Genomic DNA, 57,671 nt, shown 5'->3' with positions numbered 1-57,671 from the left:
TTGTTATGCCATTCTCCGTACCCATCAGGAGACTTCCGTCATGACGCGGAAGAATTGTATAAATATTGTCGGAAATCAATGCACAGTTGTCACTTCGGTACTGATGAATAAATTTCTTCTTATGAATGTCATAAACAAGAAGTCCGGCTCCACGGGTACCAATATACAGAATACTGTCTTCTTTCTGATATAATGCGCATATATAAGGAGACTCAATAGGCAGGTCAATATATTGGTAAACTCCGGTTTGCCTCTCAAGCTGATAGAGCCCCATCCGCGTACCAATCCACATATGCCGGGCATCTTTTTCCTGAATGGTAGTGATAGAACTTACTCCCGGATATAAACGTACACTTTTAGTTTCAGGGTTGATGCGTTTCAAATGATAATATCCGCCAGACCAGATATCGCCGCACGAGTCTTTTTTAATGTCAAAAATATATTGATCGGGCCGTATTCCTGCCATAACAGCAGGAGAAAGATAACTAATTTTAAATCCTTCCTTCTTTTTTATCTTGCATATTCCAGACATAAAGCCACCAGCCCATATTACACCGGGAGAAACTTCACACAGCGCTAAGAATATGTGATTTTCATCATCTGGTACCGAATCAAAGGAACTGAAGAAAGAACGCCATTCTTTTGTTTTAGTCTGATAGAAACTGATACCGTTACTGGTTGCGAACCAGAGGTCACCGTCACTGTCCTCTATCACATCATGAACCTGGTCATTCACCAATGAACGTTTATTGCCAAGAGAGTGCTTTATCAAATCATAACTTTCATAGCGGTTGTTGCGGATAGTAATACCGGTAGGATAATTGGCAAGCCAGATGCGTTCTTCTTCATCTACATAGATATCATTGATGTTGTTTCCGTTCATTCCGTTATAACTGCTATAATCAGCTGTTATATAAGGCTCACTCACGCAGGTATTTACATCCAGTTTATATACACCTTTTCCACCTGTGGCTACTAGAAGTTCATTAGCATTCAAAGCTACAATTTGGTTGACCTCTACATTATTGAGGGATTGACAGGGAGTGATTTTTCCTATTCCACCCATATCATATATAAGTATGCCCTCTTTGTAGGTTCCCACAAACAGCTGTTGTGAAACTGCATGATAATAAAGTTTATGTACAGGTGCAGTGATACTTTCCACAGTTTTATCAGAAATCAGCTTTAACTCTCCCTCTTCTATCTTGGCACGAAACAGACCGCTTCCCGTACCGATAAAGAAATGATTGCCATCTGTCTGCTCGATGGCAGTTATTTCACCGTTGACCGGTATTGGCATATGCAATGTCGTTCCGGTATGGGTATTATACCAAGTAATACTATCCTTATAACATAGCCAGATGCGGTCATTCTTATCCAAATAACCGTAATTCAGAAAGGCTTGCGATTTATTTCTGAGCAGTTCCGGATGTACATAATCCAATTCGAACTTATCATGCCGGGAATCATACCTAAAAATACGGCCTTTCTGGCCAATTACCCATAATACATTCTTGTGGTCCATATAGAGCCAGTTTAAGGCAATTCGTGAATCCAACATCATGTTGTCGTCTGAAAAGGTGTAATGCTTTATATGTTTGCTGTCATAACGGTCTATTCCCTCTTGGGTCAGAAACCACATATATCCTCGTTGGTCTTTTTGGATATGGTATATTTTTTGATTATTCAGACCGTCTTCCAGTCCTATGTACTTATAAATTTGGCACCTGCTTACAGAACTACTGATGAAAAGGACAGTAAAAAGAAAAATTCGTCTAATGTCTAAAGATATTTTCATATTTCTCGCAAAAGATTCAAAAACATATCTGCAAAATTATAAAATATTGTTTAAATATCCACCAAAATGAATGAATTTTATTTCATTAGAACAATATTTTCCTTTTAGAAAGTTTTGCAATAAAAAATAATGAAAGAAGAATTATATAAATGGCTGTATACTTAGAATAATACCGCAATTTGCTGTTTACAAATATTTTATAAAAGATAATTTGCCTTTGATTTATAGTTTTATTGTAATGTTATCGTATGGTATCCGTTTGTTTCGAAACGGACAACTTTCAATAGGTCTTCTTCATGAGCTATGTCCTGTTTAATGCAGTTATGTTATATTCTTTAAGTTCATAAAGAATGTTATCCAATGTATGATATTTTGATGTGAGATTGTTTTAATAAGAAACATATAAATTAAAACTATTTCCTTTCAGTAGCACTTTGTGGGGTGCTGTAATGGGAGGATTCTTTCTCAGTATATTCAAAACAGACAATACAGCAAAACAGACAGATTAACAGTGTTTTGATATTATAGTTGGTGAACAACACTCTTTATCTAGTGTTTATCGCACTAAAGATACTGCCTGCCGTATGCCTGAGGGAGGTTGATTACATTGCGGTGTCATTAAGAAAGAGTTCATGCATTAATAACCTAAAAAATGAGAGCAATGAAAATGTTTATTCTTGGTTCTTTCCTATTTGTGGGAATGTTGTAGTTTATTTCCTGTTTTTATCCGTCAAAAACTAGTTATGGCTAATCTGGATTCTTAAGCCTGTATCTGTGTACATACGAAAGATGTGTAAGTTGATAAAACAACTATCGATTTAAGCATAACAAATTGTTTTTAGTTTCTGGGAGCCAAATTAGGGCATAGTTTTTATCGGTATACTTCGCAGTAAGCGTCAAAGTAAGTTGATGTAAAAGATAAATTGTTGATTTATAGGAATATAATTGATGAGAAAATATTTCAAAGAAGATTGTGTTCTGGTTAGTGTAATTACTTTTAGGGGAATTATTGCGTACCTTTTGTTATTTGTTTAAGAATATATTATGATTAAAAAGTTGGAAGCTGTTTTATACATCAACCTCTTTCCCTTTAAAATAACTAAAAGGAAAAAGGAGGATGCATATATATAAAGAAACTATAGAATTAAAATTGGTTAGATTCTCAGAATTCACTAGTTATAGAATAGCAAATAGGTAGTAATATTCAAAAGAATATATCAGTAATTGCTTGTTTCTAAAGCTCTTGCTCTTGGGCTCATTCTTTATCCCTGTACTTACAGCATCCGGGTAATTGATTATATACAGAATCATCAGCTTTATATTTATCCGTATCATGACCAGCTTTCGCTATGGCTTTACTGATGGCGTCTTCTGAAGTCTTATTCGGATTGAATTGTAGATGTACCATTTTCTTTTCTTTATCCCAGTGGGCTGATTGAACTCCGACTACACTTATTGCTGCTTTTTCTATACGTTCCTTACACATATCACAAGAACCATTTACACTGAACATTGCATGTTTGGAAGCTGTATCTGCTATCTTATTTTCTGTGTTCATATTCATTCCGGACATGTGGTGACCTTCGTGTCCGGTCATTGGATGGGCATTGTCATCACTACTATTCATCATAGAAGTCTTACCTTCCAGTTGTGCACTGGCATCAATGGAAAATACACCATTTGTAACAACCTCCTCACCATCGGATAATCCCTTTATGACTACGTATGCACCACCTAATGCAGGACCCAGTTCTACTTCGCGTAACATGAAGGTTGGGGTTGAAGTGTTCGGTTGCCGGACATACACAATAGAACGTTTTCCTGTCCATAAAATTGCCGTTTGTGGTACTACAATCATATCTTTATACCCTTTTAACGGAGCATCCACTTCGGCTGTAGCATACATTTCCGGTTTTAGTTCCTGTCTGTTGTTGGTAACATCAACGCGAACACGTGCCGTACGAGTGGTAGCATTGATAATGGGGTCGATAAATGAGATTTTTCCGGAGAACTTCTTTCCGGGAAATGCTGGAAGAGTGAATTCCACAACATCTCCTTTACTGAGAAATGGTAAGTCTACCTCAAATGCGTCAAACATGGCCCATACACGAGAGAGATTAGCTATGTCAAATAATACAGATCCTTGTGAAACATAATCACCACGATTTACTCGTTTGGCAGTTACGATGCCACTTGTGTTTGCTTTTATTTCCACTGTGGGAGAGGCTTTGCCTGACTGTTGTACCGCATCAATTTGTGCATTAGTCATATTCCAGAGACGTAATTTTTCACGAGCAGCCTGAATTAATTGAGGTTGATTCATGCTGATAGCTTGCAATAATTCCTGTTGGGCAGTAAATAACTCTGGCGAATAGATTGTAGCTAACGTTTGTCCACTATGAACTTCCTCGCCGGTAAACTCAATAAATAGTTTTTCTATACGTCCTCCAACATAAGCTGTCTGTGATTGCAAACTACGTTCGTCCGGAGTAATTTTGCCATACAGTCGTACTTTCTTTACCGGTTTTTCCCGACTTATACGCGTTGTTTGTACGTCTGCTAAAGCAGCAGCTTCGTCAGATAGTTGAATAGCTGACGGATCAACGGAAGTATTTTCTCCGGAATTTTTCTTTAGTGGAATTAGATCCATAGCACAAATAGGACATTTGCCAGGTTTGTCCATACGTATCTGTGGATGCATAGAGCATGTCCATACCCCACTTTCATCTTGTTCCAGATCATGACTGTGTCCTTCGTGATCATGAGTCATAGTTTGTTCCGGCAAATGGGTAGAAGAGGTTGGACGGCTAAATAATAACCAACCGATAAATATTCCTCCCAAAGCAAAAAGAGTATATGTAATTTGCTTCTTACGCATTATTTCCTTTATCTTTTTCATTTGTTATCAGTGTTTAAAGAAGTGGATACTAATTTTTCTAAACCTGCAACGCTTGTGTTGTAGGCTGCTACAGCTTCGCTTTTCTTAAGTCTGTAGTCTAGCATTTGACGTTCTACTTGTATGACATCAGTCAGTGACTGGCGACCCGCAGAAAACTCACGTACCATCAGTTGCCAGGTGGACAGGGATAAAGCATATTGCTGGGTATATAAATTAAGTTTACGACCAGCGTCTTCCAATTGTTGTCGGAAGTTGATATACTCACTTTCCAGTTGATTTTGTGCGTTATCACGTTTATACTCGCTGGCTTTCCAATAATTCCGGCTTTCCCGCTGCTGTGCATTATATTTGCGACGGAATAATGGCAGACTTATTTTTACCATTGGCATTACCATGTCTTTTCCATTCATGTCAGCCATGCCGATGGGATGATCCATTTTGTTGATCAAAGAATATTGTAGTCCGATACCAATCATTGGATAACTCATGCGCCGATCCATTTTTGCTTTGGCTCGATAGGCTTCTGCTTCTGCTTCAATCATTGTAATCATAGGATTGTTAGAAAATATACTATCTACCAAAATCTTCTCATCTATTTGGATTATGCGTTGTACCAAAGAGTCTGGCACTACGACAGGAGTTGCCGAAGGGCGATTAAGCAAAGCGTTGAATTGTGCTTCTGCCACCATACGTGCAGAATGAAGATTTTCCAAGTCATTTTCCAGTTCTGCACGTTCCATTTGAATTCGTAGTACGTCTGACATTCCTCCAGTTGCCGGTCCCATTGGACTATATCCCATTCCGGACATTCCTGAGTTTGAAGTAGACATATTACTACTGGGGGATATTGCAGATTTGGTAGCAGTCATTCCATTCATGCCGGACATTCCATTGGTTGAAATAGCAGGTCCGTTCGTTTCGGAAGTAATACTCGATGGAGTGTTAGGGGTAGGGGTTGAGGCTCCTCCTTGTGCAGAAGATGCTGAAAAACGGTTCAGGGCTAGTTGTTCCAGTTGGCGGAGCAATGCAATGTTAGCTTCTGTTGTTTTATACTGTTCCTTCAAATTGCAAAGCTGATACCATTGGGTTTTCACATCATACCAAAGAGTATTACGGCTGTCCCGGAACTTTTCATAAGCCATGCGAGCCATTTCGGTAGCTTCTCCACGTGCCGCTTTTCGGGTTCCAAACCATGGAAACATTTGCATCAGAGTAAAGTCTGCAACCTGTTTTCCCATCAGTGTTTCCATTGGTTTGAAGAACAAGCCTATTTCCAGTTCCGGATCAGGGTATGCACCTGCTTGTGGTATTTTTTCTAATGCAGCTTTGTAAAGCATAAAATCAGAATTAATTTGAGGATTGTTACGGGCTGCCTGTTCCAGATAATGGGTGAGGCTATCTGTTGATTCTTGGGCAAATACATCCGTCATCAATAAAGGTACGGTCATAATTGCTATTATTTGTTTGATTGAATTAGTTCTCATTCTTTTCTTCCTCCATCATTTTTAGTTGTTTCTTTTCTGCTCTTTTTTCAGCTCCTTCACGCCACCAACATTGTAAAACAGGAACAACGAACATCGTCATAGACTGTATCAGCATTCCTCCAAAAGTCGGTATGGCCATGGGAACCATAATGTCTGCTCCTTTTCCTGTGGATGTCAGTACCGGTAATAAAGCAATTAATGTAGTGGCTGTTGTCATGGCAGCCGGGCGGACACGTTTCAATCCGGCTTCTACTACAGCTTCTCTAATATCATGTTTAGTTCGGGGATGTCGATCTATAAAGACTTGATGGATATAAGTTCCCATCAGTACACCGTCATCTGTTGCTACACCGAAAAGAGCTATGAAACCTACCCAGACTGCTACACTCAGGTTGATGGGATGCATCTGGAAAAGGTCACGCATATTCTCACCTGCAATACTGAAATTCATGAACCAGGGTTGTCCATACAGCCATAATAGAATAAATCCACCGGCAAAAGCCACGAATACCCCGGAAAAATGGATAAGTGAGGCTGTCACTGTTTTGAATTGGAAATAGAGTACCAGCAATACAATGAGTAGTGCTAACGGAACAACAATCAATAACCTGTCTGTAGCTCGTTGTTGCTGTTCATAGTTACCAGCAAATTTATAAGATACACCTTTTGGCAGAACCAGTTCTCCATTTTTTACTTTACTTTCGAGCAAAGTACTGGCTTCTTTCACAACATCTACTTCCGCTTTTCCCGAAAGTTTGTCGAAGATTACGTATCCCACTAAGAATGTATTTTCACTTTGTATCATTTGTGCACCTCTGGAATATTCAATGCTGGCAAGCTCTTTCAAAGGAATTTGTGCCCCTGTAGCTGTAGGAATGAGTAGCATGGACAATGTTTCGGGATTATCTCTTAATTCGCGGGCATATCGCAAACGGATAGGAAAACGTTCACGTCCTTCCACAGTGCGAGTCAATGCCATTCCTCCAACTGCAGCGCTCAATACTTCTTGCAAATCAGCTATAGCAACGCCGTAACGAGCCATATTTTCACGATTCAATTTTATTTCTAAATAAGGTGCACCTACTGCTCGGTCATAGAACACTGATGAAGCGATAATTGATGGTACATCTTTCAATGCTTGTTCAATAGCTTTTCCTCCTTTCTCGATAGTTTCTAAGTCCGGACCATACACCTTTATTCCCATTGCTGCACGCATTCCTGTTGAAAGCATTACCAGTCGGGCTTCAATCGGTTGTAATTTGGGTGCTGATGTCAGTCCGGGTAAATGGGTTACATTCACTATTTGCTGCCAGATATCATTTGTGTTTTTTATTTCCGGACGCCATTGGCGAAAATAATCACCTCGTGTATCCGGGATCAGACTATCAGCCGGAATTAAACGGAAACCGTCAGCAGGATTATATGTATTGCCGTTTTTTAATAGATATTCTCCTTTGTGATTTACTTTGAAACGTTCCCGATGTCCATTCTCGTCTAAGATATATTCAGGTCGATAATTGATTGTATTTTCGAACATCTGTACAGGAGCAGGGTCAAGAGCCGAATTTACACGTCCCCATTTACCGATAGCTGTTTCTATTTCGGGAATGGCAGCCAAGCGCTTGTCTAGCTTTTCAATATAATCCAGGTTTTGCTCAATACCTGTATGCGGCATACTTGTAGGCATTAACAAGAAAGAACCTTCATTGAGACTAGGCATGAATTCTTCTCCCGTATTACGCCAGATCAGAAATCCACAAATAACTGTTATCAAAGGAATTGCCATGAATTTCCAACGGTTTGCCAGACACCAACGAAGAATACGTTCATAGAAAATAACCAGTGACCATAACAATACTAGGATAAATGCAATACATCCTGCTACAAAGAGGATATTTATAGGTAACCCTCTTTGAGGTCCCATTGGTAACCATTCTTCTGAAAGATAGAAAACAGCGATGAACAGGGTGATGCCTATATTGATATAGTTACCCATTTTCGGATTGAGCCAGCGATGAGCTAACAGGTTATTCAATCCTACGGCAGTCAGTCCTAATGCAGGAATACTATTATAAATTATCAGTAATGCAATTCCGGCAACAATGAGTATATAATTTAGTACTTTGCGTATTAACTTCGAATTTATGCGTACAGAAAACAAAATATATGAGAGGGTGGGTAATAAGATCAGTCCCAATACGAATGCGGAAGCTAATGCGTATGTTTTTGTATAAGCAAGCGGTGAAAACATTTTTCCTTCCTGTGCCTGCATGGCAAATACAGGTAGAAAACTAACAATTGTGGTGATCATTGCTGTGGCAATGGCACCGGATACTTCACTGACTGCTTTGTATATAAGCTGTACAAATTCTTTTCCTTTATTGATTCCCCGGTTTACCGGCATTTCCATATAACGTATGATACTTTCTACAAATACCACTCCGACATCAACCATTACACCGATAGCTATGGCAATTCCTGATAAAGCTACGATATTTGCCTCAATACCGGTATATCTCATTAATATAAAAGTAGCAAGTACGGCTATCGGTAACATACTGGCAATAACCACAGAAGCACGTAGATTAAGTACCAACACAATGATTACAATCACACAAATCAGTATTTCGTGTGAAAGACTTGTTTCTAGTGTACCAATCGTTTCTTTAATCAGTCCGGTCCGGTCATAGAATGGCACAACGGTAACTTTTGAAATCGTTCCGTCTGCTAAAGTCTTTTGTGGAAGTCCGGCGTCCATTTCTTTTATTTTCTCTTTTACATTATTGATGACTTCCAATGGATTGGAACCGTAGCGGGCAATAACGACTCCACCTACTGCCTCGACTCCTTCTTTATCCAATCCGCCACGTCGGGTTCCGGGACCGATATTTACGAAAGCAATATCAGAAATACGTACCGGAATTCCTTCCCGTACGGTTACGACAGTATTTTCGATGTCCGCTACATTTTTTATATAACCTAGTCCGCGGATCAGATATTCCACTTTGTTTACTTCCATTGTCTCGGCTCCGATGTCCAGATTACTCTTTTGTACGGCATTCATTACATCCATTACCGATATATTAAAGCTATACATTGCATCCGGATTCAGTTCTATCTGGTATTCTTTTACGAATCCTCCGGCAGATGCCACTTCGGATACACCTTCGGCTGCGGAAAGACTGTATTTTACATAGAAGTCCTGAAGGGTACGTAACTCTTCTGCATTCCAGCCTCCTGTCGGTTTCCCTGTTTTAGGGTCGCGTCCTTCGAGCGTATACCAATATATCTGTCCTAAAGCTGTAGCATCCGGTCCTAGTGTTGGTTGCACATCTTCGGGCAAGGTTCCCGGAGGTAGTGAATTCAATTTTTCGAGAATACGGGAACGGCTCCAATAAAACTCTATATCATCGTCGAATATGATATATATAAAAGACATTCCAAACATGGAAGAACTGCGGATTGTTTTCACTCCGGGAATTCCTAGTAAAGAAGTAGTAAGCGGATATGTAATTTGATCTTGTATATCTTTGGGTGAACGTCCCATCCATTCTGTGGCAACGATCTGTTGGTTATCTCCGATATCGGGGATAGCGTCTACCGGAATTGGATTACGGGGAATGATGCCTCCATGCCAGGAGAAGGGAGCAGTCGAAATTCCCCATGCTATGACCAATAGCAATAACAAAACGGTTATAACCCTGTTCTCCAGGAAATAACGTATAAGTCTGTTTATCATTTCTATTTTGTTTTTGGATTTGACAAATAAAAAGTCGGATCTTTTCATCCTATTATTAAAAGAACAAAAAGATTCTAATTCTTGTTTTATAACATCATGAATATTATAAAAACACTAAAGATAGTTCGGTGGCTAAATTAATAACAGGCAATGAAATAGATAAGGAGGAGTTTTTTTTCTTGAAGAGATATCCCATTATTAATAATATGTTTATTCCTTTTTAATGGGTTATAAATAAAAGTACTTTGTCTGTTTCTTCTGATAAATATGAATGAGTAAAAGGAAACTGAATTTGATATTTTACTATTTACATGAAGTGTAATGTGATAATAATGTATCTAAAAGGTTCTTTGGGGGATGTATTTCATGATAGATGAAAAACGTATATGCGTGTGGAATAAAGAATTGATACTAGCTTTATATTAGTGGCTAAAATAGACGATTCGAGGAACATTAAGGTTACAAATTGTCAAAAAGCAAAATGGCACATAAACAATGAGTGATATTTCTTTCATAAGTCACTTTTGTTTAGATCTACATTTCTTCAAGCAGGGATCCTATTTCTCTGGATATATAAATTGCCCAATTTTGTTTTCAATTAGATAACTTGAAAAACGAATTGGGCAAAATCAGGTAAGTAATACGACTTACATAAGGAGTGAGAACGTACGATATCTCACTTTGTTGAAGTGATTTTTTTATATTAGGTTATTTAGCCGCTGTAGGGGACTGTATACCTTCGGAAGTGGCACGCTCTTCCATACGTTTGATACGGATATCTAGGTCTGGATGGGTCGAGAACAACTGGTTCAACTTGTTGTTCTTTTGGGCTCCGGCTTCATCTTGCATCTGCTTCAGTTTACGGAAAGAGAGAGCCATTGCCCATGGATTTTTACCGGATTTTTGTAGAAATTCATATCCGTAATCATCGGCATCACGTTCTTGCTTTTGTGAATAGGTAGAGTTTACCAAAGCTTCACCCAGATCGCCCAATTGTGAGTCGGTTAGCTTAGCTGCAGTACCGCCCTGTGAAGAAATGCCGTCTTTCAGTGCAGAGGTGAGTAGAGCTGTACGGAATCCTTTTTTGGAATCTTTGTGTGCGATGTGTCCTACTTCATGACCAATGACACCCAATAGTTCTTCATCGCTCATGATATCCATCAGTGAGGAGAATACACGTATGCTCCCGTCTGCACACGCAAAGGCATTCACGTCAATTACATAATAAACCTTGAAGTTCAAAGGAATACCCTCTACATCGGTCAAACCTTCTGTCAGTCTTTTTAGACGGATGGTATATTCATTGTCATCTGCGCACACTTGGTTGTGCTCGTCCATCCAATCTATGTACTCTTTTACATACTCTCTCATTTCTTCATCTGTAAGAGTAACGGCTTTGGTAGCCTTGGCAGCACCACCAATAGCTTTTTTTAAATTGAACTGTGCCATAGCAGGCATAGTAAACGCCATGCAACACAGTGTGACAAGGCATTTGATAACTGTTCTTTTCATCTTTTTGTATTGAATATTTTTTTTATTTTTTTGCAAAAGTACGGAAATTTACGATAATATAAAGGGGGAGATATGTCTTTTTTATTACTAAACAGTCGATTTCTTAGAGAGTATCTTTATTTTTGCAATATTGTAGTCTTGAAAGTTGATAAAATATGAAAAACCAAGTGTATAATTATACGCCTGATATTTCTGGTTGGTATGCTATTTCTTGGAGTTCTAGGTTATATACAATGAAAAGATACGCATTGTATGGTGTGTATCTGTGTTTGTGTCTTCCTGTTTGGATTGTGAGGAGGTTAATTTTCAAGCGTATTTTATAGTTAGTACCAGACTGACGAACCAGACAGTAAGAATATTCATACTTATATAAATCTGATAAGAGATTGATTGAAGCATGGAAGCATACTGCCGAATGTTTCAATTAGGTTGTTTTCCTTTCGGATTCTGGATGAACATAACTCTCCTTTCATCGTTATAGTCTATACATAAAATGGATAAATAATATGAAAGGATTATTGTTAATTGGAATTTTTATGTTTTGTCCTCTCTCCATAATATGGGGACAGGATGTAATACAACAATATGCAGGAACAGCTATGCCCTATCCTGTTGTGAAAGACTCATTTGTCTTTTCTCTGGATGGTATGGTTCCATTCTATATTAATCATCTGGGAAGACATGGAGCTCGTTTCCCAACTTCAGGAAAGGCTTTGAGTAAGGTGAAGGGGACATTAATCGCAGCTCAACAAGAAAATAGATTGACAACAGCGGGAGTATCATTACTTTCCACATTGCAGCATTTATCTGAGGCTTTTGAGGGCCAATGGGGAAATTTATCAGTAGTGGGAGAATTGGAGCAACAAGGAATTGCCGGACGTATGATAGAACACTACCCTCAATTATTTAGCGATTCAGCTAAAATAGAGGCAATAGCGACTTATGTTCCCCGTTGTATACATAGTATGGATGCATTTCTTGCCTGTATGACACAATATAATTCTTCTTTACGCATACAACGTAGTGAAGGGAGACAATATAATGATATTCTTCGTTTTTTCGATTTAAACAAGTCTTATGTTGAATATAAGGAAAAAGGTGATTGGCTTCCTATATATGAGACTTATGTGCGAAAAAAAATATCTCCTGCTCCTATTATGAAAAACTTTTTTCTTGAATCGGGACAAGAGACAGATCAAGAAGCAGAGGAATTTGTCATGGCTTTATTTTCCATTGCTGCCATACTTCCGGATACAGGTGATTTGACAAGTCTGGATAGTCTTTTTACAATAGACGAATGGAGCGATTACTGGCAGACACAGAATTTGCGACAATATATGAGTAAGAGTTCTGCACCTGTCGGAAAGATGCTACCTGTTGCGATTGCATGGCCCTTATTAGCAGAATTCATTCATTCTGCAGATGAGGTAATAAATGGTAAATCAGATACCCGGGCGAACTTTCGTTTTGCTCATGCGGAAACGGTTATTCCTTTTGTGGCATTGATGGGAATAGAAAAAACGGATGTTCAAGTTTCCATCCCTGATTCTGTTTTCCGATATTGGAAGGATTATGAGATTTCTCCAATGGCTGCTAATGTACAATGTTTTTTTTATCATGATACAGATCGTGAAATATGGGTAAAAATTCTTTTGAATGAAAGGGAAGCAGCACTTCCTATCTCTACTTCCCGTTTTCCCTATTATCAGTGGAAAACAGTTCGTACATATCTTAATGAGAGAATTGAGATGGCAAAAGCGGTTCTTTTAAAAAGAGAAAAATTATTGGAAGAAGAGCAATCTCCACTGGATCTGTACAATGAATGACTATGCGACACAACGAGAAAATGTTTTTTTATTCAATGACTGGTTGCACAAATGCAATGGTAACAGTGGGCAATAAAAAGTTGTTTCCCCTCATACACAACAGTGTACGTATGATAGCTGGTACAGAAGCGTTACTATAGTGTATTTTTATTGTTTTACCAATCAGTCTTTATTTTTTTGATATGAAAATATACATATCTTTGTCGCCATGATAGAAAGAAACGAACTACACGAAAGAAATAAGCATAGTGGACAATATGATTTTATCAGTTTAACAGAGGTCTATCCTCCACTTAAAAAGTTTGTAATATTAAATCCGCGTGGGATACAGACAATAAACTTTTTCAATCCACATGCTGTAAAGGCTTTGAATAAGGCCTTATTGATAAACTATTATGGTATTCGGTATTGGGATATACCAAAAGGATACCTGTGCCCACCTATTCCTGGAAGAGCAGATTACATTCATTATATTGCAGATCTGATACAAGCACAACCTTTGAGTGGTAATGTTGACAAAGAGAATAAACGAAACTATAAGTGTTTGGATATTGGAGTCGGTGCTAACTGTATTTATCCGATTATAGGACAAACAGAGTATGGATGGGTATTTGTAGGTTCTGATATTGATCCCTTGGCCATAGAAAATGCAAGAAAGATTATAACCTGTAATCCGATATTAGCACATAAAATAGAATTACGGCTTCAGAAAGATAAAAGGAAAATATTTGATGGAATCATTGTTACGGATGAATACTTTGACGTGACGATTTGTAATCCACCGTTTCATAGCTCCCAAAAAGAGGCTGAAGATGGCACAATACGTAAATTAAGTAGTCTGAAGGGAGAAAAAGTGAGAAAAGTAAAGCTGAATTTTGGAGGAAACGCCAATGAACTTTGGTGTGAAGGCGGGGAATTACACTTTTTATTGAACATGATTTTTGAGAGTCAGAAGTATCAGAAGAACTGTGGATGGTTCACTAGTTTGGTTTCTAAAGGAAGGAACCTGGATATACTATGTGCTAAATTGAAAACAATCAATGTTTCGGAATATAAGATAATCCAGATGAGTCAAGGTACTAAAAATAGTAGAATATTGGCTTGGCGTTTTTGATAAATATAAACTCAATGGATAGAATAAAAACTAATCGAATGCGTGTGGTACGTTCGGAAGTCGTGAAGTATTGATATCAGCATCTACCTGAACCTTATATTATGCGGAAGATGGATAAAATAACCAAAGTTCTATAATTGAAAACTTCACATACGCTACTCTTGTACTTCACCTGATCGTTTCGTGTACTTCTCTTGGTGAATTGTTGTACTTCAGTCTCTCAGTTCTAGTACTTGATTGGTGTCACTCTTGTACATGATTCGGGGTACTCTTGTACTTGATTTATTTGCTCTTACTTTTATTTATCTTTTGGACTCTTGGTTTTTCTGTCTTATTAATAGGATAATGAGGATTTAATGAATGATAAGTTGTCGCTAATATATAATTATTGTATAATATTATGAATGTTTTGGCCCGTTTTTCAAGCATAAATCGACCTTTCGGAAAGGCTGATTTATGCTACTCTCACTTTCACTTTCACTTTACGCTTTTTTTCTGCTCCTTTTTTATGCTGTAATGTGTATTTTGTTGTTTATTAGTGTGTTGTGTGATTGTGTTATTAGCGGTTATATGGTCGAAATGACTGCTTTTATTTTAAATGAGAGTACTTTGTTTATGATGGTATTGAGAAAAAATGATTTAATTTATTGTTCAAAAATTTGCCTGACACTCCCGGGAATACAGGAAAACCTCTTTGGGGTTTGAGAAGATAAAGGATAATATGGGGGAGAGTCCGAAAAAACAGTTGTTCCTTTTCTTTATGCACACAACATTGATATCCTGAACAAGAAGAACGGTAGTTGGATCTTTATGACTTTAGACAGTCTCGGTCATTTTATAAGGTACAAACTGAAAGTCATGGTGTTCAATTGGCTGTTCCTACTTTCTAGTATCAAAAGCAGTGTGGCAATTCAGTTCAAATATTATTAGTCAGATATACTGTAAATAGTGTTTGTAATTTGTTGACAAATACTGCTCTTGATCTAAGTATGTTTTGAGGAAAAGAGTATAAAGGTGAAAGTGAAAGTGAGAGTGGTGAATTAATTTCTTTTTGGAGAACCAGAAATAATTTAATGTCCTAGTAATCAGAGATTAGTTCTTTTGTACGTCTTATGAGGAATTACTCTCACTTTTATTATTTACTCTCATTATTGCACTTCTTCTCACTTATATCTTATTTTGAAAAAAGTTTATATTACTCCACGTTTTCCTGTATTGCCTGACACTGATTTCTGCCCGTTAGGGCTGAGAATCATGTTACTATAAAACCGTATAAGGATATTGAAGTGAGTCAAATAGATGGTGATCCAAAACATCCCAATATATTTAATGAGGAGATACTTTATAATTATTTTCCATTTTGTTATATGTCAGGTTTAAAAGTAGTAATTGAACAGCTTATTTAAACAATTTACCGTTTTCTTGGTTTATTCTATATAAACTTAGTATAAACGACAATGATTCAAGTTAGGATAAAACGAGTATACGAAGAATATTCGGAGACAGATGGATATCGGGTTTTAGTGGATAAATTGTGGCCACGCGGCATCAAAAAAGAGTGTTTGAGATATGATTATTGGGCAAAAGATATAGCTCCTTCCGCAATGTTGCGAAAGTGGTTTCATGAGAACATTCCGGGACATTGGAATGACTTTGTGGTATTGTATCAAAAAGAACTGGAAACTTCTCCGGCCATGGCTGATTTTCTGTCTCTTATCAAACCATATCCTGTAGTAACATTGATTTACGCTTCTAAAGAACTAATCTATAATCATGCCCGAATTCTTCGGGATTATCTGGAAACACATCTGAAAGAATAAAATAAAAGTAATTTTTATCAGTTTCCGCTTTCTGTCGTTCGTTCAATTTCCTACCTTTGTAATCTAAATCAAAATCGTGAAGCCATGAAATATAAATTATTGGTTCTTGATGTAGACGGAACTCTTCTCAATGAGACAAAAGAAATAAGTAAGCGTACACTTGCCGCTTTGCTGAAAGTGCAGCAAATGGGAGTACGCATTGTATTAGCATCCGGCAGACCTACGTATGGGGTAATGCCATTAGCTAAGTCTCTTGAACTGGGAAACTACGGAGGTTATATCCTGTCTTACAATGGTTGTCAGATAATCGATGCACAAAACGGAAAAATACTGTTTGAAAGACGGATCAATCCTGAGATGCTGCCTTATCTGGAGAAGAAAGCACATAAAAATAAATTTGCTTTATTTACTTATCATGATGATACTCTTATCACGAACTCACCGGAGAATGAACATATTCAAAGTGAAGCCCGGCTCAATAATCTGCGGGTGATCAAGGAAGAAGAGTTTTCAACGGCTATTGATTTCGCTCCTTGCAAATGTATGTTGGTAAGTGATGATGAAGAATCATTGGTAAGTTTGGAAGATCATTGGAAAAGACGGTTGAATGGAGCTTTGGATGTTTTCCGTTCTGAACCGTATTTTCTTGAGGTTGTTCCTTGTTCCATTGACAAAGCTAATACACTGGGCGTTTTATTGGAACAATTGAAGATGAAACGTGAGGAAGTGATTGCGATAGGTGACGGAGTATGTGATGTGACTATGATTCAGCTAGCCGGATTGGGTATTGCCATGGGACATTCACAAGATTCAGTAAAAGCTTGTGCAGATTATGTGACAGCTTCGAATGAAGAAGACGGAGTAGCTATTGCTGTGGAGAAAGTTATTCTGGAAGAAATTCGTGCGACGGAAATTCCTCTTGATGAATTGAATACACAAGCCCGCCATGCGTTGATGGGAAACTTGGGTATTCAATATACTTATGCTGCTGAAGATCGGGTGGAAGCCACAATGCCAGTCGATCACCGTACCCGCCAACCTTTTGGTATTTTACACGGTGGAGCTACTCTTGCATTGGCAGAAACTGTTGCCGGACTTGGTTCGATGATTCTTTGCCAGCCGGATGAGATTGTTGTTGGTATGCAAGTCAGTGGAAATCATATATCTTCCGCACACGAAGGTGATACTGTTCGGGCAGTGGGGACTATTGTACATAAAGGCCGTTCTTCTCATGTATGGAATGTCGATGTATTTACTTCAACTAATAAATTAGTATCTTCCGTACGGGTGGTAAACAGTGTTATGAAAAAGAGATGACCCACGAAGAAATAAGGAACTTGACAACTATTGATGCATTTATTCAGCGTAAACAGCCGTTTGCTCTTTATCGTATTCCAGGAGAGGAGTATCCCCGCTTTTTGACACAAACGACCGGCAAAGTTTGCTTGATTTATGATGTGAAGGATTTGGATAGACAAAGAGGATTTGTAATCGCACCTTTTCATGTAAGTGAGGCATGCCCTATTGTATTAATACAATCAGAGCTGCCGGGACAGCCTTTGCCTATTGAAGATGGAATCAATCCGGATGATTTTTCTGTGTTTCCTTCAGAGGAGGAATCATTTTTGGCTTCTTGTTCTGAGGAATATGCAACATGCTTTCATACTTTTATAGAGGCATTGAGCAATCATACTTTCGATAAGCTTGTGCTTTCACGTTGTTTGACCATTAAGAAAATATCCGAATTTTCTCCATTAACTGCTTTTCGGATTGCTTGCCGGCGTTATGTGCATTCATATATATATTTATGTTATACTCCTCAAACTGGTATTTGGTTGGGGAGCACCCCCGAGATTCTATTATCTGGAGAAAAAAAAGAATGGAATACAGTGGCTTTAGCAGGAACTCAGCCATTGCAAGACGGAAAACTTCCGCAAATATGGGATGATAAGAACCGGAAGGAACAGGATTATGTGACATCGTATATTCGTCATCAACTGCTTTCGTTAGGAATTCGAGCCACTGAAAACGGACCTTATCCTGCTTATGCAGGTGCTTTGTCACATTTGAAGACGGATTTCCTGTTTTCTTTAAAGAATAGTGAGACTCTGGGAGAACTCTTGAATGTGTTACATCCGACTCCTGCTGTTTGTGGACTTCCAAAAGAAGAAGCGTACCGTTTTATATTAGATAATGAGGGGTATGACCGCAGTTATTATTCCGGATTTATAGGATGGCTTGATCCCGATGGACGAACTGATTTGTATGTGAATTTGCGTTGTATGCAAGTTGGTAAAGAGACTCTGACATTTTATGCCGGGGGAGGACTTTTAGCTTCCTCTGAACTGAATGATGAATGGCAGGAAACAGAAAAAAAACTCCAAACTATGCGGAGACTTACTCCAGCTCTTCCCTGAAAAAGGTCTTTTCATTGGTGATTGTAAAATAAGTAAGTTAAGTAATAATTGATATTCCTATGTATACAGATAAGAAAAATATACTTCAATTGGTTGCGCTACTGGAAGCGTATGGGATTACAAAGGTCGTTTTATGTCCGGGTAGTCGTAACGCACCTATTGTGCATACTCTATCCACTCATCCGAATTTCAGTTGTTATTCAATGACAGATGAACGAAGTGCAGGTTACTTTGCTATTGGACTGACTCTTAATGGTGGTCGTCCAGCCGCTATCTGTTGCACTTCGGGTACAGCATTGCTGAATCTGCATCCGGCTGTGGCAGAAGCGTATTACCAGAATATTCCTTTAGTCGTTATTTCTGCCGACCGTCCTGCTTCCTGGATTGGACAAATGGATGGTCAGACATTGCCACAACCTGGTGTTTTTCAGTCATTAGTAAAGAAGTCTGTGAATCTTCCGGAAATTAATTCGGAAGAAGATGAATGGTATTGTAATCGTCTTATCAATGAGGCCCTTTTGGAGACTAATCATCATGGAAAAGGTCCGGTACACATTAATATTCCTATTTCTGAACCTTTGTTTCAGTTTACTGAAGATTCACTTCCGCAAGTAAGGGTTATCACTCGTTATCAGGGATTAAACGTTTACGATAGAGACTATAATGATTTGATTGATCGTCTGAATAAATACAATAAGCGGATGGTAATTGTAGGTCAGATGAATCTGATTTATCTATTTGAGAAAAAACATACAAAGTTGTTGTATAGACATTTTGCGTGGCTAACGGAACATATCGGAAATCAGACGACTCCTGGTATTCCTGTGAAGAACTTTGATGCTGCTCTTTATGCGATGCCTGAAGAAAAGATAGATCAGATGACTCCTGAACTTCTGATTACTTATGGTGGACATGTCGTTTCGAAACGATTAAAGAAATTCTTGCGCCAGCATCCGCCTAAGGAACATTGGCATGTCTCTCCGGATGGGGAAGTCATAGATTTATATGGCTCTCTGACTACTATCATTGAGATGGATCCTTTTGAGTTTTTGGAAAAAATAGCCGGATTTCTGGATAACCGTACCCCCGGATATCCACTTGTATGGGAGAATTATTGTAAAATAATTCCCGAACCCAATTTTGCTTATTCGGAAATGTCTGCCATAGGAGCATTGATTAAATCCTTACCTGAATCGTGTGCTTTACATTTGGCAAATAGTTCTGTTGTACGTTATGCACAATTATACGCTGTACCTTCAACGATTGAAGTCTGTTGTAATCGAGGGACAAGTGGCATTGAAGGCTCTCTTTCCACTGCCGTAGGCTATGCGGCCTGTTCGGACAAATTGAACTTTGTAGCTATTGGCGATTTAAGTTTCTTTTATGATATGAATGCTTTATGGAGTAACAATTTACGTCCCAATTTACGTATTCTTTTGCTGAACAACGGAGGAGGGGAGATATTTCATACCTTGCCTGGACTAGATATGTCAGGGACCTCTCATAAGTTTATCACCGCTATTCATAAAACATCTGCTAAAGGGTGGGCAGAGGAACGTGGCTTCTTATATCTGTATGCAGAAAATGATGAACAATTAACGGAAGCAATGAAAGTGTTTACTCTACCGGAAGCAATGGATCGGCCTGTATTGATGGAAGTTTTTACGAACAAGAACAAAGATGCACGTATTTTGAAAGATTATTATTATCAATTAAAACAAAAATAGATTATGCCAGAACAAAGAGAATGGACTACTATCAGAGAATATGAAGATATTCTTTTTGATTATTATAATGGAATTGCTCGTATAACGATTAATCGGGAACGTTATCGGAATGCATTTACTCCCACAACTACAGCTGAGATGAGTGATGCGCTACGCATCTGTCGAGAAGAGGCGGATATTGATGTTGTTGTGATTACAGGTGCAGGTGATAAAGCTTTTTGTTCCGGTGGTGACCAGAATGTAAAAGGACGTGGTGGTTATATTGGAAAGGATGGAATACCTCGTTTAAGTGTATTGGATGTGCAGAAGCAAATCCGTAGTATTCCAAAACCTGTAATTGCCGCAGTAAATGGATTTGCTATTGGCGGCGGTCATGTACTTCATGTGGTGTGTGATTTGTCCATTGCTTCAGAAAATGCTATTTTCGGACAGACAGGTCCTCGTGTCGGTAGTTTTGATGCAGGATTCGGAGCTTCTTATTTAGCACGTGTGGTCGGTCAAAAAAAAGCACGTGAAATCTGGTTCCTTTGCCGCAAATATAATGCACAGGAAGCGTTAGATATGGGATTGGTAAATAAGGTTGTTCCTTTGGAAAAGTTAGAAGATGAATATGTTCAATGGGCGGAGGAAATGAGGATGCTTAGTCCGTTAGCATTGCGAATGATTAAAGCTGGTTTAAATGCTGAATTGGATGGTCAGTCCGGTATTCAAGAATTAGCTGGTGATGCAACTTTACTTTACTATTTGACTGACGAGGCTCAAGAAGGAAAGAATGCTTTTTTGGAGAAACGTAAGCCTAATTTTAAACAATATCCCAAATTCCCATAAAATAACATTCAAATTTGCGCATTTAGTAAAATGGATTGCAAAATTGACATTATTCCCCGGTTGCTTCATTTTAAGCAGCCGGCTGGTACCTCACGAGGAGTATATACTACTCGGAAGGTTTGGTATCTTCATTTCACGTCTTCTGAATTTCCAAATCGGATAGGGATAGGTGAATGTGCACCATTACCTAACTTAAGTTGTGATGATGTTCCTGATTATGAACAGATTCTGGCAGATATATGTCGAAAAATAGAACAGCAAGGAGGAAGATTGGATGTAGAGGCATTAAGGGATTATCCTTCCATTCTTTTTGGTTTGGAAACAGCTACCAGACATTTCTTTATCGGTGATTGGGCTTTATGGGATACTGATTTCTCTCGTGGAAAAGTTGGGATTCCTATCAATGGACTTATCTGGATGGGGGATTCTAAAAAGATGCTTGAGCAGATAGAAAAAAAAATGGAAATAGGGTTCCGATGTATCAAACTAAAAATAGGTGCTATCAATTTTGACGAAGAATTGGCATTACTTCGTCATATTCGTGCTCACTTCTCTTCCAAAGAAATCGAATTGCGTGTAGATGCAAATGGAGCATTTTCTCCGGCTGATGCAATGGAAAAACTAAAACGTCTGTCTGAACTTGATTTGCATTCTATCGAACAGCCTATTCGTGCCGGACAGTGGGAAGAAATGGCTCGTCTAACTTCTGAGTCTCCGCTGCCGATAGCTTTGGATGAGGAATTGATAGGTCTTAACACCATAGAGAAGAAACAAAAACTTCTATCTGTTATTCATCCGCAATATATTATTCTCAAGCCTTCACTTCATGGAGGAATGATTGGGGGAGGAGAGTGGATTGCTGAAGCGGAAAAACAACAAATAGGTTGGTGGATTACTTCTGCTTTGGAATCGAACATAGGTTTAAATGCTATCGCACAATGGTGTTCAATTTTCCATAATCCATTGCCGCAAGGGTTGGGGACAGGTTTGCTTTTTACGGATAATGTAGAGATGCCGCTTGAGATAAGAAAAGATTGTCTGTGGTATTGTAAATGATGATATTTGATCGACAGAAACAGAGTTTACTGCTGGACGGGAGAAAATATACTTCCAAAGATATTAGCAGTCTGATAGAAAGAGGTGAAAAGGAATTTCCTCGCGCCATTTGGGAATTACTATTATTCTTGAATGAATGGTTTGATGATTCTCCTACTTTAGTGGTTCATACCTCTGGTTCTACGGGGGTACCCAAAAAGTTATTAGTTTGTAAAGACCAAATGATGCAAAGTGCTCGGCTGACTTGTGAGTATTTGAACTTACAGTCAGGTGATACGACATTGCTTTGTATGAATCTCCGCTATATTGGAGCAATGATGGTAGTCGTACGTTCTTTGGTTGCAGGTTTGAATTTAATAGTTCGTCCGGCTTCCGGTCATCCGTTGGCAGATGTGAAGGAACCATTAAGGTTTGCAGCGATGGTTCCTTTGCAGGTATATAATACTCTTCAAAAAGAAGAAGAACGCAAACGATTAGAACAAATCGATATTTTAATAATAGGTGGAGGCGCAATAGATAACTCCTTGGCAACCGAAATTAAAAATCTTCCGGGAGCAGTCTATTCTACCTATGGTATGACGGAGACTTTATCTCATATCGCCCTTCGACAACTCAGTGGAAAATTAGCTTCGGAACATTATTATCCTTTTGATTCGGTAAAACTCTCTTTATCTCAGGAAAATACATTAGTGATCGAAGCCCCTTTAGTGTGTAATGACATATTGTATACGAATGATATAGCGTGTATTTATTCGGACGGGAGTTTTACAATTTTGGGTAGGAAAGATAATGTTATCAATAGTGGCGGGATTAAAATACAAGCAGAGGAAGTAGAAAAGAAACTTCATTCATTGATCCCCGAACCATTTGTTATAACTTCAGTACCTGATAGCCGTTTGGGACAAGCTGTGACATTATTGACCATGCAGCTGTCAAATACAGAAGAATTAGAAAATAAAATAAAGTCGATGTTACCTCTCTATTATTGTCCTAAATACATTTATAGTGTGGAGCAAATCCCACAAACTGAAAATGGAAAAATAGATCGCAAGGCCTGTCGTGATTTAGCGAAGAAGATGAGATTATCACAGGATATAGAAATATGTTAGTAGGGGCTGACTGATAACATGAAAGTTATTCACTGGCTAATATAGGAAATTGAATCGATTGAATAGGAACTATAAAAAGGTCTTATAAAAAATAGGAACGCAGATCCCTTTTGAGAATCTGCGTTCAATGATCGGTTAATTGTTTCGATGAAGTAAAGATATGCTCTCTTACTTGTTATTATAAGCAGCCAGCATCCAGACTAGTTTTTCCTGTTCCTTCAAGTAATCGCTCATCATTGAAACAGTTACCTCATCTCCGGCTTGGGAAGCTATTGATAGGATTTTACGTTCTTCACCAATCAAGTAACTGATAGAATCCAGAATATTTTCTAATGCTTGTTCACCATTACTTATTTTATCAACCTCGTTGATATTGGCGACTTTCAGATAGTCACTGAATTTATTTGCGGGAGTTCCACCCAACATTAAGATACGTTCTGCGATTTCATCTACTTTTTCTGCAGTGTTATCATACATTTTTTCGAATTGACTGTGAAGTACAAAGAAATCATGTCCTTTGATGTTCCAGTGGAAACCGCGGAGGTTGGTGTAATACACTTGGAAGTCCGCTAATAGTTGTTGCAAAGATGCTACTACGTTATTGGCTCCTGATTCATTCAATTTGATTAATGCTAAAGTTTTCATGTTCTTTTCTTTTTTAATGATTTATACTCGTTTTTCTTTTTTTTTCTGTACGACAAAGATAGGGCGGAAAATGCTTCGTGTCAAACTGAAAATTTCTATCTTTGCATAGATGATTTCTATGAAACTATAAATCATGATAGATAATCTAATAAGATAGAAGATATGACGATACAACAATTGGAGTATATCTTAGCGGTGGATCAGTTTCGCCATTTTGCTCGGGCTGCAGAGTATTGTAGGGTGACACAACCAACACTGAGTGCTATGATTCAGAAATTGGAAGATGAATTGGGGGTGAAGTTGTTTGATAGGACAATGCAACCAGTTTGCCCGACAGCTATCGGAGAGAAGGTTATTAGCCAAGCGAGGATTATTTTGGCACAGGCAGCTCAAGTAAAGGAAATTATTAGTGAAGAGAAGCAGACACTAACTGGTGTGTTTCGTTTAGGAGTATTGCCTACTATTGCTCCTTATTTGTTACCCCGTTTCTTTCCCCAACTGATGGAGAAGTATCCGGAATTAGATATTCGTGTTACTGAGATGAAGACACAGGATATTCAACAAGCACTACATTCAGGAGATATTGATGCAGGAATCATTGCTAATAAGTTGGAAGATTCTTTTTTGATGGAAGAAACACTATTTTATGAGCAGTTCTATGGATATGTGTCGAAAAAAGAACCATTATTCAAGCATGAGGTGATTCGTACGTCTGATATCACAGGTGAGCGACTTTGGCTGTTGGATGAAGGGCATTGTTTTCGTGACCAACTCATCCGCTTTTGTCAGATAGAAGCTGTAAAAGTTAGTCAAATGGCGTATCATCTTGGAAGTATGGAGACATTTATGCGAATGGTTGAAAGCGGGAAAGGAATTACTTTTATTCCCGAATTGGCTGTTGCACAACTATCTGAAGAGCAGCGAGAACTTGTACGTCCCTTTGCCATTCCTCGTCCTACCCGACAGATAGTGTTGGTGACGAGCAAAGACTTTATACGGTATAGTTTGCTCAATGTGTTAAAAGAAGAGATACAGGCTGCAATCCCTAAAAACATGTTGTCTCTACAATCTGTTCAATATCTGCTTTAAAAAGCTTGAATGAAAAAAATGTCATTGATCTCATATCTTGAGAGACAAAATACAAATAGAGGGCGATTGTTATCGCAACAACCGTCCTCTCACATATATATTACAAATTATAAATAAGGGTGTTTTTCATGTACTTTGATTTATTTTTCCGAAGGAAACTTCACTTCATAATACCTTATTCCGTTGTTAATAGTATTGACACGAATTCTTAATCCTTTCTTTCCTTCTATTTGATCTTTTATTTTGTCCAGTTTGAATGATACGTATCCTTCACCTAAATGTTCGGGATAATCACCTTCGTTGTTGTGACGGAACTCCAGATTAATATAATCGTTATCACTATCTGCTGTGGGGTGTTCATCTGACGGGTTGATAACCAGATTCAGGAAATGTTTTTTGTCTTCGGTATGTGTCCCATAATACTGGAACTCAATGGTCAGGTATTTGTTATCCTGCGTAATCCACATGTACGTAGTATTAATGTCATTATCTCCTATCTTCTCTTCTGTATTTTCATCTTCGTCTATTGTAATAATCTCTTTTGTCAAAATTTCCTGGATACGTTTTACCTGTATATTATAGTCATAGCCATTGACGGGATCGTCCAGTTTATTGAAAATAACAAAAGCACGCTGTCCATCTTCGTATTCTTTGGCTCCCATTCCTTGAGGATTGCTTGGAAACATAGTCTTTCCATCATCTAGGGTAAAGTAAAAATCCTTGCTGTCCTGAATTGTGTTAATAGTACTGATGGCCAATAAATTGGTGGGAGTATCATCATCTTCACATGACTGTAAGAAAGGAATGGCGGTTATTACAGCAAAGATAAATACTATGAACTTTAAATTCTTCATATACTTTGTAAGTTTTAGATTTGTATTACTGCTTTTTATTTAGTATCTAAGAAATGCAGGAGAATGGTAAATATTGCATTTGAATCTGTTAAAGAAACAAAAGTTGCGAAAAAGTTGTTCTCTCTATGCAGTATTTCTATCTTTACCGCATTTTTAGAATAAACACGTGTTTAAGATAATGGAAGAATTTGAGTTGTCGGAACAATGTAGGCAAGGCAATAATCGAGCCCGCAAGGAACTGTATGAGCAGTATGCGGGGCGTATGCTTGGTGTCTGTCTTCGCTATGCAGGCGATCGGGATACAGCTCAGGATTTGCTTCACGATGGCTTTCTGAAAATATTCGGTTCTTTCGATAAATTTACTTGGAGAGGTGAAGGTTCCTTAAGGGCGTGGATGGAGAGAGTGATGGTTAATACCGTTTTGCAATATCTTCGTAAGAATGATGTAATCAATCAATCGACAACTTTGGAAGAAGTTCCGGAAGTTTATGAAGAACCGGAAGCTTCTACTGTAGAATTGATTCCACAGGGGGTATTAATGCAATTCGTAAAAGATTTGCCCGTTGGGTATCGTACCGTGTTTAATCTTTATACTTTTGAAGATAAATCTCATAAAGAAATTGCACAATTATTGGGTATCAATGAGAAATCATCAGCTTCTCAGCTATTTAGGGCCAAAAACGTGTTGGCTAAAAAGGTAAAAGAATGGATAATGAATAACGGATAGATAGAGATGGAAGAGAAAGAATTGTGGATGAGTAAGTTGAAGGAGAAGCTCGCTGATTATTCCGAGCCCACACCTGATTCCGGATGGGAACAACTGGAGAAGGAACTTATACCTCCTGTGGAGAAGAAGATATATCCTTATCGTAGATGGACAATGGCTGCTGCAGCTGTTATATTATTAGCTATTGTATCATCACTGAGTCTATATTTCTTGGGGACTCCTGCTGCTGATGAAATACGACATATAAAAACTCCCGTGTTGGCTTCATCACCGGATGCTCTGCCCGGAATAGATCAACCAGATACGCAGGGAACGATAATTACTCCTTTAGTAAGTCCGGCAGCTAAAGATCGTTTAGCAAAAACTGAAGTAAATAGAAGTGAAGGAAGGACCGAAGTCACGCAACGAGGAATAAAAGATGAACGATTGACAAAAATAGATAATGACGGATCACCCACTGTGGATGTGGAAAATAAGAAAGATGATGAATTGATAAAACAGCCGGAAGAAGTAAGCGTTGCTCAGGAAAAACAGACGCATTCTACTCAGGAAAAACAAATAAATAAGAATAAACCTTACCGTCCTTCAGCAAAGGATAAATTACATATTCCTGTAGGGAATACGAATACTTCGGCAAAAAAAGGGACATGGTCAATGGGACTGTCAGTTGGTAATGCAGGAGGGGCTTCTGCTGAGATTGGTTCTGGGGTACCTTCTTATGCCTCGCGTGTGAGTATGTGGGCTGTTTCGAATGGTCTAATGGCGATTCCTAATGACCAAACTCTTGTGTTTGAAGGAGGTGTTCCATATTTGCGTAAAGCGAATGATATTGTTGATATTAAACATCACCAACCAATTTCTTTTGGTTTATCTGTTCGTAAGAGTTTAGGCAGAGGTTTCTCTCTTGAAACTGGATTGACTTATACATTACTATCTTCTGATGTAAAATTGAGGGATAGTGAAAGCAATGTAGAACAAAAGTTACATTATCTTGGTATTCCTTTGCGTGCCAATTGGAATTTTCTTGAAAAGAAGTACTTTACTCTCTACGTTACTGGTGGAGGTATGGTCGAAAAGTGTATATATGGTAAGTTGGGTTCTGAAAAAGAAACAGTAAAACCATTACAATTTTCTGTGTCTGGAGGAGTCGGAATTCAAGTGAATGCTACGAAGCGTGTAGGTGTATATTTTGAACCCGGTGTTTCATATTTCTTTGATGATGGTTCGAGTATACAAACTATACGTAAGGAGAATCCATTTAATTTTAATATGCAAGCAGGTATTCGTTTGACTTATTAAGTAGGCTGGAGATTAGAAATATCTGATCTGAAAATTGGATATTTGGGAAAATATTCATAATATTGCCGTTCGTTTGTGCAATAGTATCGCATACCTTTGTTATAAAATCTAAGATAGAACTACAAAATTATGAAAAGAAATCTACTCTTGGGAATTGCTTTGTTGCTTTCCGTTTATTTATTTGCAGATGAGCCTGTGAAGGCCATTTATAGGAAAATTGTGAATCCTGCCAATAAAGAAGTTACTGTGGTAGCCCATCGGGCAGATTGGCGTTATGCTCCCGAAAATTCAATTGCTGCCATTGAAAGTTCTATTCGTTTAGGAGCTGATGTAGTGGAACTGGATATTCAGAAAACAAAAGATGGGAAGTTGATTTTAATGCATGATAATACATTAGATAGAACAACTACAGGAAAAGGGAAGATTTCAGAATGGACGTTGGATTCTATTCGTACTCTTTATCTAAAAAATGGAGCTTCATTGAGAACGAAACATCGTGTTCCCACCTTGGAGGAAGCCTTACTGACAGCTAAAGGACAAGTAATGGTAAATTTAGATAAAGCATATCCTATTTTTGATGAAATTTTTCCTATACTTGAAAAGACCGGAACTGTCGATCAGGTAATAATGAAAGGCTCTAAGCCTGTTGCACAGGTGAAAAAGGATTTGGGTAAATACCTTGATCGTATTTTGTATATGCCAATCGTCAATTTAGACAGTCCGGGAGCACTACAACAAATAGAAGATTTTATGAAAGAAATCCGTCCGGTAGCTTTCGAACTATTATTTAAATCAGATACAAACCAAGTTCCTAAACAAGTGAAAAGTTTATTGGAAGGTAAAAGTAAAATCTGGTATAATACACTTTGGGATACCATGGCAGGAGGGCATGATGATGATATGTCACTTGAAGATCCGGATAAAGGGTATGGATATTTAATTGATGAATTAGGGGCAACTATTATTCAGACAGATCGGACTGCATATTTGCTGGAGTATTTGCAAGCTCGTAAGAAGCGTTCGGGAAAGAGTAAAAAAATATAGGAAAGTTGATTAGAAGGAATTTAACTTGATACTATACTTTTAAATATATTAGTAGAGGATAAATAGGTATCCTCTTTTTTATTGCTGATTGGGTAATAGGCCTTTTCTTGATTTCTTTATAAGTAATATTTAAAATTATCTGTCGTAATTTTACTTGTTTTCGTTTATAAATCATCTTTAAATATCAGAAGTTGATGATTTTTAGAATAAATTTTGCAAATAATATTGTTTATGTCGAATTTTATTTTCATCTTTGCAAAGTATTAGAGAGATAAAGTTTTTCAAAACTACTATATTGAAACAACATAATAGTGGACTCCCCCAACCAGTTAATTTGTGTGAGAGATCGTTTTACTTAGTAATTAGGTAAACGATCTCTCTTTTTATATTTGATTTATATTCCTGAATCATATTTCTTATTAGTAAACTGTGCTTTTATTGTCATTTTTGAATTGATTTACAAAGATATAAACTAAGAGATTGTGATTATCTTTTAGATCTCCTTTTAAAGCTGTTGACAATGAGTTAAAACTTGTTGTAGAGGGTTTCTATTGAAATTGACAAAATAGGATATAGATATACAGGTTTAAATAGAAAGGTTAAGGAAATAGCCATTAAAAAGATACTTTTATCGAAAGAATAAAGAGAAATGAAGACAATAAATCTCGTGTTGAAAAAAGTAAAGTGATTTATATTAGGATCTTGATTATTACAAAGATTGGATTTCTCAATTTTTTTCTATTAACTGATTAAATTATGATGAAAAAGAGGAAGAGTGATTGTTGCATATTATTTTGCACGAGATAAAAACCCTTCACTCTTTATTTCCTCTAGTTTACTACAACATTGGAGAAATATTTTTTTAATATTTCTGTCGCTTTTTCGAGTTGCTCAGGAGTATTTTCTTTTACGTCTTTCAGCAAATATTTCTGTCCCATAGCTTCGTATTTATGTACGCCCAATGTATGATAAGGGAGAATTTCAACCCTCTGAATCATTTTGTATTTTCCGAAGTTCTGTCCGAGTTGTCGGATATCTACTTCAAAATCACTGTAACCCGGTACTAATACATATCGTAGCCAAAAAGGTTTTTCATTAGTTTCTAACCAGTTAGCAGTACGAAGTGTTTGCTCATTGCTTTTTCCAGTAAGTGATTGATGACGAGATGGATTGAATTCTTTTATATCTAATAATACCAGATCTACAAGCTTTAATAACATCTCGACATCCTCATTCCAGATACCTCCATTGCTGTCAAGGCAGACATGGATACCTTTCTCTTTCAAGTCATGGACCAGAGGTACTAATGCTTTTGCTTGGAAGGTTGGTTCACCTCCTGAGAAAGTTATTCCACCGCGCTTTCCGAAAAAAGGTTTTTGGCTCATTGCCATGCGTATAATCTCTTCCGGCGGAGTGGGAGTACCTCCTTTTCCTGCTATCGTATCAGGATTGGCACAATACAGACAGCGGAAGTTACATCCTTGAAGAAAAACGACGAGCCGTAGACCCGGCCCGTCGAATGTTCCCATACTTTCGTATGAATGTACGTTTATCATCATAAAAACTCTAGATTACATACGTTCATGGAAGCTACGGCTAATAACTTCCAATTGGTGTTCGCGACTTAACTTTACGAAGTTTACGGCATAACCGGAAACACGAATTGTCAGTTGCGGATATTTTTCCGGATGCTCCATAGCATCATATAACATTTCACGATTCAGTACGTTCACGTTCAGGTGGTGAGCACCCTTGGTGAAATAACCATCCATCATCGTTACCAGGTTTTCGATCTGATCATCTGAAGTTGCACCTAATGATTTCGGGATGATAGAGAAAGTATTACTGATACCATCCTGAGAGTCACGATAACGAAGTTTCGCTACAGAGCTTAAGGAAGCAATTGCACCATTCTTATCACGTCCATGCATTGGATTAGCACCTGGAGCAAAGGCAACACCTTTAGCGCGTCCGTCAGGAGTAGCACCAGTCTTCTTACCATACATCACATTAGAAGTAATGGTTAATAGTGAAAGGGTAGGACGGGCATTCTTATAGATCGGTAATTTTTTCAATTCTTCGCTGAAGAAATATACTAAATCAACTCCTAAGTGGTCTACCTTATCATTATCGTTACCAAAACAGGGGAACTCACCATTAATATCGAAACCTTCAGTCAGACCGATATCATTGCGGCGAGCAGTTACTTTTGCATACTTGATAGCCGATAAAGAATCGAGTGCTATGGAAAGACCTGCTACACCATACGCCAAATTGATATGTGGGTTAGTATCGATAAGTGCCATCTGAGCTTTTTCATAATAGTACTTATCATGCATATAATGTATGATGTTCATTGCTTCGTTGTAAACGCGTGCAATTTCTTTTAGTACTTTCTTGTAGTTACTCATTACTTCTTCGAAGTTCAATACATCATTAGTCAGTACCGGAATATCCTTTATCATCACTGTACCTGTATTTTCGCAGCGGCCACCGTTGATAGCAAGTAATAATGCTTTTGCTAAATTGCAACGTGCTCCAAAGAATTGAATTTGTTTACCGATTTCCTGATAAGAAACGCAACAAGCGATTCCGTAATCGTCAGATTGACGTACTTCACGCATTAAGTCATCATTTTCATATTGAATAGAGGAGGTGTCGATAGAAACTTTAGCACAGAAATTTTTGAAACCTTCAGGAAGTTCCGGACTCCAGAGAACTGTCAGGTTCGGTTCCGGTGAAGGACCGAGGTTGTACAGTGTTTGTAAGAAACGGAAAGAAGTCTTAGTTACCTTAGTACGTCCATCATTGAAACGTCCGCCTAAAGATTCGGTTACCCAAGTCGGGTCACCGGCAAAGATATCGTTGTAAGATTGCATACGTAGATGACGTACCATACGTAGTTTGATAACAAACTGGTCAATCAGTTCTTGGGCAAAAGATTCTGTAATGGTTCCTTTATTCAATTCATATTCAATATAAATATCCAAGAAAGAAGATACGTTACCAAGTGACATCGCAGCACCATCTTGCTCTTTTACAGCAGCCAAGTATGCCATATATACCCATTGAACAGCTTCTTGTGCTGTGTATGCCGGTCGGCTTAGGTCAAGTCCGTAATATTCTCCCATTACTTTCATATCCTTCAATGCCTTGATTTGTTCGGCAACTTCTTCACGCAGACGAATACGGGCCTCAGTCATTGGACCAGTCAGATGGCGTAAGTCATCTTGTTTAGCTTTAATAAGTCGGTCAATACCATAAAGAGCCAATCGGCGATAATCACCAATGATACGTCCGCGAGCATAGTTATCGGGAAGTCCGGTAAGAAAACCCAGAGAACGGAAAGAACGGATTTCTTCAGTATACACATCGAATACTCCGTCATTATGTGTTTTACGGTAATGAGTGAAGATTTCTTTAACGTGATCGTCTACTTCTACACCATTTTCGTGGCAAGCTTTGCTGACAACATTGATTCCTCCAAACGGCTTGATAGCACGTTTTAGAAGTTCATCTGTTTGTAAACCGACAATAAGCTCATTTTCTTTATCAATATATCCGGCTTTGTGAGAAGTGATTGTGGATACAGTAACATTGTCCAGAGAACGGATTCCATTATTTGCAGTTTCTTCTGCCAATGCTTTTACGCAATGGTTCCATACAGTTTTAGTACGTTCGGTAGGACCTACCAAAAAAGAGGAGTCTCCATTGTACGGAGTAATGTTATGACTTACGAAATCTCTTACATTGATTTCGCTGCTCCAAAGACCATCTTTAAAGATCTTGTTTAATTCCATAAAATGATAAAAATTAGAGGTTTTAGTTATCCTTTCTTTAGAGGGCACAAAGTTACAATGATTTTTCATATATTCGGCATAAATATACTCCATTTTATGCTTTTCAACACAAAATACCTATAAATAGGGATTATTTGGAAAATAGTTTTTCAAAAAATATTCGGAAACACTTGTAAATTAAAAAATGATTTGTACCTTTGCACCGCTTTTAACTAAAAGCACTTCTGATAAAGTAGTTTTGGAGAGGTGGCAGAGTGGTCGATTGCGGCGGTCTTGAAAACCGTTGTACTGCGAGGTACCCGGGGTTCGAATCCCTGTCTCTCCGCAATAAACATTGAATTTCAATGATTTATAGGATTAACACCCGATTTTACACCCAAGAATGTAAAATCGGGTGTTTTTTGTTTTATTTAAGATTTAATACTTCACTGGCCCATAGTTGGGTATAATTATAAATCATTTCTTGGAAAACATATGAAATATTAGTATTTTTGAAAATAAAAACGATATGGAATATGAGGTTAAATATAAGCTGAATGGAACCGTTGGTGTTTATTATATAAACTTTTCTAATAATAATCTGCAAATGCGGGATATTAAGTATTCTATAAAAGTAGAATTGGCTAAGTATTTAAAATGTAATATAGAAATGGATAAATTGGAGATACTTTCCATAAATAAAATATCATAAGTTATGCAAAGCAACACAATCATTTGTAGTAGAGACAAATTCTCGTTGTATTCTCATTTTTATAAGTCAATGGGATTTCAAGTCACATTCATAAATGGATATTTTGGAAATAAGGGTGTTTTGCGTGTGTTTACATTTCAAAACTTCTGTAAATATTATGATAATGAGATATATAACATTAGTCTTGGATTGAAGGAGAATATACTTTGGGCGATATTTGAATGTCAAAAAGACTGTTCACCTATATTTAAAATTGATATAGTAAAAAATGGTGTAAATAGAATTTACGAGGCAATTAATTTGTCAAGTGGTATGGATGATGAAACTGATAGTGTTGCTACGGCTTTACCGTTTAGTAATTATTTCTGTTTTAGAAATTCTGCCCGTATAAAGGCTAATAAGTTTGAAGATTGGGATTGGTGGACTGATGCGGTTATTTGTGAATATAAAGATGTAGTTGCAAATAAGATAAGCTATCAAATACTTCATTTAGATGAACTGGATTTGATAAAAACAGAAAATACAGACTTTACATTGTCACAATATGATTTTGTTCAACAATTTAAAAGACCTATTACTTATTTTAGAAAAAGAAAACACATAACGAATTGTTACAATAATATTGAATGGAAATCTTATTTTTGGAATTCCGCGACAGGTATTGGTGTCCTTTCTGGTGCTAATTCGTATAGGTGCATTGATATTGATGGCTGTTCTTCTACTGAATTTGTAAAACAGGTCTTATTATCTTTGGGCATTAAAGGCATATATGATTGGGTTATTAGTACTGGAAGTAATAATGGTTTTCATGTTTGGATAAAGGTGGAAGAATTGCCTTCTAACTTACTAATGAATAGCCACGCAGAGAAGCTTTTTAAAAATGCAGGTTTTATTGTTTTTGAGCCAAATGAAAAATATAAAAACGTTTTTAAACGAATAGAATTGAGATGGAAATGTCATGTAATAATGCCACCTTCTTTGTCTGGATATGGTTTCAATTATAATTTTATTGGTGGATTACCTCAAAATGATCCACAGACGATATCTTCTTCGGTCTTATTATCATCTTTGCAAGAATTTGGCTATAATACAGCATTAAATTATGAAGAAATAATCCATTGTAAAGTGACAAATATAGGACCTAGTGTCAGACGCTATGATTTATATCAGACAGTAATCCTTGTTTTGGATATTGAAACAACAGGACTGGCACAAGATTTGAACGTGTCTTTTGATAATATAGATAACTGGCCGTACGTAGTTCAAATAAGTTATCAAATCTTTTCAGGTTATGATAATGATATATTGAAGGAGTCTGATTATATATTGAAACCAGATTGCTTCACAATTCCTGATGCTTCTGTTTCTATTCATGGAATTACTAATGATAGGGCACAGGAAGAAGGATGGGATAGACGAGATTTTTATAGATATTTCGTGGAGCAGCTAAAAGCTGTTCATTATATAGTAGTTCATAATGCGGATTTTGATATAAATGTTCTTAAATGTGAGCTCTTGCGTTATACAGAGTTGTCAAAGGATGATATAAATCTACTGTTTTATGGAATATGTATTATTTGTACGATGAAGGCTACTGTAGATGTGTGTAAAATTGAAAGTAATATGGCTGATAGAAAGTACAAATACCCTTCTTTAAAGGAATTGTACAATTACTTATTTCACAAAGATTTTGATAATATGCATAATTCCTTGTATGACGTAAGAGCTACGGCAGAATGTTTTTGGGAATTATCTCAAAGAGGAATTATTAAATACTGTAAAAATTCTCCGATTCAATTAAATTTTGTTTCAGAAAATAAATATTGTTGTCAATGTGGCGGTTTGTTGGAATCGTCTTATTGTAGCTTCCCTAAATGGGATTGGGAGTTTACATTGCAATGTAAAAATTGTGGTTTGTTTTATGTGGCAGGCTATCGAACGGATGATGAATTGTATTTTTAGAAGTGTTGTTATGTGTTATATCTACTATGTTTACACGTAGGAAATAAAAGTGCAATTCATAAACAATCAGAATTGCACTTTTATTTTCTGATTTAAACAATTATAATTTGAATCCCCTGCTTTTTCTTGGTTCTTCTGCTGATATTCGTAAACTTTGCCGTAACTTATCAAACTGCTCTTTGAACCACTCTCCAATTGGCTGTCTGTTTATGGTCAGCATAAGTTTACCGCTATCGGCTGGATTTTTCTCCACCTTGAAAATATCGTTCTTGATGTCAAACTTTCGTTTATGTTCCTCGGAATAAATCTTACCATTGTATCTGATGGCTTCTTTCTTTGTCAAAAGACAATCTATCATATCTTTGGTAAACCCAATGACAGCGCATAGTCTTTCCATTCTCAACATTTCTCTAAACATCGGAAACCACTTGAATGCCTTTTCAAGCAGAGTGTTCAGCCGTGATATTTCTCTGTCTTTAGCTTCAAGTTCTTGACTGTGTATTCCTTGAAGATTGCGTATCTGTTTGTCATGTTGCTCTTGCATTTCCTGCATTTGGATTTTGAGGTTGTCAATACCTTTATCACGTTTGGCAACCTCTTGATGCAAATCTTCGTTGGTTCGCTCCAATTCTTTCAACTTTCCACTTCCGAAAAGAGAACCGACACCGCTTGCTATGGCAGTGGCCGCATCGGTGGCTACGCTTTTGAGTTTGTCCGTGCGTATCTCTGATTTTACTTGTCTGAGTTCCTGTTCGGCAAGACTTATCTGTTGTTCCTTGCGTCGTTTGGTTTCATCAATACGTTGCAGTTCGGCTTTCTGCTTTTCGATGATGAAATCATTTCGTTCCAAATGTTCCTTGCCTGTCTCGGATTTAGATTGCCCACGTTGCATGGAGAGTATGTCAGAAGCCAAAGTTTGCATTTCTATCATATCATTGTCATTGAGCTTTTGGCTCTTGCCTGTGTCGTGGTTCATCCAGTCGAATACGATGTGTGCGTGGTAATTCGGTTTGAACCATTTTTCACCTACTTGGAAACTTTCCTTGTCCTCTGCATCAGGCTGTCCGTTCAGCCAATGCCCTTCATCTTTGTGCAGAAAGATTTGAAGCGGAGTGATGCCCCAACATCTTTGGCATTCCTCGCTAAATTTCTTCACGTCTACCAATGTGGTGTCCGGTTTGATGAGCAACACACCCTCACGGATGGGCGAGCATCCTGCTACTTTTATGATTTTCCCGTTCTTCCCTTTGCGTTCACGCTCTTTCTCCTGCATGGCACGACCTGTCTTTTCCTTTACCATTTGTTTGATGTTGTCGTAGTGCGTCTGCAAATTCGGATTGCCGAATTCTGGGTTTACCCACTGCTCGTTGTCGGCAGAGAGTTCGGACACAATGTAGATTTTGGATTCACCGATATTACGCATATATTCGGCAGTCCTTCGATTGTGAGCCTCACTTGATTTGGTGTTGCAAGGTTTGATATGTATGCTTGATTTTATTGCCATACTACTATTCTGATTTATTGTTTACGATAGATTACTTTGCTCGCTTTCGCAAAGGGGCTCTTAGGGGTGCAACCCATAAGCGGAGTTTCCAAAGAGAAGGTCACTCTTTGCTCTGGGTTCTCAGGGGAGAAACGCCCTGAGTGGGTCATTAGGGCAAAGCCCTAATTCTCTCGGGAGAGCCCACAACTACGAAAGCGAAGCGTGTAGTTATAGTGGGCTATAACCGAAAGCCGTTTTTCTTTTTCGGTGGCTGACTGTGCGTCCCTTTTACAGACTGGACTTGCCTGTTTCTTTCAGCCTGTTTCTGTAAATATTCGTTCAAGTCCTTGCATCCGCTGTAGGTCTGTGAAGCGTCACGGATGTATAAGTCCCTGCCGTATTCCATACGGATTTGTTGGAGTGCTTCCATCCCTGCACGGTCATTGTCAAAGAAACAATGGATTCGCTCGTAGTTCCAAAAGGATAGAGAGCTTTGGAAACATTGGCTACGGAATTCAGCACCATATAATCTTGCCTGTCCAATTCGGGATATTTCGGACAACCCTCCAATCTCAAAGTCAGGAATGAAAGATAGTCCATAAATCCCTCGAACACATAACACGTTTCCCTCGCTGTTCCCGGCTGTCTGATGTGGGAAATATCTTTTGGTGCGATACAGCCTTTGAAATATCGGTTGCGGATTTCATGCCCACTCGACACGTTGGGAAAGGCGATGGCGAAATACCGTTTGCCGTTATGGGTGAAGTGCGCTTCACTGCATTCTCTTTTCGCCAGTACAATGTTTATTCCCCTTTCCTGCAAATAGGTGAGTAGGGCAGGAGAAGAAAGTGGCACAATCTCCAGTTGTTGAAAACTCGGTTCGGAAGATGACTGCTTGCCAAAAGAAAAAGACACGGGACGAATACGGGGTGTCTGCTCTTCGATTCTTTGCAGGAGATATGGCACATAGTCGGAACAATAAAGTTCCTGTGCCAGTGCGATGATATTCCCACCCTTGCCGAGTGCAAAATCATACCATTGGTTGCGTTCAGTATTCACCTTGAACGAGGCTTCCGTTTCTTCCCTTAGTGGTGATTTGTACCACAGGTTTATACCCTGTTGTTTGACTGGAGAAAAGCCCAAACTGTGCAGATAATCTGCTATCTTGATTTGTTTCGCTGTCTGTATATCCATACGACGATAGGTTTAATGATAATTGAATTGGTTTATTTCTCTTTTCGCCCATACCTCTTTATGAAGTACGGTCTATAAGCACTTCACTTTATTCTCGTATATATAGGGTACGGTAATAAAGTGAAGCGGTTTTGCCACATTCCGCAACCACTTCGCTTTATCCCTAATATATAGACCCTCGGAATAAAGTGAAGTGATTGTAAGGTGTGGGCTAATAGTGGAAGTCGGGCATGAACGTATACTTCCTGCCGTTCTCCTGCACTATCATCCGTTTGTTGCGAAGCATGGTGATGAGCGGTACCGCTTTTTGATGGTTCAGCTTTACACCTATTGACGTGTAGCTTTTGATTAAAGCATCTTCCAGTTCCTTGTAGCCGTATTCCTTTTTCAGTCCGAAAACTGCTTCCAGTGCGATGCGGTGTTGCTGTTCGGTGATATACCTGTAAGGGTCGAACTTTTCCTCTTCCGGCCTTCCCGGTTTCTTGGCTTCGGGCTTGTACCCCTCCATGAGTTCGGGCAGGGCGTTGTCGTTGATACGGAATGCGAAAGGCTCGAAATCCATTGCCCGTATGTACATGGCTGAAACGTTGCTTATATCCCCGTTGCTTTTGTCCTTTTCTACAAGGAGTACGGTTTCTGCCTTGTTGTTCAATTCAGTACCGATATGCCCCCTCGCGTTCTCATCCCCCTTGTTCTGGTGGAGTATCGTGTGGATATGTATCTGCCTGTCGTCCGTCCACTGCATCAGTTTGGATATGATGCGTGTCGATTCACCGGGACTATTGATGTCATATACCATGTCACGGATGCCGTCTATGATTACAAGGGCTATGTCAGGCGTATTGTAGATAGCCTGCTCTACAATCCTGATACGCTGTTCGGGCGTGTATTTCCTCAAAGCGAGAAATTCCAGATGCTCATTGTCCCTGTCATCGGGAAGCCCGGCCATCCGTAAAATACGTTTCATGACTTTCAGGCAATGATAAGGCCTCTGTTCCGTGTCCACATAAAGGATTTTCCGTTTGTCTTCCGGAAGTTCAGCCACATATCGCAGCACTGTATCGTTCTTCAATGCGGCGGCTACGATAGCCGACACATTGAAAGTCTTTTTGCTCTTGGCTTTGCCGATGGATGCGCTGAAATTCCCCAATGTCCCTATGACGGAACCATGTACTTTGAGAATTTCCGGTGCTTTTTCGTAACTTTTCGACAGGCTCAAACGTGAGGCTTGCCAAAGGATAACGGCTTCTTCTGCCGATATTTCCTTGTTGTCTTTCATATAATCCATAAGTATACCTCCCGTTATTTTCTTCCTCCGGTTTTCTTTCCGGCCAGTTCAAGGGCAAGTTCCGCATCCACGATAATCTTGCGTCCTATTTGCGTAATGGCTTTGTCAATCTTTCCGCTTTTCTTTATACGGTTGGCGGTGGGCAGACTGCACCCGAACAGTTTGGCAATGCCAAGTATTCCGTACACATACTTTCTTTCTGTGTCCGTGACGGGCTGCGGCTGTGCTTCCGTTTGGTTGGAAGCGTGCTTGCTTAGGAATATGAACTCTTCGCCTGTCATCTGCCAGACGGGTTTAATAATAACTCTTGAAGATTTGTCATCGTCCAATCTATTTAGCCGTTAAACAATCAGCCCTGCGCACTGGCTGTTATTTCTGTTCTCGAACGATGCAAAATTAGGTATGGTTATAAGTGGTAAGGATGTGGATGATATAAATAGGATATTGCGCTATCTCATTAAATATCAGATAATAAAAATACCACTCAAAAAATATTTTGAGTGGTAAAAGTGGAATTTTCGTGAAACATCAATGAATATCACAGATTAGCAGAAAGAATCGTGTTTGTTTATGAATCTTTTTAATATGTGGTCAATCAGGATTATGTTTGAATCTAATATTTAAAATTTCTCTCATTTTGTTTATTTGTTCTTGCGTTGCTTTACCTAGTTCTTTTCTTGGAATTTTCAATCTGCGCATCTTGTTCTTAATGATTCTACTTAATGTTTTTTCCCATTTGGGACTAATGCCAGTATCAGGAATTTCTATTATAATATGGTCACTCACTTGAGAAGCCTTTTCGCTTTTATGCCCATAAGCGATTCTTAGGCCTTTTGATTGAAAAATGGCATCAATAATAGAATAATGATTCTTCAAAGAAAATACAATGCTAAAATTATAATCTATAGGTTTATAGAATCTTATATTTAAGATCCATCTATCGGCATTAAATAATGATGATAATGTTCCACCCCACTGAACTTCAACATCTCCCATGGATATATTGGAATGTAATTTAATGATTTCTTTTATATAATCATCTTCTTTAGAACTGATTACTATAGAAGGTATTAATCGCCCATCTGCGTAATCTCGACTTGCAAATAACCCTTCTTCATTGATATTATATATTGGCGTTGATATTTTTTTAATCATCATAATGAATCTCTTTAATTAATAAACTTTCCGCTTTAGATATGTTATTCTCTACATCTTGAACAATTATTCTATATCTCTCAATGCGTCTATTTTTAAAATTTCTGGAATTTGAAAAATAACCCAACCATATTTTATATCCTTAGGTTCTAGTCGAATATTGTTATCATATTTTTCAATTTGAGAGTGGTATTTTTTATGAAATAAGTTTTTATCATGTGATAATTTTATAGTTCTTATAATACCGTTCTCTATGTAATCTATTTCTAATTTGGGTAGAACTGTATTTCTATAAGAAGATTTGTTTTTTATCGTAATACAAAATACAGCATGTGTGTGTTTTGAGGAATTATATGATATTCTATAGCAATTCTCTATATAAACAGAGAAATTTGGCTTTTTGGATATAAAATCTTCTTTGTCCATCCTATGCTTTTGATTTGAAATTATCCTTAATTCCGCAACACTATTATAAATTAAACTTTTTAAGTACCTGAGCAACAAAAAGTTGCTCAGGATTTTGCCATGTCAGAATTTTCACTTATCTTAGTGTTGCAAAAAAAACAAGAGAATCCGACGATAGACATGGCGAAGATACAAATTAAATCTGAGAGACTCACTCCTTTTGGGGGATTATTTTCAATCATGGAGCAATTTGACTCCACATTATCATCTGTAATCGACTCAACCCTCGGTCTAAGGTGTAGATCGTTCGGTTATCAGTACAGCGAAATCATCCGTTCTCTCATGAGTATCTACTTCTGTAGCGGTTCATGTATTGAGGATGTCACTACTCATTTGATGAACCACCTCTCGCTTCATCCGACACTTCGCACTTGTAGCTCTGATACTATCCTCAGGGCGATAAAGGAGTTGACGCAAGAAAACATTTCATACACATCAGATATGGGCAAGACCTACGATTTCAATACGGCTGACACTCTCAATACTTTATTGCTCAATTGTATATTTGCATCTGGCCAACTGAAAGAGGGTGAGATGTATGATGTTGATTTCGACCATCAGTTCATAGAGACAGAGAAGTATGATGCAAAGCCTACATACAAGAAGTTCCTTGGTTATCGCCCTGGCGTGGCGGTTATTGGCGATTTGATAGTCGGTATAGAGAATAGCGATGGTAACACAAATGTTCGTTTCCATCAGAAGGACACGCTGAAGAGGTTCTTTGCGAGATTTGAACAGAATGGGCTCACTATCAATCGCTTCAGAGCTGATTGTGGATCATGTTCCGAGGAAATCGTGGAGGAAATAGAAAAACACTGCAAGTCCTTCTATATCCGTGCTAACCGCTGCAGTTCGATCTACAATGACACCTTTGCTCTCAAAGGCTGGAAAACTGAGGAAATCAATGGCATTGAGTTTGAATTGAACTCTATCCTTGTTGAGAAGTGGAAAGGTAAGGCATATCGACTTGTGATTCAAAGACAGAAACGGATGGATGGTGTGCAGGATTTTTGGGAAGGAGAATACACATACCGTTGTATCCTGACTAACGACTATGATTCTTCCGTAAGAGAAATTGTCGAGTTCTATAACCTTCGTGGAGGAAAGGAACGTATCTTCGATGATATGAACAATGGTTTCGGGTGGGACAGATTGCCCAAATCCTTCATGGCAGAGAACACAGTGTTCCTTCTTCTTACAGCACTTATCCGTAACTTTTACAAGGCCATTATTCAAAGACTTGACGTAAAGAAGTTCGGGCTCAATGCAACAAGTCGCATAAAAGCGTTTGTCTTCAGGTTTATCTCTGTACCAGCCAAGTGGATCAGGACATCAAGGCGGTATGTGCTGAACATCTATACCTGTAATAATGCTTACGCAGATGTTTTCCAGACTGATTTTGGATAATGCCTACAACTTATGGGAATGATATTGTGTATTGCCTCAAGTCACATTGTGGGGTAAGGGGATATTGTAGGCAGAAGTGGGTGCTTCAAGTTCAAATTATCTGCAAATTCAGTAATGAGAGGACGTGTAAACGCAATAAGGACGTTCAAGGGCTTAGTTGCGGATTTGAGGATTATTATTTGTCTCATTGTGATAAAAAGTGTAATAATACCTATAATTATGCCTATTATTACATTATTTTCTTGTATTAATTCTAACATAAGCTTAACGATATAAATAATACTACTTATTTAAATTAAATATACATTCCATTTCTTTGGCGAATTTCTGGTTGCTGTCACTTGGAAAATCGGAAACGGGTTCTTTGTACTTCGACTTGTAATAGCTCTCGTCAATATCCAGTAGTTCCAATATTTTGTTTTGCCATTCGTCCCTGTATTGCTTGGATAGTTTTTCGCTTATCAGGAATATCAGTAACACACCCGTATCTTTTCTTTTGCCTTGATTTTTAGTCTGTTCTTGCAGGGGTGCAGGTTTATATTGGCATAAAAGTCCGATATGGTAATGGCTTCGAACTGTTCCCCGACACAGGTTTCATGAATGGACGAAAGCGACTTCATATCAAAATATTCATGCTGTCCCTCCGGTGTATTCTGTATTTCTTCTTGCTCATTTTGCTTGACCGGTTCATTCTGTCGTTTTTCTTCCACATCATCAGGAAGGTACTTTTTCAGGACTTCCATAAAAAGAATGCTTAGACGGTAAACATCACCGGAAAGGTTTTCGATATATTGAAAAGCCTCTTTCCTGTCTTGCTTTTGCAGTTCATAGAGTTTATCCAATTCCTTCTTTTCCTTGTCGTATTCAGCTTTGCAGCGTTCATACTCCTTCTCGGTTTGCTTCTCTTCCTCTGCCGTATGTTCCCTGTAGCCAATGGAATCATATCTGTTATATGCTTCATTCAAGGGCTTGCTTAATTTTTGTGTAACTCTCAACTGCGCTTCTATATCAGTGTCATATCTGCCAATGAAGTTGTAGCATACACGGGAAATTATCTCATCATCAAACAATGGATGTTTTTCGTAAATCAGTATGTTCTTCTCTATCTCGGTTCTCAGGCTGTTGAGAATCAGAGTATATTGTTCTTTATGTTTGCCAAGCACCAGTTCAAGAATAGCGGCTTCAAAAGCTTTTGTATCATTATATTGCTTATAGAAGTCCGTGATGAATTTCTGCTTGTCAAAAGAGAAAGTATGGCTGATTATAAAATCGCTGTATATTCGATTGAGTTCGCCATATTGGGGAATCATAATCTGTATTTCTACTGCCATGTGCACTTAGTTTATGGATTCTTATCTTTATCAAGAAAGGAAGTCAGTTCTTCCTCTACTTCTTCTATACTTGGCAGAACTGATTTTAAATTCTCAGGTATAGCCTTGCTCAGTTGGTAATCGCTGATGCCTATCGGCTGGTCGTAGCCTGTCAATGCGTATTGCGCTACAACTTCGTCTTTTCCCTTGCATAGCAACAACCCGATAGTCTTGTTGTCATTCTCTCCCCTCAGTTTGTCATCCACCACATTGATGTAGAAGTTCAGTTGCCCCGCATACTCCGGTTTGAATGGGGTCGCTTTCAATTCCACTACGATGTATGCGTGTAGGGGAATGGAATACAGAATCAGGTCGGCATAGAAATCGCTGTTACCAATTTGAAAATGCTTCTGCCGGGCGACAAAGGCAAAACCATTGCCCATTTCCAACAAATAACGGGTAACGTGTTTTACCAGTTGCTCCTCTATATCCCTTTCATCTGCCTTTTCTTTCGCTCCAACCAAATCAAAGATATACGGGTCTTTCAACAGGTAATTGGCAAGGTCGCTTTGTGGTGCCGGAAGTGTGGATGTAAAATTATTTACCTTGTTGTTACTGATTTGTCTGTTATATAGGTTGGTTTCAATTTGTATTTTAAGAATATTGCTGCTCCAACCCATTTCTACCGATTGCTTCATGTACCAATATTTTACACCTAATGGAAGTGAATTATTGAGCATGATTACATGACTTGCCCAATTTATTCTGGCAACAGGGGATGCCAAAAATAATTTTTCTATATCCTCAATCGTTATCCGGTAAATGGCAGATACAGTTTTGGCAACATTCTGAATTTGCGCAAGAGGTTCTTGCGTAAATTCTAACAACTGACTATCAGTGGATTGTATTTGCGCAGTAAGTTCTTGCGTAAATTGTCCGTTGTTTAGTTTCAAGACTTCATCCGTGACATTCTGTATGCTTGGAACAGATAGCCTTGCATCTGTATCAATGAAACTTCGTAGCACGTTCAGCGGATATGACCGTGCGAATTGGCACATATAAGTAAGGTTGCGTTCCGAATAGCCTTTCTTTTCAGGATAATTGAATCGGATAGCCTTTGCCAATTGCTTGATGATTTTGCTTCCCCAGCCTTGTAAGTTCTGATGATACAGGATATAGTTGCCTATTTTCCAGTAATGGAACAGCATTTGCGCATTGGCTGCGGTAATCAGCCTGACTTGCGCCTGTTCTATTTCCGAACCGACAGCATGAACAAATGCGTCAAAGTCCGTTCTTTCTATATGATGTTCTTTGTTGTTTTCCATGTTTCAATGTCTATTGTTGTCGCAAATATAATTCAAATAGCGGATAATCTATGAAACTGATTGATACTTTTATAGTTGGTTAAACTTGTTCATGGCGTTTGCCTTAATATCATCCGCTATGTCAATATAAGGTTTCATGGCTTTATAGTCACTATGTCCCGTCCATTTCATTACGACCTGTGCCGGAATACCGAGAGCCAGCGTATTGCAAATGAATGTTCTTCTTCCTGCATGGGTGCTTAGCAATGCGTATTTTGGGGTGACTTCATCTATACGTTCATTCCCTTTATAATATGTTTCCCGTACAGGCTCGTTGATTTCAGCCAGTTCCCCCAACTCTTTCAAGTAATCGTTCATCTTTTGATTACTGATGACAGGCAATGCCATGTGGTTTTCAAAATGAATGTCCTTGTATTTTTCAAGTATGGCTTTACTGTACTTGTTCAGTTCAATATTCAGACTGTCTGCCGTTTTGACTGTGGTAACTTCTATGTGGTCGGGTTTTACATCACTTCTTTTCAAGTTACGGACATCCGAATATCGTAAACTCGTGAAGCAGCAAAACAAAAAGACATCCCTGACACGTTCCAAATATTGTTTGTCTTTTGGTATCTGATAATCTTTCAGCTTGTTCAATTCGTCCCAAGTCAGGAATATCACCTTTTTAGAGGTGGTTTTCAATTTGGGTTTGAAAGTATCGTATGCCATGTTCTGATGATGTCCTTTCTTGAAGCTCCAGCGCAGAAACCATTTGAGGAATCCCATCTGTTTGCCGATGGTACTGTTCCTCATGTCCTTTTTGTCACGCAGGAAGTTCACATACTCGTTCAAGCCGAACTCGTTGAAGTATTCAAAGGTTACATCTTCCTTGAACTCTTTGAGGTGGTTTTTCACTGCTGAGAATTTTTCGTAGGTGGATGCCGTCCAATTATTCTGATTGCCACACTCCTTTACAAATTCATCGAATACCTCCCAAAAACTTATCTGTGTTTCTTCCTGCTGCTCTTCGTTGGCATCTTTCATCCGCAGGTTGAACGCATCCTTTAGCTGTTGGGTGGTCGGCATGGCTTCCTGTACCTCAAATTCCTTGAACACGTTTTGAATCTCGGCATAGTATTTCAGCAAGTCTGCATTGATTTCGGATGCGCTTTGCTTCAACTTGTTGGTGCATCCGTTCTTTACCCGTTGTTTGTCGGCATCCCATTTGGCTACGTCAATCCGGTAGCCTGTTGTAAACTCGATGCGTTGGCTTGCGTATATGACACGCATACGGATGGGTACGTTCTCGATGATTGGCATACCGTTCTTCTTCCGGCTCTCCAATGCAAAAATGATGTTTCGTTTGATATTCATAATTGGGTGCGTTTGAAATTCTACACCCAAATATACACCCAATATTTGGAATAGCAAAAGGCATTCAGAAAGATTTAGATTTACTCTATACTTTAGATAGTATTTGATTGTCAGTGATTTGCAATTTTATGATATTTCTTGAAAGTATAGGTTCAAGAGCCTGTCTCTCCGCTAAAGTTGGAAATTTTGTAAAGTTATAATGGCCTGCCATTCATTAATGAATGGCAGGCCATTTTTGTTTCATTTATAAGAAAGTTCCGTTACATGAACGTTACATTAATATTACATCCATATCTGTTTGATAATGAATAAAATGAATTTTTAGAATTCATTCTTCCTGCTATTTCTCCACACTACTTTTGTCTTCGAAATCAAAAACAAAAAGAATGAAAACGATTATCAAGGCAAAATCAGAACTTAGTTCAAACAGAAAAATGTCAGATTTATTTTTTATCTTGTGGGCAGGAGGAGCTGCACTTCTTTCTTATTCCTTAGTCTATGCATTTCGCAAACCTTTCACAGCAGCTTCTTTTGATGGAATTGAAGTATTCGGATTCGATTATAAAGTCTTGGCTACTATTATCCAAATCTTAGGTTATCTGATTGCTAAATTCATAGGAATCAAGCTGATATCCGAGTTGAAACGAGAAAATCGTTTGAAATTCATATTGGTATCAATCGTTATTGCCGAATTGTCATTGGTAGCTTTCGGATTACTACCTACTCCTTATAATATGTTTGCTATGTTTTTCAACGGATTATCATTGGGATGTATGTGGGGAGTTATCTTCAGTTTTATTGAAGGTCGCCGGATGACAGATGTATTAGCCAGTCTTTTGGGGATTAGCATTGTGATCAGTTCGGGGACAGCCAAGTCTGTCGGATTGTTTGTTATGGATTCATTGCATGTCAGTGAATTTTGGATGCCGGCTTTAATCGGTGCTTTTGCACTTCCCTTATTAGCAATATTGGGATATAGTCTGACTCGTCTGCCACAACCTACTGCACAAGATATAGCACAAAAGAGTAATCGGGTTACTTTGAATGGCAAACAGCGGAAAGAATTGTTTGTCAATTTTATGCCATTCCTGATATTGTTGTTTCTTGCAAATCTCATGTTGGTGATACTCAGAGATATTAAAGAAGATTTTCTTGTGAAGATTATAGATGTGAGTGGTCATTCTTCATGGATGTTTGCCCAGGTAGATACCATAGTAACGTTGATTATTCTTGCCTTGTTTGGTACAATGGTTTTTGTAAAAAGCAATATGAGAGTGCTGGTTGTTTTACTTGGGGTGGTGGTAGCAGGCACAGCAACGATGAGTTTTGTTTCTTTCAATTATGACTTTCTGCAATTAGATTCTATTACTTGGCTGTTCATTCAGAGTTTGAGTTTATACATTGCTTATCTTTGTTTCCAAAGTGTCTTTTTCGATCGTTTTATAGCATGTTTCAAGATAAAGGGAAATGTGGGTTTCTTTATTGTAACAATTGATTTTATTGGTTATACAGGTACGGTATTTGTACTAATGTTTAAGGAATTTGTCCATGCCGATATTGATTGGTTAGAGTTTTATAACCTTTTATCAGGCTATGTAGGATTGATATGTACGGTTGCTTTCACTTGTGCTATGTTTTTTTTGATACAAAGAAGCAGAAGAGAAAAGCTACAACAAAAGACTGTTGTTGGTGATGCGGGAATGAAAATAAAGGGAAGTAGCTTTGGACAGACTTTGGCACAAATCTAATATGAAATTTTTGGTAAAAACTCAGTTGAAATACCCCTTTATTGTATTTCAGATTATAATTGTAATTGCATTTACAGCAAAAGCCCAGAATCCCCATGATCAACTTCAATATAAAATAACAGGACGTATGTTAATGGATGGTGGTATTTATATGAAGAACTCCAATCACTTTGGAAATGGGATGGAATTCAATGATCTTCGTATAGGGGTAAAAGCAACCTATCAAAACTGGAACATGAAATTAGAGATAGGGTATGCAGGAAATAAAGCGGCAATCAAGGATGCCTTTGCTTCTTACTCATATAAAAAACACTCCATACAGATCGGACAATTCTATGAACCTTTCAGCCTGGATATGCTATGTAGTACGTTCGATCTTCGTTTCAACCAGTCTCCCGGTTCAGTACTGGCCTTAACAAATAGCCGACGTATGGGAGTAGCTTACTCCTATAATACCCAACATTACTATTTTTGTGGTGGATTATTTACAGATAATGATTTGAGTAATTTAAAAAATGTTTCTCAGGGATATGCTGTTGATGCTCGTTTCGTTTATCGTCCAGTCTATGAAAAGGAGAAACTTGTTCATATTGGTTTAGCTACTATTCATTGCACCCCCGATGGTGCACTTCCGGAAGAACAGAATAAGCATACATTCATCTATAAATCTCCGGGAATTAGTACGATTGATAATCGGAATCTACTGCTGGCAGAGGTAGATCATGCTGTATCACAATTTAAAGTGGGGACAGAATTGTTGATATATTATCATAAGTTTTTTCTGCAAAGCGAATACATCCGGACATATGTGAAGCGAAAAGGCAGTTTGAAAAATTATAAGGCACAAGGGGGATATGTACAATGTTCATGGTTATTGTTAGGTAAAAATTATCTTTATGATAATGATGTTGCATGCCCTGGTCGTCCGGAAGGTAAAAGTCTGGAGTTATGTGCCCGCTTCAATTACCTTACATTGAATGACCGGTCGGCTGGAATTGAAGGGGGAATGGAAAAAGATTTTTCTATCGGGCTTAATTATTATCTTAATAAACATATTGGCATTAAACTGAATTACAATTATTTCCTGCCTGGAGCACATATAAAGGAGATTGCTTTTTCCGATTTTAGTGTTATTCAAGGACGGTTTCAGTTTATTTTCTAAGTTTATATAAATGGGTAGGATTCTTGAGAAGATGTTTCAAATATTAATTAACCCATCATTTCGCTATTGTAAAAGATAGAATAGTGTTAGTTTACATGATAACTTACATAAATAAAGTTAAAACAACAAAGCCTGAAAGCTTTATTTGTCATTATTCTGCGTAGATAATTATAACTTGCAGAGTTATTTGTCACTATGATTATTACACGATACATTCTCTATTCTACTATGTTCCCGGATTTCTGATAGGGCATTTGCAGAACTTGAAAAGTAGGCCTATTATTAAGCCTGAATAGATCGATAAATTCCATTTTGACATTGCAATTGTAAAAACTTAAATCTAATATTATGTTTGTTATCAGGTGTCATTTCACGTCTTTGATAATGACAAAAGCTGAATCACTTACAGAATATTGGAAGGTAAAAGATGACTTTGTAGTAGATCATTGCATCTGAAAAGTATGACTATTATTTTTATAAATACCTAATAATATATCTTTTATGAAATATTTAAGTGTTAGTAGGCTGCTTGTCTTTAGTTTATTTGTTGCATACTCAGTTTTGCTTTGTGCAGCCAAATCTTCTTTCCATTTGAAGAATTTGTGTGTAGAATATGCAGAAACTCCATTAGGCATAGATATAGAAAAACCACGTTTTAGTTGGCAAATGGCAGTTCCTTCCGATCGTAGAGGAGGTATGCAAACTGCTTACCAGATTACTGTGACGGATGAACATGGAACTCAAGTCTGGAATTCCGGGAAAGTGATGAGTGATATATCACTGAACATTGAATACGAAGGACAATCTTTACAACCGGTTACTCGCTATATATGGACAATTTGCGTGTGGGATAATAAAGGTAAAAACGCGTCAGCTTCTTCTTGGTTTGAAACCGGATTGATGAGTAGGAATGATACGGATAAGATATGGGGAGGCGCCAAATGGATTGGAGGTAGCGATGAAGATCAGACTTTGCATTCACAATATCTTCCTGTATACCGTCTCGACTTTACACTACAACTTGACCGACAATCAGGTTCTAAGCGTGCGGGTTTTATTTATGGAGCTAACGATCATCGTTTGATGAATAAGTTTAAAAATATATACCATTTGCAGAATGCCAAAGATGAGTCATACATAATGATGGAGTTAGATATTACTCCGTTGATTTCGGGCAAAGAGGCACAAATTAATGTTTATCGTGTGGGCTATCATCTTGACGATCGTAAAGAAACACCATTGAAAAGCCTGACTATTCCTGCTTCCCTAATTAATGAAAATAATAAATATGAGAAACATACTGTCATATTAACCTCTAATTATGGTATTACTCGTCTATTTATTGATAGCGATCAAAACGATATTGGAGAAATTAATCTTAATCCTATAGGTCGAGGTGGTGATTTCATTACTTTTCCGGTGGTTGCTGATATCGGTTATTCCCTTCCGGAAGGACAATCTGCAACTTTTTCCGATATCAAGATCAGACATTTCCAACGCCCTTCCAATATTATTCGGGTGATGAACTTCGATACAAGTTCCGGTTCTTTCGTGACATTGGATCCAAGCCGGAATTCCATGCCTATGCTCCGTACTCAGTTTGTTTCAGAGAAACAGAAGGTGAAGAAAGCACGTCTCTATGTTACTTCACGTGGCATTTATGAAATTTATATGAATGGATCTCGGATTGGAAATGACTATTTTAATCCGGGACTGACACAATATAATAAGATGCATTTATACCAGACTTATGATGTGACCGATTTTATTCAAGAAGGAGACAATGTAATGGGGGCTTTACTGGGTGAAGGCTGGTGGAGTGGAGGCTGTACTTACTCGGGAGAACTTTGGAATTATTTTGGTGATCGTCAGTCATTATTGGCTAAACTCGTAGTTACGTATGCGGATGGAGCAGAGAAAGTAGTAGTAACCAATCCTTCCCAATGGCAATATTTCAGTGAAGGTCCTATACGTTATGGAAGTTTCTTTCAAGGTGAGATATATGACGCTCGGAAAGAAAAACAAATATTGGGATGGAGCACTCCCGAATACAAGGCAACAGTATGGAAACCGACTCAAGAGATTATACTTGACGGAACCGTAAGTACTGGTGGGAGTAATGGTTGGGAACCTGCCAACGATTATTCAAACTTTTGGCTCACCGGGCAATTCGGACAGACGATAAAAGCCGTCAAAGAACTGACTGCCGTTTCAGTGAAGGAGGTCCGCCCGGGTGTTTTTGTTTATGATATGGGACAAAATATGGCAGGGGTTCCTCGAATCAACTTGTCGGGTATACAACCGGGAACTAAAGTATATTTACGTTTTGCAGAAGTGACCTATCCGGATCTTCCGGAATATAAGGGAAATATTGGCATGATAATGCTGGAAAATATTCGTGGAGCTATGGCACAAGATATTTACGTTACGAAGGGAGGAAACGAAACTATTTCTCCACGTTTTACTTATCATGGTTACCGTTATCTGGAGATTACAGGTATTGAGAAGCCACTCCCATTGGAGTCTGTAAAGGGAGTAGTACTGAGTTCCATCGACGGTTTGACAGCCAATTATGAAACTTCGAATACAAAAGTAAACCGATTATGGCAGAATATTTTATGGTCAGCTTATGCTAATTTTATGTCCGTTCCTACCGATTGTCCTCAACGCAATGAACGGCTTGGATGGAGTGGTGATATTTCTGTCTTTTCGCGTACAGCCACTTATCTGGTTTCTTTTCCTCAATTTTTACGCCGTCACATGTTTGCTATGCGCCAAACTCAACATGCAGACGGGCGTTTTCCGGATATAGCACCTCTTGGAGGAGGGTTTGGCGGACTACTTTGGGGAAGTGCCGGTATTACGGTAGCATGGGAATCCTATCAGCAATATAATGATCGTGTATTGTTGGCCGAGCACTATGATGCAATGAAGCATTACATAAAATATATCCTTGAAAAATATATAGATCCTACTACCGGAGTACTGACTCAGGGACAAGCATGGTGGGGGAATTTAGGTGATTGGTTAGGATTAGAAGATGGAAAGAATGATAAAACCTTACTATGGGAGTCTTATTTTATTTATGATCTTGATTTGATGCAGAAAATTGCTGGAGTATTAAATAGGAAAGATGACGCGGAATGGTACAAGAAACTGGCTACCGAACGAAGGGAATTCTTCGCTCATACCTATATTCAACCGGAGACGGGAAAAACTATTGCTTCAGGGGCCAATGGACCGAAGAAAGGTGAGTTGGTGGACATTCAAACATCGTATGTATTACCTTTAGCTTTCAATCTGGTTGATTCTACAATGAAAGATAAACTGGCGGAACATCTTGTACAAGCGGTGACCAGAGACAATAAAACTGATCAGGGAAAAGAATGTCCTTCTTATTCTTTAATGACAGGTTTTATAGGCACAGCATGGATTAATATGGCTTTATCTGAAAACGGATATTCGGATGTTGCTTATAAGTTATTGCAGCAAACTAGTTATCCCTCTTGGCTTTATCCTATTGAACAGGGAGCCACTACTATTTGGGAACGGTTGAATTCATATACCCGTCTTGATGGTTTTGGTGGAAACAATAGCATGAATTCTTTTAACCACTATTCTTTTGGTGCTGTAGGTGCATGGATGTGTAATTACTCGTTAGGTATACAACGTGATGAGAATTATCCCGGATTTAAGCATTTCATATTGAAACCGGAAGTAGACGTGACAGGGGCTATAACTTATGCGAAAGGTTACTATGATTCAATGTATGGACGCATTAATAGCAGTTGGAAAAAAGAAGAAGATGCATTGATTTATCAATGTACAGTTCCTGCCAATACGACTGCACGTTTATATCTTCCTGCCGCTTCTGTAGAAGGAATTTCCGAGGGAAATAAATCTTTGAAGAAAAGTAAAGGAGTAGAGTATATAGGTGAGGAAGATGGCAAAGTAATATTGGATCTTTCATCCGGCGACTATTCTTTTAGAATAGCGAAATAGACGGTTTTGTATGGTATTACTCTTATAAATGAAAAACAAAAAGTAATGAAGAGATTAATTGTCGTAGCATTAACACTGATGATTTTGTCATTGAATGCTCAGGAAAATCTGAAATTATGGTATGAACAGCCCGCCAAAGAATGGGTGGAAGCTCTACCTTTAGGCAATGGACAAATTGGAGCGATGGTGTTCGGGGGGATAGAAAATGAATTGATACAACTGAATGAGGTGACTTTGTGGTCGGGTGGACCACAGAAAAAGAATGTAAACCCCGATGGATATAAGTATTTAAAGCCTATACGGGAGGCCTTGGCAAAAGAAGATTATCAGGAAGCCACTAATCTTTGTAAGAAAATGCAGGGAAATTTCACCCAAAGCTTTCTTCCTTTAGGAGATATCCGCATCAAACAAAGTTTTGGCGGTAGAGTCAATCCATCCGGCTATGTGAGAAAATTACGTTTGGATGAGGCTATTGCTACTACTGAATTTGTTGTGGGAGGAGTGAAATATACACGTGAAATATTCACTTCGGCTCCGGATAGTGTTATGGTGATAAGTTTTACTGCTAATAAGCCTGGCAAATTGACATTTGACATTGCTATGAGTAGCCTTATCGAAAACACAATTACTGCCAAAGATAATGATAAACTTTACATGAATGGGCAAGCGCCTGCCCACGTCGATCCGGTTTATCACAGCAGACCGGGGAAACCGGCAATTGAACAAGTGGATACCGACGGACTTGGAGGTATGCGTTTTCAAACTATTTTGAAGGCTTTGTCGGTCGGAGGAACTCTTCAAGCAGACGAAAGTGGTATCCATGTGAAGAATGCCGACCGATTGACTTTATTATTATCAGCCGCAACCAGTTTCAATGGTTTTGATAAACATCCTGATAAAGAAGGTAAAGATGAGAAGATGATTTCGCAACGGAGAATGGATGATGCAGTATCTCTAAATTATGATGAACTGAAAAGAAAACATATCTCAGACTTCAGCAGCTTTTTTAATCGCGTAGCATTACATCTGACTGATACATTAAATAATAAAGTGAATGAAAAACTCCCTTCGGATTTTCGCTTAAAACTTTATTCTTATGGAAATTACGATCCGGCCTTGGAAGAACTCTTTTTTCAATACGGAAGATATCTGTTGATTTCCGCCTCGCGTCCGGGTGGCTCGGCAGCCAATTTGCAAGGTTTGTGGAATAAAGAATTTCGTCCGCCCTGGAGTTCGAATTATACAATTAATATAAATACGGAAATGAACTATTGGCCGGCTGAAACAGGTAATCTGTCCGAAATGCACAAGCCACTTATAGATTGGATCAAGAATCTGTCGAAGACAGGTAAAGTGACAGCAAATGAGTATTATCGTGCGAGAGGATGGGTGGCCCACCATAATTCAGATATCTGGGGATTGAGTAATCCGGTAGGTAATTGTGGTGAAGGCGATCCGGTTTGGGCGAACTGGTATATGGGAGGTAATTGGCTTTGCCAGCATTTATGGGAACATTATTGTTTTACCGGTGACAAAAATTACCTGAGAGACGAAGCTTATCCGGTAATGAAAGAAGCCGCTCTATTCTGTTTCGATTGGTTGGTAGAGAAAGACGGTTATTTGATAACTTCTCCATCTACTTCACCGGAAAACTCTTTCTGGATCGATGGTAAATACTATGCAGTATCAGAAGCAACAACGATGGATATGGCGATTATCCGCGATTTGTTTACGAACCTGATTGAAGCCTCGGAAATTTTGAATATGGATAAGAAATCTCGTAAACAGCTGAAAGAAAAAAAGGATAAATTGTTTCCTTACCAGATTGGTTCACAAGGACAATTGCTTGAATGGAGCAAAGAATATAAAGAGACAGATCCTCGTCATAGACATCTTTCTCACTTGTTTGGTTTGCATCCGGGACGTCAGATTTCTCCACTGACAACTCCTGAACTGGCACAAGCCGCTGATAAAACCTTTGAACTGCGTGGTGATGAAGGTACAGGCTGGAGTAAAGGATGGAAGATTAATTTTGCAGCCAGATTGTTGGACGGTAACCATGCTTATAAAATGATTCGTGAGATCATGCATTATTGCGATCCTTCTGCCGGTGGAGTAGGGGGAACTTATCCCAATTTCTTCGACGCTCATCCGCCTTTCCAGATTGATGGTAACTTTGGAGCAACGGCGGGATTTATAGAAATGCTTCTTCAAAGTCATTTGAAAGAACTTCATTTGTTACCGGCTTTACCAAACGCCTGGCCTTCAGGAAGTGTATCAGGTTTAAAAGCCAGGGGAAATTTTGAAGTAGATATCGTTTGGGAAGATCATCAATTGAAGCAGGCTAAGATTAAGTCAAATATGGGGAATAAGTGTGTTTTGAGAACTCAAGTTCCGGTTAGTATTGAAGGAGTTGTTTCCAATCAAGTAAAGGAGGGCAATTACTACATCAGTAGTTTTGAAACGAAAAAAGGAGATTTTTATGTAATAACAGCCGTTGCAAACTAAGTAAAGTCTGGAAAGAAATCAAGCTTTGAGTAATAAAACTCATCTTTTTCATTTGATTTTTAAATATTAGCTATCTTTGTGTAGTGATAAGAACTAGATAAACATGATTACAATTAGAGAATATCAAACAACTGACAAGTATGCTTTAATTGATTTAATTAGGTTGAATACACCTAAATACTTTGCGATAAATGAAGAAGCCGATTTGAATGAATATTTGGATACTAAAAGAGAACTTTATTATGTTCTACTTTCTGATAAGAAAATAGTTGGTTGTGGTGGAATAAATTTTGCAGATAATAAGACGATCGGAAAAATTAGTTGGGATATATTGCACCCCCAATATCAAGGTAAATCATTAGGAACGCAATTACTTAAACACAGAATTGAGATTCTTAAATCTATTAGTAGTATTCAAAAGATAACCGTTAGAACTTCACAATTAGCCTATAAATTTTATGAAAAGCGAGGCTTTGTACTAAATGAAATCAAAAGGGACTTTTGGGCTAAAGGTTTTGATATGTACTATATGGAATATAAAGATTAAGAGTGCAAATCAATATTATATGTTATAAAGTAGAGTATTTCTATTTCATCAATTCTCATATGATTAATATGTAGGCGCTTTATTATTCAGAAGTACCAGAGTTAATAATAAAGCAACGGTCTATTAAGTTGTTTTGCTTATAAGATTAATATGCTATTGAACTTGTATCAGATCGTTTCCCGTACATAGTCCCATCAGTTCACGTACGTGATCTATTGGGTTCATGTACGGAATCCGAATGCTTCACGTACGTGAAACGAGAATATGCATCGTGTATAATAGATTAATGCGGCTTCGTTTTCATATTAATGCTATTAGCTTATCTACTTAAATACTGCGCGAAAAGAACCTTGAAAAGCGGTTTTATTAGAAGAGAAATATGCTAAAAACATAAATATTCGCTAGAAAAACTCTTTCTTGAGGTTTGTGAGAAATAGCACCATTTATATGGTTTTTGATTGATAATCAGTTTGTTATGTGGCTATTCGTGGGGCTTAAAGTGATAATAGAAAAGCGAAAAAAGACTATTGTCACCTTATTGTCACTTCTTATTATCACTAATTGACCATTGATAATTAGAACTTTATGTTGAAAAAGTGACAAGTGATAATAAAATGGACCTTTGAAAACGTATAGACGGAAAAGTTTGAAAAGAAAGAGAGAAGATGGGGAAAGAATCTATTATCGTGCATTTTTGCACTTAAAATGTGAGAAAACGCACATGCTTTCTTTTTTCTTTGATTAGCTAATGTGTTGATAATGTTTTATTATATGTTTGGTGTAGTTTTTGATACTTTATAAATAAGTTTGGCTATTCGCTTGCCAAACATATCTCTCATAAATTAAATTCGACAAATGGAATACAGGAGTCAAACAGATCCAAATGTCCGATTATTCTATTAATTGTTCTTTAAAATAAAATGCTCTGCAAGAATTAATCTTCGCAGAGCATTTTTATAATTGGTTATAGGGTTAGGTTTATTGTTTCACTTTAATAATGTCATAATTCAGATCGCTCACAGCTTCTTGCAGGCTATCGTTTACCAAACGCAAAGTTGTGTCATTGACGATAACGAAATACATAGGAGCATCACCGTTCTGCGGAGTCAATTTAATAGCAGTCTTTGGCTGTTTGTTCACAATCTTATGAACAGTTTGTTGTTTACCTTTCGAAGTAAAGGTTTTATCTTTTCCTTGTCCTTCTGCGTCAAGGTAAGTCATATCCAGTGAATAAACGGTGTCCACCCCGTCAGTAGCAGCATTCAAAGTCAGTACATAATCGAT

37 protein-coding genes, 1 tRNA gene and 2 pseudogenes (2 of these 40 cut by a window edge) are annotated in these 57,671 nt (G+C 38.1%); 21 read left to right on the top strand and 19 right to left on the bottom strand.

Going from position 1 to position 57,671, the window contains the following annotated elements:
• The 5 genes from EJF25_RS15415 to EJF25_RS15395 form a co-directional block, all read right to left on the bottom strand.
• Nucleotides 1-1,798 carry the 5' portion of a hybrid sensor histidine kinase/response regulator transcription factor gene (locus EJF25_RS15415; protein ID WP_125041901.1) on the bottom strand. The gene continues 2,198 nt to the left of window position 1, outside the view, so 1,798 of the gene's 3,996 nt are visible here — the first part of the coding sequence; its start codon is at nt 1,796-1,798; the stop codon falls past the left edge of the window.
• Nucleotides 1,799-3,053: 1,255 nt separating this feature from the next.
• Complete coding sequence (locus tag EJF25_RS15410) at nt 3,054-4,697, bottom strand: efflux RND transporter periplasmic adaptor subunit (RefSeq protein ID WP_125041900.1); 1,644 nt, start codon at nt 4,695-4,697, stop codon at nt 3,054-3,056.
• Entirely contained in the window at nt 4,694-6,145 is a 1,452-nt protein-coding gene (locus EJF25_RS15405) for a TolC family protein (protein WP_235016828.1), read from the bottom strand. Before EJF25_RS15405 ends, EJF25_RS15410 begins: the two co-directional genes overlap by 4 nt.
• Before the next feature lie 25 nt (nt 6,146-6,170).
• Entirely contained in the window at nt 6,171-9,920 is a 3,750-nt protein-coding gene (locus EJF25_RS15400) for an efflux RND transporter permease subunit (protein ID WP_125041898.1), read from the bottom strand.
• Between the two features lie 708 nt (nt 9,921-10,628).
• The gene (locus EJF25_RS15395) at nt 10,629-11,432 is read right to left on the bottom strand and encodes a M48 family metallopeptidase (RefSeq protein WP_125041897.1); all 804 of its coding nucleotides are present in this window, start codon (nt 11,430-11,432) and stop codon (nt 10,629-10,631) included.
• Between the two features lie 506 nt (nt 11,433-11,938).
• Between EJF25_RS15395 and EJF25_RS15390 the strand changes: the two genes are divergently transcribed.
• The 9 genes from EJF25_RS15390 to EJF25_RS15345 all read left to right on the top strand — a co-directional run bounded on the left by EJF25_RS15390 (nt 11,939) and on the right by EJF25_RS15345 (nt 23,329).
• On the top strand, nt 11,939-13,258 hold the full coding sequence (locus tag EJF25_RS15390) for a histidine-type phosphatase (protein WP_200832924.1): 1,320 nt from the start codon (nt 11,939-11,941) through the stop codon (nt 13,256-13,258).
• A gap of 208 nt (nt 13,259-13,466) precedes the next feature.
• A complete protein-coding gene (gene rlmF / locus EJF25_RS15380; RefSeq protein WP_125041896.1) occupies nt 13,467-14,372 on the top strand; it encodes a 23S rRNA (adenine(1618)-N(6))-methyltransferase RlmF in 906 nt (301 codons plus the stop codon).
• Nucleotides 14,373-15,829: 1,457 nt separating this feature from the next.
• The gene (locus tag EJF25_RS15375) at nt 15,830-16,192 is read left to right on the top strand and encodes a DUF488 domain-containing protein (protein ID WP_125041895.1); all 363 of its coding nucleotides are present in this window, start codon (nt 15,830-15,832) and stop codon (nt 16,190-16,192) included.
• Between the two features lie 84 nt (nt 16,193-16,276).
• A complete protein-coding gene (locus EJF25_RS15370; protein WP_125041894.1) occupies nt 16,277-17,509 on the top strand; it encodes a Cof-type HAD-IIB family hydrolase in 1,233 nt (410 codons plus the stop codon).
• Entirely contained in the window at nt 17,506-18,609 is a 1,104-nt protein-coding gene (locus EJF25_RS15365) for an isochorismate synthase (protein ID WP_125041893.1), read from the top strand. Before EJF25_RS15370 ends, EJF25_RS15365 begins: the two co-directional genes overlap by 4 nt.
• 59 nt (nt 18,610-18,668) lie before the next feature.
• Nucleotides 18,669-20,336 carry a 2-succinyl-5-enolpyruvyl-6-hydroxy-3-cyclohexene-1-carboxylic-acid synthase gene (gene menD, locus EJF25_RS15360; protein WP_125041892.1) on the top strand — a complete coding sequence of 556 codons (1,668 nt, stop codon included), beginning with the start codon at nt 18,669-18,671 and terminating at the stop codon, nt 20,334-20,336.
• A 3-nt stretch (nt 20,337-20,339) separates the two neighbouring features.
• Complete coding sequence (menB, locus tag EJF25_RS15355; RefSeq protein WP_125041891.1) at nt 20,340-21,164, top strand: 1,4-dihydroxy-2-naphthoyl-CoA synthase; 825 nt, start codon at nt 20,340-20,342, stop codon at nt 21,162-21,164.
• Between the two features lie 30 nt (nt 21,165-21,194).
• A complete protein-coding gene (locus EJF25_RS15350; RefSeq protein ID WP_125041890.1) occupies nt 21,195-22,220 on the top strand; it encodes an o-succinylbenzoate synthase in 1,026 nt (341 codons plus the stop codon).
• Nucleotides 22,220-23,329, top strand: coding sequence for an AMP-binding protein (locus EJF25_RS15345; protein ID WP_125041910.1), 1,110 nt, complete (start codon nt 22,220-22,222; stop codon nt 23,327-23,329). Before EJF25_RS15350 ends, EJF25_RS15345 begins: the two co-directional genes overlap by 1 nt.
• A gap of 168 nt (nt 23,330-23,497) precedes the next feature.
• On the opposite strand, the gene EJF25_RS15340 is transcribed toward EJF25_RS15345, so the two are convergent.
• Nucleotides 23,498-23,974, bottom strand: coding sequence for a Dps family protein (locus EJF25_RS15340; protein WP_125041889.1), 477 nt, complete (start codon nt 23,972-23,974; stop codon nt 23,498-23,500).
• Nucleotides 23,975-24,136: 162 nt separating this feature from the next.
• Between EJF25_RS15340 and EJF25_RS15335 the strand changes: the two genes are divergently transcribed.
• Nucleotides 24,137-25,063, top strand: a complete 927-nt coding sequence (locus EJF25_RS15335) for a hydrogen peroxide-inducible genes activator (protein WP_125041888.1) — start codon at nt 24,137-24,139, stop codon at nt 25,061-25,063.
• 140 nt (nt 25,064-25,203) lie between these two features.
• Here EJF25_RS15335 and EJF25_RS15330 read toward each other — a convergent pair whose 3' ends face one another.
• The gene (locus EJF25_RS15330; protein WP_125041887.1) at nt 25,204-25,917 is read right to left on the bottom strand and encodes a NigD1/NigD2 family lipoprotein; all 714 of its coding nucleotides are present in this window, start codon (nt 25,915-25,917) and stop codon (nt 25,204-25,206) included.
• Between the two features lie 178 nt (nt 25,918-26,095).
• Here EJF25_RS15330 and EJF25_RS15325 point away from each other — a divergent pair, with 178 nt between their 5' ends.
• The 3 genes from EJF25_RS15325 (at nt 26,096) to EJF25_RS15315 (ending at nt 28,987) form a co-directional block, all read left to right on the top strand.
• Entirely contained in the window at nt 26,096-26,644 is a 549-nt protein-coding gene (locus EJF25_RS15325) for an RNA polymerase sigma factor (RefSeq protein WP_125041909.1), read from the top strand.
• A gap of 6 nt (nt 26,645-26,650) precedes the next feature.
• Nucleotides 26,651-27,943: an outer membrane beta-barrel protein gene (locus EJF25_RS15320; protein ID WP_125041886.1), complete on the top strand. Its 1,293-nt coding sequence runs from the start codon at nt 26,651-26,653 to the stop codon at nt 27,941-27,943.
• A gap of 129 nt (nt 27,944-28,072) precedes the next feature.
• Nucleotides 28,073-28,987 carry a glycerophosphodiester phosphodiesterase family protein gene (locus tag EJF25_RS15315; RefSeq protein ID WP_125041885.1) on the top strand — a complete coding sequence of 305 codons (915 nt, stop codon included), beginning with the start codon at nt 28,073-28,075 and terminating at the stop codon, nt 28,985-28,987.
• An 830-nt stretch (nt 28,988-29,817) separates the two neighbouring features.
• Here the strand turns inward: EJF25_RS15315 and pflA are convergent.
• Complete coding sequence (gene pflA / locus EJF25_RS15310; RefSeq protein ID WP_200832926.1) at nt 29,818-30,543, bottom strand: pyruvate formate-lyase-activating protein; 726 nt, start codon at nt 30,541-30,543, stop codon at nt 29,818-29,820.
• Nucleotides 30,544-30,558: 15 nt separating this feature from the next.
• The gene (pflB, locus tag EJF25_RS15305) at nt 30,559-32,787 is read right to left on the bottom strand and encodes a formate C-acetyltransferase (RefSeq protein WP_125041883.1); all 2,229 of its coding nucleotides are present in this window, start codon (nt 32,785-32,787) and stop codon (nt 30,559-30,561) included.
• A gap of 240 nt (nt 32,788-33,027) precedes the next feature.
• Between pflB and EJF25_RS15300 the strand changes: the two genes are divergently transcribed.
• A tRNA-Ser gene (locus EJF25_RS15300) sits at nt 33,028-33,112 on the top strand.
• A 435-nt stretch (nt 33,113-33,547) separates the two neighbouring features.
• On the top strand, nt 33,548-35,440 hold the full coding sequence (locus tag EJF25_RS15295) for an exonuclease domain-containing protein (protein WP_054349200.1): 1,893 nt from the start codon (nt 33,548-33,550) through the stop codon (nt 35,438-35,440).
• Between the two features lie 100 nt (nt 35,441-35,540).
• Here EJF25_RS15295 and EJF25_RS15290 read toward each other — a convergent pair whose 3' ends face one another.
• The 6 genes and pseudogenes from EJF25_RS15290 to EJF25_RS15265 all read right to left on the bottom strand — a co-directional run bounded on the left by EJF25_RS15290 (nt 35,541) and on the right by EJF25_RS15265 (nt 40,986).
• Entirely contained in the window at nt 35,541-36,944 is a 1,404-nt protein-coding gene (locus EJF25_RS15290) for a mobilization protein (protein WP_125041881.1), read from the bottom strand.
• Between the two features lie 217 nt (nt 36,945-37,161).
• Nucleotides 37,162-38,117, bottom strand: a pseudogene (locus EJF25_RS15285) (DUF8464 domain-containing protein).
• A 211-nt stretch (nt 38,118-38,328) separates the two neighbouring features.
• Nucleotides 38,329-39,405 (bottom strand): AAA family ATPase, encoded by a 1,077-nt coding sequence (locus tag EJF25_RS15280; protein WP_125041880.1) that lies wholly within the window; start codon nt 39,403-39,405, stop codon nt 38,329-38,331.
• Nucleotides 39,406-39,419: 14 nt separating this feature from the next.
• Entirely contained in the window at nt 39,420-39,686 is a 267-nt protein-coding gene (locus tag EJF25_RS15275) for a DUF3853 family protein (RefSeq protein ID WP_007758901.1), read from the bottom strand.
• 310 nt (nt 39,687-39,996) lie between these two features.
• Nucleotides 39,997-40,563 (bottom strand): hypothetical protein, encoded by a 567-nt coding sequence (locus EJF25_RS15270; protein WP_125041879.1) that lies wholly within the window; start codon nt 40,561-40,563, stop codon nt 39,997-39,999.
• 63 nt (nt 40,564-40,626) lie between these two features.
• The gene (locus tag EJF25_RS15265) at nt 40,627-40,986 is read right to left on the bottom strand and encodes a hypothetical protein (protein ID WP_125041878.1); all 360 of its coding nucleotides are present in this window, start codon (nt 40,984-40,986) and stop codon (nt 40,627-40,629) included.
• Nucleotides 40,987-41,145: 159 nt separating this feature from the next.
• Here EJF25_RS15265 and EJF25_RS15260 point away from each other — a divergent pair, with 159 nt between their 5' ends.
• The gene (locus EJF25_RS15260; protein WP_009040242.1) at nt 41,146-42,432 is read left to right on the top strand and encodes an IS1380-like element ISBf12 family transposase; all 1,287 of its coding nucleotides are present in this window, start codon (nt 41,146-41,148) and stop codon (nt 42,430-42,432) included.
• 282 nt (nt 42,433-42,714) lie between these two features.
• Here EJF25_RS15260 and EJF25_RS15255 read toward each other — a convergent pair.
• From EJF25_RS15255 to EJF25_RS15245, 3 genes and pseudogenes are all read right to left on the bottom strand, one after another.
• Nucleotides 42,715-43,763, bottom strand: a pseudogene (locus EJF25_RS15255) (hypothetical protein).
• 11 nt (nt 43,764-43,774) lie between these two features.
• Complete coding sequence (locus EJF25_RS15250; RefSeq protein WP_125041877.1) at nt 43,775-45,067, bottom strand: PDDEXK nuclease domain-containing protein; 1,293 nt, start codon at nt 45,065-45,067, stop codon at nt 43,775-43,777.
• A gap of 69 nt (nt 45,068-45,136) precedes the next feature.
• On the bottom strand, nt 45,137-46,420 hold the full coding sequence (locus EJF25_RS15245; protein ID WP_125041876.1) for a site-specific integrase: 1,284 nt from the start codon (nt 46,418-46,420) through the stop codon (nt 45,137-45,139).
• Nucleotides 46,421-46,806: 386 nt separating this feature from the next.
• On the opposite strand from EJF25_RS15245, the gene EJF25_RS15240 reads away from it, so the two are divergent.
• From EJF25_RS15240 to EJF25_RS15220, 5 genes are all read left to right on the top strand, one after another.
• Nucleotides 46,807-48,168, top strand: coding sequence for a DUF5690 family protein (locus EJF25_RS15240; RefSeq protein WP_200832923.1), 1,362 nt, complete (start codon nt 46,807-46,809; stop codon nt 48,166-48,168).
• A gap of 1 nt (nt 48,169) precedes the next feature.
• On the top strand, nt 48,170-49,330 hold the full coding sequence (locus tag EJF25_RS15235) for an OprO/OprP family phosphate-selective porin (RefSeq protein ID WP_125041875.1): 1,161 nt from the start codon (nt 48,170-48,172) through the stop codon (nt 49,328-49,330).
• 501 nt (nt 49,331-49,831) lie between these two features.
• Nucleotides 49,832-53,332 carry a family 78 glycoside hydrolase catalytic domain gene (locus tag EJF25_RS15230; RefSeq protein ID WP_125041874.1) on the top strand — a complete coding sequence of 1,167 codons (3,501 nt, stop codon included), beginning with the start codon at nt 49,832-49,834 and terminating at the stop codon, nt 53,330-53,332.
• Between the two features lie 45 nt (nt 53,333-53,377).
• Nucleotides 53,378-55,840 carry a glycoside hydrolase family 95 protein gene (locus tag EJF25_RS15225; RefSeq protein WP_125041873.1) on the top strand — a complete coding sequence of 821 codons (2,463 nt, stop codon included), beginning with the start codon at nt 53,378-53,380 and terminating at the stop codon, nt 55,838-55,840.
• Nucleotides 55,841-55,943: 103 nt separating this feature from the next.
• Nucleotides 55,944-56,387, top strand: a complete 444-nt coding sequence (locus EJF25_RS15220; RefSeq protein ID WP_125041872.1) for a GNAT family N-acetyltransferase — start codon at nt 55,944-55,946, stop codon at nt 56,385-56,387.
• 978 nt (nt 56,388-57,365) lie between these two features.
• Here EJF25_RS15220 and EJF25_RS15215 read toward each other — a convergent pair.
• Nucleotides 57,366-57,671 carry the 3' portion of a copper resistance protein NlpE N-terminal domain-containing protein gene (locus EJF25_RS15215; RefSeq protein ID WP_200832922.1) on the bottom strand. The gene runs 171 nt beyond the window's last position, so 306 of the gene's 477 nt are visible here — the last part of the coding sequence; the start codon falls outside the window, past its right edge; its stop codon occupies nt 57,366-57,368.

Origin of the sequence: Bacteroides faecalis (genome assembly GCF_003865075.1) — a bacterium.
Lineage (GTDB): Bacteria > Bacteroidota > Bacteroidia > Bacteroidales > Bacteroidaceae > Bacteroides > Bacteroides faecalis.
The sequence above is the reverse complement of the archived record's forward strand: the minus strand, read 5'-3'. Positions and strand labels throughout refer to the sequence as shown.

What these genes read in the sequence shown, in the direction of transcription:
- EJF25_RS15350 (WP_125041890.1), top strand. Translation starts at nt 21,195, where the DNA reads ATGGATTGCAAAATTGACATTATTCCCCGGTTGCTTCATTTTAAGCAG.
- EJF25_RS15235 (WP_125041875.1), top strand. Translation starts at nt 48,170, where the DNA reads ATGAAATTTTTGGTAAAAACTCAGTTGAAATACCCCTTTATTGTATTT.
- EJF25_RS15260 (WP_009040242.1), top strand. Translation starts at nt 41,146, where the DNA reads ATGGCGAAGATACAAATTAAATCTGAGAGACTCACTCCTTTTGGGGGA.
- EJF25_RS15405 (WP_235016828.1), bottom strand. Translation starts at nt 6,145, where the DNA reads ATGACCGTACCTTTATTGATGACGGATGTATTTGCCCAAGAATCAACA.
- EJF25_RS15230 (WP_125041874.1), top strand. Translation starts at nt 49,832, where the DNA reads ATGAAATATTTAAGTGTTAGTAGGCTGCTTGTCTTTAGTTTATTTGTT.
- pflA (WP_200832926.1), bottom strand. Translation starts at nt 30,543, where the DNA reads ATGATAAACGTACATTCATACGAAAGTATGGGAACATTCGACGGGCCG.
- pflB (WP_125041883.1), bottom strand. Translation starts at nt 32,787, where the DNA reads ATGGAATTAAACAAGATCTTTAAAGATGGTCTTTGGAGCAGCGAAATC.
- EJF25_RS15345 (WP_125041910.1), top strand. Translation starts at nt 22,220, where the DNA reads ATGATATTTGATCGACAGAAACAGAGTTTACTGCTGGACGGGAGAAAA.
- menB (WP_125041891.1), top strand. Translation starts at nt 20,340, where the DNA reads ATGCCAGAACAAAGAGAATGGACTACTATCAGAGAATATGAAGATATT.
- menD (WP_125041892.1), top strand. Translation starts at nt 18,669, where the DNA reads ATGTATACAGATAAGAAAAATATACTTCAATTGGTTGCGCTACTGGAA.
- rlmF (WP_125041896.1), top strand. Translation starts at nt 13,467, where the DNA reads ATGATAGAAAGAAACGAACTACACGAAAGAAATAAGCATAGTGGACAA.
- EJF25_RS15375 (WP_125041895.1), top strand. Translation starts at nt 15,830, where the DNA reads ATGATTCAAGTTAGGATAAAACGAGTATACGAAGAATATTCGGAGACA.
- EJF25_RS15240 (WP_200832923.1), top strand. Translation starts at nt 46,807, where the DNA reads ATGAAAACGATTATCAAGGCAAAATCAGAACTTAGTTCAAACAGAAAA.
- EJF25_RS15270 (WP_125041879.1), bottom strand. Translation starts at nt 40,563, where the DNA reads ATGATGATTAAAAAAATATCAACGCCAATATATAATATCAATGAAGAA.
- EJF25_RS15265 (WP_125041878.1), bottom strand. Translation starts at nt 40,986, where the DNA reads ATGGACAAAGAAGATTTTATATCCAAAAAGCCAAATTTCTCTGTTTAT.
- EJF25_RS15330 (WP_125041887.1), bottom strand. Translation starts at nt 25,917, where the DNA reads ATGAAGAATTTAAAGTTCATAGTATTTATCTTTGCTGTAATAACCGCC.
- EJF25_RS15245 (WP_125041876.1), bottom strand. Translation starts at nt 46,420, where the DNA reads ATGAATATCAAACGAAACATCATTTTTGCATTGGAGAGCCGGAAGAAG.
- EJF25_RS15225 (WP_125041873.1), top strand. Translation starts at nt 53,378, where the DNA reads ATGAAGAGATTAATTGTCGTAGCATTAACACTGATGATTTTGTCATTG.
- EJF25_RS15280 (WP_125041880.1), bottom strand. Translation starts at nt 39,405, where the DNA reads ATGGATTATATGAAAGACAACAAGGAAATATCGGCAGAAGAAGCCGTT.
- EJF25_RS15295 (WP_054349200.1), top strand. Translation starts at nt 33,548, where the DNA reads ATGGGATTTCAAGTCACATTCATAAATGGATATTTTGGAAATAAGGGT.
- EJF25_RS15335 (WP_125041888.1), top strand. Translation starts at nt 24,137, where the DNA reads ATGACGATACAACAATTGGAGTATATCTTAGCGGTGGATCAGTTTCGC.
- EJF25_RS15290 (WP_125041881.1), bottom strand. Translation starts at nt 36,944, where the DNA reads ATGGCAATAAAATCAAGCATACATATCAAACCTTGCAACACCAAATCA.
- EJF25_RS15390 (WP_200832924.1), top strand. Translation starts at nt 11,939, where the DNA reads ATGAAAGGATTATTGTTAATTGGAATTTTTATGTTTTGTCCTCTCTCC.
- EJF25_RS15275 (WP_007758901.1), bottom strand. Translation starts at nt 39,686, where the DNA reads ATGACAGGCGAAGAGTTCATATTCCTAAGCAAGCACGCTTCCAACCAA.
- EJF25_RS15250 (WP_125041877.1), bottom strand. Translation starts at nt 45,067, where the DNA reads ATGGAAAACAACAAAGAACATCATATAGAAAGAACGGACTTTGACGCA.
- EJF25_RS15365 (WP_125041893.1), top strand. Translation starts at nt 17,506, where the DNA reads ATGACCCACGAAGAAATAAGGAACTTGACAACTATTGATGCATTTATT.
- EJF25_RS15395 (WP_125041897.1), bottom strand. Translation starts at nt 11,432, where the DNA reads ATGAAAAGAACAGTTATCAAATGCCTTGTCACACTGTGTTGCATGGCG.
- EJF25_RS15400 (WP_125041898.1), bottom strand. Translation starts at nt 9,920, where the DNA reads ATGATAAACAGACTTATACGTTATTTCCTGGAGAACAGGGTTATAACC.
- EJF25_RS15410 (WP_125041900.1), bottom strand. Translation starts at nt 4,697, where the DNA reads ATGAAAAAGATAAAGGAAATAATGCGTAAGAAGCAAATTACATATACT.
- EJF25_RS15340 (WP_125041889.1), bottom strand. Translation starts at nt 23,974, where the DNA reads ATGAAAACTTTAGCATTAATCAAATTGAATGAATCAGGAGCCAATAAC.
- EJF25_RS15315 (WP_125041885.1), top strand. Translation starts at nt 28,073, where the DNA reads ATGAAAAGAAATCTACTCTTGGGAATTGCTTTGTTGCTTTCCGTTTAT.
- EJF25_RS15325 (WP_125041909.1), top strand. Translation starts at nt 26,096, where the DNA reads ATGGAAGAATTTGAGTTGTCGGAACAATGTAGGCAAGGCAATAATCGA.
- EJF25_RS15220 (WP_125041872.1), top strand. Translation starts at nt 55,944, where the DNA reads ATGATTACAATTAGAGAATATCAAACAACTGACAAGTATGCTTTAATT.
- EJF25_RS15320 (WP_125041886.1), top strand. Translation starts at nt 26,651, where the DNA reads ATGGAAGAGAAAGAATTGTGGATGAGTAAGTTGAAGGAGAAGCTCGCT.
- EJF25_RS15370 (WP_125041894.1), top strand. Translation starts at nt 16,277, where the DNA reads ATGAAATATAAATTATTGGTTCTTGATGTAGACGGAACTCTTCTCAAT.